At 51.3% G+C, this 57,494-nt stretch carries 55 protein-coding genes and 6 tRNA genes (1 of these 61 running past the window's edge); 30 read left to right on the top strand and 31 right to left on the bottom strand.

The features are described 5' to 3' along the window. From BZG84_RS04110 to BZG84_RS04130, 5 genes are all read right to left on the bottom strand, one after another. On the bottom strand, positions 1-467 hold a 467-nt coding region (locus BZG84_RS04110), incomplete at its 3' end, for an SLATT domain-containing protein (protein WP_077677993.1). 290 nt (positions 468-757) lie between these two features. Beyond that, a complete protein-coding gene (locus BZG84_RS04115; protein WP_077479682.1) occupies positions 758-1,180 on the bottom strand; it encodes a CBS domain-containing protein in 423 nt (140 codons plus the stop codon). Then, positions 1,177-1,527 (bottom strand): P-II family nitrogen regulator, encoded by a 351-nt coding sequence (locus BZG84_RS04120; RefSeq protein ID WP_069587355.1) that lies wholly within the window; start codon positions 1,525-1,527, stop codon positions 1,177-1,179. Before BZG84_RS04120 ends, BZG84_RS04115 begins: the two co-directional genes overlap by 4 nt. Positions 1,528-1,536: 9 nt before the next feature. Next, positions 1,537-2,316: a DUF1538 domain-containing protein gene (locus BZG84_RS04125; protein ID WP_077479683.1), complete on the bottom strand. Its 780-nt coding sequence runs from the start codon at positions 2,314-2,316 to the stop codon at positions 1,537-1,539. Next, complete coding sequence (locus BZG84_RS04130) at positions 2,316-3,041, bottom strand: DUF1538 domain-containing protein (protein WP_077677994.1); 726 nt, start codon at positions 3,039-3,041, stop codon at positions 2,316-2,318. Before BZG84_RS04130 ends, BZG84_RS04125 begins: the two co-directional genes overlap by 1 nt. 235 nt (positions 3,042-3,276) lie before the next feature. Between BZG84_RS04130 and BZG84_RS04135 the strand changes: the two genes are divergently transcribed. Further along, positions 3,277-4,170, top strand: coding sequence for a TIGR01777 family oxidoreductase (locus tag BZG84_RS04135; protein ID WP_077479685.1), 894 nt, complete (start codon positions 3,277-3,279; stop codon positions 4,168-4,170). Between the two features lie 133 nt (positions 4,171-4,303). Here BZG84_RS04135 and BZG84_RS04140 read toward each other — a convergent pair whose 3' ends face one another. Both BZG84_RS04140 and BZG84_RS04145 read right to left on the bottom strand, forming a co-directional pair. Then, positions 4,304-6,745 (bottom strand): ABC transporter permease, encoded by a 2,442-nt coding sequence (locus BZG84_RS04140; RefSeq protein ID WP_077677995.1) that lies wholly within the window; start codon positions 6,743-6,745, stop codon positions 4,304-4,306. Continuing rightward, on the bottom strand, positions 6,735-7,421 hold the full coding sequence (locus BZG84_RS04145) for an ABC transporter ATP-binding protein (protein ID WP_077479687.1): 687 nt from the start codon (positions 7,419-7,421) through the stop codon (positions 6,735-6,737). Before BZG84_RS04145 ends, BZG84_RS04140 begins: the two co-directional genes overlap by 11 nt. Here BZG84_RS04145 and tesA point away from each other — a divergent pair. The 3 genes from tesA to BZG84_RS04160 all read left to right on the top strand — a co-directional run bounded on the left by tesA (position 7,420) and on the right by BZG84_RS04160 (position 10,137). Beyond that, entirely contained in the window at positions 7,420-8,034 is a 615-nt protein-coding gene (gene tesA, locus BZG84_RS04150; protein ID WP_077479688.1) for a multifunctional acyl-CoA thioesterase I/protease I/lysophospholipase L1, read from the top strand. The two genes, BZG84_RS04145 and tesA, sit on opposite strands and share 2 nt — an antisense overlap. An 11-nt stretch (positions 8,035-8,045) precedes the next feature. Continuing rightward, positions 8,046-8,891, top strand: a complete 846-nt coding sequence (locus tag BZG84_RS04155; protein WP_077479689.1) for an SDR family oxidoreductase — start codon at positions 8,046-8,048, stop codon at positions 8,889-8,891. A gap of 391 nt (positions 8,892-9,282) precedes the next feature. After that, on the top strand, positions 9,283-10,137 hold the full coding sequence (locus BZG84_RS04160) for a co-chaperone YbbN (protein ID WP_077479690.1): 855 nt from the start codon (positions 9,283-9,285) through the stop codon (positions 10,135-10,137). A 21-nt stretch (positions 10,138-10,158) separates the two neighbouring features. Here the strand turns inward: BZG84_RS04160 and cueR are convergent, their stop codons facing one another. Further along, positions 10,159-10,605: a Cu(I)-responsive transcriptional regulator gene (cueR, locus tag BZG84_RS04165; RefSeq protein ID WP_077479691.1), complete on the bottom strand. Its 447-nt coding sequence runs from the start codon at positions 10,603-10,605 to the stop codon at positions 10,159-10,161. 107 nt (positions 10,606-10,712) lie between these two features. Between cueR and BZG84_RS04170 the strand changes: the two genes are divergently transcribed. Further along, entirely contained in the window at positions 10,713-13,655 is a 2,943-nt protein-coding gene (locus tag BZG84_RS04170; RefSeq protein ID WP_241825751.1) for a cation transporter, read from the top strand. 12 nt (positions 13,656-13,667) lie between these two features. Continuing rightward, a complete protein-coding gene (locus BZG84_RS04175) occupies positions 13,668-14,105 on the top strand; it encodes a DUF411 domain-containing protein (RefSeq protein ID WP_077479692.1) in 438 nt (145 codons plus the stop codon). Positions 14,106-14,160: 55 nt separating this feature from the next. Here BZG84_RS04175 and BZG84_RS04180 read toward each other — a convergent pair. The 3 genes from BZG84_RS04180 to BZG84_RS04190 all read right to left on the bottom strand — a co-directional run bounded on the left by BZG84_RS04180 (position 14,161) and on the right by BZG84_RS04190 (position 14,511). Next, positions 14,161-14,237 (bottom strand) — tRNA-Pro (locus BZG84_RS04180). A 52-nt stretch (positions 14,238-14,289) separates the two neighbouring features. Further along, a tRNA-Pro gene (locus BZG84_RS04185) sits at positions 14,290-14,366 on the bottom strand. Positions 14,367-14,419: 53 nt separating this feature from the next. Then, positions 14,420-14,511 (bottom strand) — tRNA-Pro (locus BZG84_RS04190). Between the two features lie 306 nt (positions 14,512-14,817). Here BZG84_RS04190 and BZG84_RS04195 point away from each other — a divergent pair. Both BZG84_RS04195 and smrA read left to right on the top strand, forming a co-directional pair. Then, entirely contained in the window at positions 14,818-14,955 is a 138-nt protein-coding gene (locus tag BZG84_RS04195) for a DUF3149 domain-containing protein (RefSeq protein WP_069587366.1), read from the top strand. 147 nt (positions 14,956-15,102) lie between these two features. Beyond that, positions 15,103-15,687: a DNA endonuclease SmrA gene (gene smrA / locus BZG84_RS04200; RefSeq protein ID WP_077457314.1), complete on the top strand. Its 585-nt coding sequence runs from the start codon at positions 15,103-15,105 to the stop codon at positions 15,685-15,687. Positions 15,688-15,787: 100 nt separating this feature from the next. Here smrA and BZG84_RS04205 read toward each other — a convergent pair whose 3' ends face one another. The 6 genes from BZG84_RS04205 to BZG84_RS04230 form a co-directional block, all read right to left on the bottom strand. Next, a complete protein-coding gene (locus BZG84_RS04205; protein WP_069587367.1) occupies positions 15,788-16,402 on the bottom strand; it encodes a LysE family translocator in 615 nt (204 codons plus the stop codon). A gap of 18 nt (positions 16,403-16,420) precedes the next feature. After that, complete coding sequence (gene ybaK / locus BZG84_RS04210; protein WP_069587476.1) at positions 16,421-16,894, bottom strand: Cys-tRNA(Pro) deacylase; 474 nt, start codon at positions 16,892-16,894, stop codon at positions 16,421-16,423. A 98-nt stretch (positions 16,895-16,992) separates the two neighbouring features. Further along, the gene (ushA, locus tag BZG84_RS04215) at positions 16,993-18,666 is read right to left on the bottom strand and encodes a bifunctional UDP-sugar hydrolase/5'-nucleotidase UshA (protein WP_077457318.1); all 1,674 of its coding nucleotides are present in this window, start codon (positions 18,664-18,666) and stop codon (positions 16,993-16,995) included. A 309-nt stretch (positions 18,667-18,975) separates the two neighbouring features. Further along, the gene (locus BZG84_RS04220) at positions 18,976-20,322 is read right to left on the bottom strand and encodes a Na+/H+ antiporter NhaC family protein (RefSeq protein WP_077479693.1); all 1,347 of its coding nucleotides are present in this window, start codon (positions 20,320-20,322) and stop codon (positions 18,976-18,978) included. Positions 20,323-20,643: 321 nt separating this feature from the next. Next, positions 20,644-22,191: a DHA2 family efflux MFS transporter permease subunit gene (locus BZG84_RS04225; protein ID WP_077479694.1), complete on the bottom strand. Its 1,548-nt coding sequence runs from the start codon at positions 22,189-22,191 to the stop codon at positions 20,644-20,646. Between the two features lie 2 nt (positions 22,192-22,193). Next, on the bottom strand, positions 22,194-23,234 hold the full coding sequence (locus BZG84_RS04230) for an HlyD family secretion protein (protein ID WP_077479695.1): 1,041 nt from the start codon (positions 23,232-23,234) through the stop codon (positions 22,194-22,196). Between the two features lie 131 nt (positions 23,235-23,365). On the opposite strand from BZG84_RS04230, the gene BZG84_RS04235 reads away from it, so the two are divergent. Further along, a complete protein-coding gene (locus BZG84_RS04235; RefSeq protein ID WP_077678007.1) occupies positions 23,366-24,292 on the top strand; it encodes a LysR family transcriptional regulator in 927 nt (308 codons plus the stop codon). A gap of 91 nt (positions 24,293-24,383) precedes the next feature. Here BZG84_RS04235 and kdsA read toward each other — a convergent pair whose 3' ends face one another. The 6 genes from kdsA to hemA are packed head-to-tail and all read right to left on the bottom strand — an operon-like array spanning position 24,384 to position 29,703. After that, on the bottom strand, positions 24,384-25,235 hold the full coding sequence (kdsA, locus tag BZG84_RS04240; RefSeq protein ID WP_077457326.1) for a 3-deoxy-8-phosphooctulonate synthase: 852 nt from the start codon (positions 25,233-25,235) through the stop codon (positions 24,384-24,386). A 33-nt stretch (positions 25,236-25,268) separates the two neighbouring features. Further along, positions 25,269-26,075, bottom strand: a complete 807-nt coding sequence (locus BZG84_RS04245) for a SirB1 family protein (RefSeq protein WP_077479697.1) — start codon at positions 26,073-26,075, stop codon at positions 25,269-25,271. Positions 26,076-26,079: 4 nt separating this feature from the next. Further along, a complete protein-coding gene (locus tag BZG84_RS04250) occupies positions 26,080-26,463 on the bottom strand; it encodes a SirB2 family protein (RefSeq protein ID WP_069587478.1) in 384 nt (127 codons plus the stop codon). 32 nt (positions 26,464-26,495) lie between these two features. Further along, a complete protein-coding gene (gene prmC, locus BZG84_RS04255; RefSeq protein ID WP_077479698.1) occupies positions 26,496-27,341 on the bottom strand; it encodes a peptide chain release factor N(5)-glutamine methyltransferase in 846 nt (281 codons plus the stop codon). Between the two features lie 2 nt (positions 27,342-27,343). Further along, complete coding sequence (prfA, locus tag BZG84_RS04260; protein WP_077479699.1) at positions 27,344-28,432, bottom strand: peptide chain release factor 1; 1,089 nt, start codon at positions 28,430-28,432, stop codon at positions 27,344-27,346. 11 nt (positions 28,433-28,443) lie between these two features. After that, positions 28,444-29,703: a glutamyl-tRNA reductase gene (hemA, locus tag BZG84_RS04265; protein ID WP_077677996.1), complete on the bottom strand. Its 1,260-nt coding sequence runs from the start codon at positions 29,701-29,703 to the stop codon at positions 28,444-28,446. 270 nt (positions 29,704-29,973) lie between these two features. On the opposite strand from hemA, the gene lolB reads away from it, so the two are divergent. The 8 genes from lolB (at position 29,974) to BZG84_RS04305 (ending at position 34,835) form a co-directional block, all read left to right on the top strand. Further along, on the top strand, positions 29,974-30,564 hold the full coding sequence (gene lolB, locus BZG84_RS04270) for a lipoprotein insertase outer membrane protein LolB (protein ID WP_077479701.1): 591 nt from the start codon (positions 29,974-29,976) through the stop codon (positions 30,562-30,564). Then, the gene (gene ispE / locus BZG84_RS04275; RefSeq protein ID WP_077457334.1) at positions 30,554-31,414 is read left to right on the top strand and encodes a 4-(cytidine 5'-diphospho)-2-C-methyl-D-erythritol kinase; all 861 of its coding nucleotides are present in this window, start codon (positions 30,554-30,556) and stop codon (positions 31,412-31,414) included. Before lolB ends, ispE begins: the two co-directional genes overlap by 11 nt. Before the next feature lie 32 nt (positions 31,415-31,446). Continuing rightward, positions 31,447-32,394 (top strand): ribose-phosphate pyrophosphokinase, encoded by a 948-nt coding sequence (locus BZG84_RS04280; protein ID WP_131825056.1) that lies wholly within the window; start codon positions 31,447-31,449, stop codon positions 32,392-32,394. Between the two features lie 170 nt (positions 32,395-32,564). Further along, a complete protein-coding gene (pth, locus tag BZG84_RS04285) occupies positions 32,565-33,155 on the top strand; it encodes an aminoacyl-tRNA hydrolase (protein WP_069587379.1) in 591 nt (196 codons plus the stop codon). A gap of 25 nt (positions 33,156-33,180) precedes the next feature. After that, positions 33,181-34,272, top strand: a complete 1,092-nt coding sequence (ychF, locus tag BZG84_RS04290; RefSeq protein ID WP_069587380.1) for a redox-regulated ATPase YchF — start codon at positions 33,181-33,183, stop codon at positions 34,270-34,272. Positions 34,273-34,529: 257 nt separating this feature from the next. Further along, positions 34,530-34,606: transfer RNA gene (locus tag BZG84_RS04295), tRNA-Met, on the top strand. Between the two features lie 50 nt (positions 34,607-34,656). After that, positions 34,657-34,743 (top strand) — tRNA-Leu (locus BZG84_RS04300). 17 nt (positions 34,744-34,760) lie between these two features. Next, positions 34,761-34,835 (top strand) — tRNA-Gln (locus BZG84_RS04305). Positions 34,836-34,896: 61 nt separating this feature from the next. Here BZG84_RS04305 and BZG84_RS04310 read toward each other — a convergent pair. After that, positions 34,897-35,508 (bottom strand): HAD family hydrolase, encoded by a 612-nt coding sequence (locus BZG84_RS04310; RefSeq protein WP_077677997.1) that lies wholly within the window; start codon positions 35,506-35,508, stop codon positions 34,897-34,899. A gap of 27 nt (positions 35,509-35,535) precedes the next feature. Further along, positions 35,536-36,696, bottom strand: coding sequence for a 2-octaprenyl-3-methyl-6-methoxy-1,4-benzoquinol hydroxylase (locus BZG84_RS04315; protein WP_077677998.1), 1,161 nt, complete (start codon positions 36,694-36,696; stop codon positions 35,536-35,538). A 304-nt stretch (positions 36,697-37,000) separates the two neighbouring features. On the opposite strand from BZG84_RS04315, the gene miaB reads away from it, so the two are divergent. The 6 genes from miaB (at position 37,001) to BZG84_RS04345 (ending at position 43,125) form a co-directional block, all read left to right on the top strand. Continuing rightward, the gene (miaB, locus tag BZG84_RS04320) at positions 37,001-38,425 is read left to right on the top strand and encodes a tRNA (N6-isopentenyl adenosine(37)-C2)-methylthiotransferase MiaB (RefSeq protein WP_069587386.1); all 1,425 of its coding nucleotides are present in this window, start codon (positions 37,001-37,003) and stop codon (positions 38,423-38,425) included. Between the two features lie 54 nt (positions 38,426-38,479). Beyond that, positions 38,480-39,556 (top strand): PhoH family protein, encoded by a 1,077-nt coding sequence (locus tag BZG84_RS04325; RefSeq protein ID WP_077481755.1) that lies wholly within the window; start codon positions 38,480-38,482, stop codon positions 39,554-39,556. Then, positions 39,553-40,023: an rRNA maturation RNase YbeY gene (gene ybeY / locus BZG84_RS04330; protein WP_077481753.1), complete on the top strand. Its 471-nt coding sequence runs from the start codon at positions 39,553-39,555 to the stop codon at positions 40,021-40,023. Before BZG84_RS04325 ends, ybeY begins: the two co-directional genes overlap by 4 nt. An 18-nt stretch (positions 40,024-40,041) precedes the next feature. Further along, positions 40,042-40,914: a CNNM family magnesium/cobalt transport protein CorC gene (gene corC, locus BZG84_RS04335; protein WP_069587389.1), complete on the top strand. Its 873-nt coding sequence runs from the start codon at positions 40,042-40,044 to the stop codon at positions 40,912-40,914. Further along, positions 40,910-42,475: an apolipoprotein N-acyltransferase gene (gene lnt / locus BZG84_RS04340; protein WP_077481759.1), complete on the top strand. Its 1,566-nt coding sequence runs from the start codon at positions 40,910-40,912 to the stop codon at positions 42,473-42,475. Before corC ends, lnt begins: the two co-directional genes overlap by 5 nt. Positions 42,476-42,546: 71 nt before the next feature. Further along, positions 42,547-43,125, top strand: a complete 579-nt coding sequence (locus BZG84_RS04345) for a lipid-binding SYLF domain-containing protein (protein WP_077455604.1) — start codon at positions 42,547-42,549, stop codon at positions 43,123-43,125. Positions 43,126-43,223: 98 nt separating this feature from the next. On the opposite strand, the gene BZG84_RS04350 is transcribed toward BZG84_RS04345, so the two are convergent. Then, positions 43,224-44,378, bottom strand: coding sequence for a DUF2066 domain-containing protein (locus tag BZG84_RS04350; protein WP_077480208.1), 1,155 nt, complete (start codon positions 44,376-44,378; stop codon positions 43,224-43,226). A 251-nt stretch (positions 44,379-44,629) separates the two neighbouring features. Between BZG84_RS04350 and BZG84_RS04355 the strand changes: the two genes are divergently transcribed. Then, positions 44,630-45,880 (top strand): uracil-xanthine permease family protein, encoded by a 1,251-nt coding sequence (locus BZG84_RS04355; RefSeq protein WP_077480209.1) that lies wholly within the window; start codon positions 44,630-44,632, stop codon positions 45,878-45,880. Positions 45,881-45,944: 64 nt separating this feature from the next. Here BZG84_RS04355 and gltX read toward each other — a convergent pair whose 3' ends face one another. The 3 genes from gltX to zipA form a co-directional block, all read right to left on the bottom strand. Then, entirely contained in the window at positions 45,945-47,369 is a 1,425-nt protein-coding gene (gene gltX / locus BZG84_RS04360; protein ID WP_077661837.1) for a glutamate--tRNA ligase, read from the bottom strand. A 104-nt stretch (positions 47,370-47,473) separates the two neighbouring features. Beyond that, positions 47,474-49,483 carry an NAD-dependent DNA ligase LigA gene (gene ligA, locus BZG84_RS04365; protein ID WP_077480211.1) on the bottom strand — a complete coding sequence of 670 codons (2,010 nt, stop codon included), beginning with the start codon at positions 49,481-49,483 and terminating at the stop codon, positions 47,474-47,476. Between the two features lie 115 nt (positions 49,484-49,598). Next, a complete protein-coding gene (gene zipA, locus BZG84_RS04370; RefSeq protein WP_077677999.1) occupies positions 49,599-50,507 on the bottom strand; it encodes a cell division protein ZipA in 909 nt (302 codons plus the stop codon). 262 nt (positions 50,508-50,769) lie between these two features. Between zipA and cysZ the strand changes: the two genes are divergently transcribed. From cysZ to crr, 5 genes are all read left to right on the top strand, one after another. Continuing rightward, positions 50,770-51,528 (top strand): sulfate transporter CysZ, encoded by a 759-nt coding sequence (cysZ, locus tag BZG84_RS04375; protein ID WP_077480213.1) that lies wholly within the window; start codon positions 50,770-50,772, stop codon positions 51,526-51,528. Between the two features lie 191 nt (positions 51,529-51,719). Beyond that, on the top strand, positions 51,720-52,688 hold the full coding sequence (gene cysK, locus BZG84_RS04380; RefSeq protein ID WP_069587398.1) for a cysteine synthase A: 969 nt from the start codon (positions 51,720-51,722) through the stop codon (positions 52,686-52,688). Between the two features lie 318 nt (positions 52,689-53,006). Next, on the top strand, positions 53,007-53,264 hold the full coding sequence (locus tag BZG84_RS04385; protein WP_077480214.1) for an HPr family phosphocarrier protein: 258 nt from the start codon (positions 53,007-53,009) through the stop codon (positions 53,262-53,264). Positions 53,265-53,314: 50 nt separating this feature from the next. Then, the gene (gene ptsI, locus BZG84_RS04390) at positions 53,315-55,042 is read left to right on the top strand and encodes a phosphoenolpyruvate-protein phosphotransferase PtsI (RefSeq protein WP_077480215.1); all 1,728 of its coding nucleotides are present in this window, start codon (positions 53,315-53,317) and stop codon (positions 55,040-55,042) included. 39 nt (positions 55,043-55,081) lie between these two features. Continuing rightward, positions 55,082-55,591 carry a PTS glucose transporter subunit IIA gene (gene crr / locus BZG84_RS04395; RefSeq protein WP_069587401.1) on the top strand — a complete coding sequence of 170 codons (510 nt, stop codon included), beginning with the start codon at positions 55,082-55,084 and terminating at the stop codon, positions 55,589-55,591. Between the two features lie 58 nt (positions 55,592-55,649). Here crr and BZG84_RS04400 read toward each other — a convergent pair whose 3' ends face one another. Then, positions 55,650-56,573 carry a Dyp-type peroxidase gene (locus BZG84_RS04400; RefSeq protein WP_077480216.1) on the bottom strand — a complete coding sequence of 308 codons (924 nt, stop codon included), beginning with the start codon at positions 56,571-56,573 and terminating at the stop codon, positions 55,650-55,652. Further along, complete coding sequence (locus tag BZG84_RS04405) at positions 56,570-57,073, bottom strand: DUF2919 domain-containing protein (RefSeq protein WP_077480217.1); 504 nt, start codon at positions 57,071-57,073, stop codon at positions 56,570-56,572. Before BZG84_RS04405 ends, BZG84_RS04400 begins: the two co-directional genes overlap by 4 nt. A gap of 120 nt (positions 57,074-57,193) precedes the next feature. On the opposite strand from BZG84_RS04405, the gene BZG84_RS04410 reads away from it, so the two are divergent. Next, positions 57,194-57,494, top strand: the 5' portion of a protein-coding gene (locus tag BZG84_RS04410; RefSeq protein ID WP_077480218.1) for a DUF2956 domain-containing protein. It continues 47 nt past the right edge of the window; 301 of the gene's 348 nt are visible here — the first part of the coding sequence; the start codon lies at positions 57,194-57,196; its stop codon lies off the right edge, out of view.

The following is a 57,494-nucleotide window of genomic DNA, read 5'->3' on the forward strand; positions in this document are numbered from 1 at the left end:
TTCCCACATGGTATTATGGTAAGGCTTGATTTTTCTACAGAATTCTGATAAACATCAACTTTTGCTCTCAAAAAGTCCAGTGAAGTATGATTTTCACAAGAGTCCAATACTTTCGTATAATTTTTAAAATTTTCATCATCCATCCTTTCACTTTTAGATTTCTTTTTTGAATTCAAGATCATATATATTCGTTGCAACTCAATATATCCAGCTTTAAAATTATTAGCTCTTTCTCTAAAACGTCCTAAGGAGCTGAATAACGAGAAGCCAAAAACAAAAACTGAGAAGCAGACAAAAACCTTAGATATTATCTCAGGTTGCTTTTCACCAATAAATATTATGGAAGAGGCGACTCCCCAAAGGGAGTACCAGAACATAAAAAAATCTGAATATCGGGCATGTTTAAGTAGACGCTCTTCTGCTTTTATCCAACATTTCCTTGTCCACCAAACATTATCTTTATTCATTTACTCCTCCTAAAAGAGCTCCGCTGGGAAAACTTTGAGACCGTTAACGCCTCTAAGTCTTTACTTGAGGCTACTGTCACCTTCATGACAGTAAGCGATAGAATCGCCTCTTGATTAGAGCCACCTCCACTCTATCTAAGGGAGGCTTATTCAGTCACACACCAGCGGAGCTAGAATAAATACTAGCAGCTGTAAAAAGTCCATACAATTGAAAAAGTAAACGTGAGTGACTATGGATTTTTTAAACAAACGTAAATCAATAAATACAGTGGAAGTTCATATCCTCCCCCCTAATCCTTCCTATGCTGACTCTCCACTTCTTCGGCGAGCATGCCGTAGATCACGATCAGGTTATAACTGACCATGCCGAGGACTTGGCCGTTTTCAATAACGGGCGCGCGGCTGATGCCGAAGCGTTCGAATAAACGGGCGCAGTATTTCACGTTCATATTGGGAGAGACGCCAAGCGCGGGTTTGGTCATAATTTCATAAACGTTGACCCGTGATGGCGCGCGGTTTTTGGCGAGCACTTTTTTGGCAATGTCGTTCATTAACACAATGCCGAATTCGTCATGCTCATCGCGTTTATTGACGATAATCGCTTTCACTTCTTGTTCGCGTGCAATGCGGATCGCTTCTTCGACCGTGGTGAGCCCATCAATACACACGGCATGGGCATGCATCACATCTCTTACCGTTTTATGTTGTTTCATAACTCGTCCTTCACCACTTCGGTTAATTCTCGCATTTGGTGGGCTACGCCCACGGCATCTTCCACATCTATTTGCACCGCAATACCACTGCCGGAGGTGGCATCAAACTCGCCCACGTCATTAATGGTTTCGAGAATAGCGCGTGATAAGTGCTCTTCCACCAAGAAGATAGCCACGTCTCGCTGTACATCCAGCGTCAGCCCTAAAAAGGTTTTCTTTTTCACCAAGCCTTCGCCACGCGCGTTGTTAATAATGGTCGCGCCGGTAGCGCCGGCTTGTCTGGCGGCATCGAGCACCGCATCGGTTTTAGCGTCTTCAATAAACGCCATGATTAATTTGAACCGCATAGGCTCTCCTTACGATGAACGCTGTGCGTGCTTTTTCTGTAAATAGGCTGTGATTTGGGCATAGCCCATCACGGTGATCATCGGAAACAAACTGGCAAACGCAATTAAGCCAAACCCATCGAGCATCGGGTTTCTTCCCGGTACGGTAGAGGCTAGCCCTAATCCCAGCGCCGTTACCAAGGGCACGGTGACGGTTGAGGTGGTCACCCCTCCAGAATCATAGGCCAAGGGCACGATAAACGGCGGGGCAAAATAGGTTTGGATCACCACCACCACATAGCCGGTGATGATGTAGTAATGGAGCGGGTCGCCCACCACAATGCGATAGCACCCCAAGGCAATTCCCATTGCCACGCCAAGCGCCACCGAGGCCCGTAAGCCGTTCACTCGAATCGCTCCGCCCGAAACCTTGGCCGCTTTGATCGCCACCGCGATCAATGAGGGTTCGGCCACCGTGGTGCTAAAACCAATTGCGGCACCAAATAGGTATACCCAGTAATAGGCCTGCCAATTAATCTCGCCGCCTGCTTTGAGTGCGTCGCCAACAAAATCAGTGGCAGTAAGCTGCTCGGCCATCGAAGCCCCAAGCGGGAATAGCGCCAGCTCCAGCCCCATTAAAAATAGGCTCAAGCCCAAAATGACATAGAAAAAACCAAACAAGATCCGTTTGGGGTTGTTGAGCGCTTTGCGCAGCACAAAGAGTTGAAAGCCAAAGATGATCGCGATAATCGGGATCACATCGCGCACGGTGGAGAAAAAGGTGTCGATAAACAGGCGCAGACCATCCATCACGCCACCACCATGCCGTAAGCCATCACAAAGATCATCGGTGATAGCGAGGCGAACGCAATCAAACCAAAGCCATCCACCATCGGGTTACGCCCTTTAATCACGGTTGCCAACCCCACGCCGAGCGCGGTCACCAATGGCACTGTAATCGTGGAGGTGGTTACCCCACCCGAGTCATAAGCAATGCCGATAATGCTGGGCGGTGCCACCATAGTCATCGCCACCACCAGCAAGTAGCCGCCGATAATTAAGCGGTGGATCGGCCAACCTTTCATAATCCGCACTACGCCAAGCACAATCGCAAAGCCGACAGAAAGCGCCACGGTTAGCCGCAGCCCATTGGCGTAGCTGTCTTTGGCTGCCTCTGTGGTGTTTATCATCCCGCCATTGGCGGCCACATCAGCCGCTTCCGCCGCCACCGCGGTGAGTGCAGGTTCCGCAATCGTGGTGCCAAAGCCAAGTAGGAAGGCAAACGCAATTAACCACCCTAAACTGCCTTTGTGGGCCAGCGAATGCGCCATCGATTCGCCAATCGGGAACAGCCCCATGTCTAAGCCGTACACAAATAAGGTCAGCCCAACGACCACGAGCACTAGCCCAATGGTGATGGATAACCAATTGGGCAATGGCTGGTTAAGGACAACCACTTGAAAGAAACCAATCACTAAAATGATGGGTAAGAGATCGCGAAAACTGCCAAGTAGTGATTTGAACAACGCCTGCATGTGGGTGACATGACTCCCTGCGTAACGAACATCGACCTTGAAAAGGCACAGTGTTTATATGCCTATTTATGTTAGCACTCCCAATGTGCGGTGCGAGTGACAAAGCAGAAAACTGCGCGATCAAACCAATTTTCGCTGCCACACGTAACAGGATACAAAGCAACCACTTGCGCTTAGTGGAAAAGCCCCTTAGCGTTAACAGCAGAGATTTCGTCACCCTTTTAGGACTCTAGGCATGAATATTTTAATCACAGGTGGCACGGGCCTGATTGGCAAAGCCTTGGTCGCCAAGCTGCAGCCGCAACATCAACTCACCGTGCTCTCGCGCGACAAAGAAAAGGTGACAAAGATATTCGGGGACTCGGTCGCCGCGATAGAGCGTCTTGACGACCTTCCCCACCTGAATGATTTTGATGCTGTGATTAACCTTGCCGGTGAGCCAATTGCCGATAAGCGTTGGAGCGAGCAGCAAAAAGGGATCATTTGTACCAGCCGTTGGGGGCTAACAGAAAAGCTGGTGGAGAAAATCCATGCCAGCAGCACGCCGCCCCATACTTTTATTAGCGGCTCGGCAGTGGGGTACTACGGCGATCAGCAAGACCATCCATTCGATGAAACCTTGGTGGTCCATGCCGATGATTTTGCTCAGCATGTGTGTCATCAGTGGGAAAAAATTGCCTTAAAAGGCGCCTCGCAACATACGCGAGTCTGTCTGCTGCGTACCGGTGTGGTGTTAAGCGCTGAAGGCGGCGCACTAAAACGGATGATGTTGCCCTACCAACTTGGCCTTGGTGGCCCGATAGGAAAAGGCCAGCAATACATGCCGTGGATCCATATTGATGATATGGTCGCAGCAATCATTCATTTGCTCGACTCGCCTGCGTTGCAAGGGCCGTTTAACTGCACCGCGCCAGAGCCGGTCACCAATAAACGCTTTAGTCAGGCGCTAGCCAGCGCCTTAAAACGCCCGCACCTTTTCTTTGTGCCTACCGTGGCGATTAAGGCCATGATGGGGGAAGCCTCGCACTTGCTGCTCGATAGCCAGCGCGCCCTGCCCCATGCTCTTGAAGATTCAGGGTTTAAGTTCCAACACCCCAAAGTAGAAGAAGCGATGGCGTCACTATTTTAATCGCCCATTCGCTTTTCGCCTAAGCGTGTTGCTGGTTAGATTTTTCGGGCGTTCTCCACAACAAAGCGGGTATCAAAAAAATTGATACCCGCTTTTTGCATATGAAAGGCGAACGCTTATCCGCCGCCCCGTATTAACGCCGCTGCGGATCAATCAGTTTGCGCAGCATCGAGGCGACCGTGACAAACACCAGCGCGACGGCCACAACAGGCAACACCGCCCAAAGCTCAGGGTGCAAGCGTACCTCCATTTCAAAGCCCCATTTCAGCAGGCCGACCATCGCCGCTTCTGCGCCCAGCACCGCCATCAGGCCCGATACAAAGGCCATCACGCCGTACTCGCTCCATAAGGTGCGCTGAATACGGGTACGGCTCGCGCCCAAGGTGCGATAGAGGTTTATCTCCTGCTGACGCTCGCTCAGGCTGATACGCAGCAAGGTGAGCAGCAATAATAAGCCGCTGATCACCGCCAGCCCAGCCAACACCGAGAGCGACAAGCCAATTTGACGCAAAATCGATTGAATGCGACTGCTCATGGTGCGCAAATCAAGCAGCGTAACGGTCGGGTACTCCCGCGCCAAGCGATTGAGCAAAGGCGTTTGCGATTCATCGAGCCTGAAGCTCACTAGCCAGTTAGCCGGTTTATTGGCAAGCGTCTCGCGGTCGAAAATAAAGTAGAAGTTAGGCCGCATATTGCGCCACTCGACTTCACGAATCGAGTTCACCGTGGCAGTAAAGTCTTGGCCGGTCACGCTAAAGGTCAGACTGTCACCAATCTCAATCCCCAAGCGCTCGGCAATGTCTGCCTCCACCGACACGCCATTCTCGGTTGGCCAGTCTCCGGCAATCACCTCATTGTGCGACGGCAAACTGTCTCGCCAAGTAAAATTAAGCTCGCGACGTAGTGCTTCATCCACTTCATCGCGCTCAACTTCATCGGTTGGGATCTGGTAACGCTCACCGTTTTTGCCCACCAGCCGGCCACGCACTATGGGATAGGCATCAGAGCGCATCAAGCTGGCGTCATCGAGTTCACCCACATAGTTTTGCTGCTCGCTCGGAGCAATATTCAGCGCAAACACATTGGGCGCATCGGGCGGCAGCATCCGTCCCCAATCAGCGAGCAAATCGGTACGCAGCAGCCAGATGATCGCCAAGAGCATAAAGGAGATCGCCAGCGCCCCTAATTGCACGCTGCTAGCCAGTTTATTGCGGGTAATTCGGCTAAGGGCCAATTTCACCGAGGGGGCGCGCACCCGTGATTTCACCAACCGGAGCAAGCCTAACCCTGCCAGCGCCAGCAAGACGATCATCACTGCCATCGCCCCCAGCACCGTCCATAGCAAGGTGTTATCAAACGCCCACAGTGCAAGCGCTCCCACTGGTATCGCGATTAAGATCGCCGCAGTGCCGCGACGTTGACGCCCACGGGCAGCCTGCGATTGCACCGCGGCCAACGCAGGCGCATCCAGCAATTTAAGCAGCGGCACGCCCAAGGCAGGCAGCGCCACCAAAAGCGCGACACCGGGCGCAAGCACCCAAGGCACCCAGCCATAGCTTGGCAGCGGTGAAGGCAGCACATCGGTCAGCGGCAAGCGCAATAACACTTCAAGCGTGTACCCCGCAGCCAAGCCCACGGCGGTGGCAAGGACAAACAATAAGGTTAACTGCCGAGCCAACCAGCGTCGCACCCATTGTTGGCTGGCGCCGAGGCTTTTTAGCATCGCCACCAAATCCGCGCGGCTTTTGGCGTAGTGCTGACAAGTTAAGGTTAACGTCGCCGCGGCCATCACAATCACCAGTACCACGGTTAACGACAAGTACTGACGGCTGCGATCCAGCATATCGCCGGTGCGATCAGAGGTGTTTTCATCCACCCAGCGCTCACCATCTTGCAGCGTGTAGCTGGCTTTAGCCGCGCTTAGGCTGGGCTCGTCACCGGTTAAAAAGTAGCGATAACGCACCCGACTGCCTTCGCGTACCACGCCAGCGGCAGGCACATCGGCTCGATGCATCATCACCGCAGGCATTTGGCTAAAGGGGTTAAACGAGAGTTCCGGCTCCGCGGCCAAGGTACCGCTCACCGTTAAATCGAGGTTACCAATCGATACGGTGTCGCCCGCTTTCACATCCAGCAAGCTAAACACCCGCTCAGACAGCCATAGCTCACCGGGTTGAATGCGTCGGTCACCACCAATGGCTTGGCCGTTTTGCTCCAGCACCAAATCACCGCGCAGCGGGTAAAGGCTATCCACCGCTTTCACGCTCACAAGCTGCATCTTTTGCTCGCTGAATGCCATGGTACCAAAGCGGGTTTGGGCAGACACTGTGGCGCCAGCTTGTTTAAACGCCTCAATTTGCTCGGTGTTAAGCGGCTGACGGGTGCGCAGCACGGTATCGGCGGCAATCAGATTACGCCCTTGCTGGGTGAGCACGTTTTCAATGCGATCGGCCAATGCTGATAGCGCAAACACACAGGTGATAATCAGTGCCAACGCCACCGCCACGGGCCAAATTTGCCCGTGTAACAGTTCGCGCCATGCCCAGCGATTGAGTAGTCCGTTGTTACTCGCCATTCACTCGCTCCTGTAGCTTGCCGCTGTCCATCATCAAGGTACGCTGACAACGCTTTGCCAGCGCCGGATCGTGGGTAACCAACACCAAGGTGGTGCCATGCTTTTCGTTCAGTTCAAACAATAAATCAATGATGGTCGCCGCGGTTTTTTGGTCAAGGTTGCCGGTCGGCTCATCGGCAAACAGCACCTGTGGGCGGATAATAAAGGCACGCGCCAAGGCCACCCGTTGTTGCTCCCCGCCAGAGAGTTGCGACGGCAAATGGCTTTCGCGCCCTTGCAAACCCACCGAGGCCAGCAGTTGCTTGGCGCGGGTTTCGTCTTCTTCCTCACCGCGAATGGTGAGCGGCAGCATCACGTTCTCAAGCGCGTTCAGTGACGGCACCAGTAAAAAACTTTGGAACACAAACCCCACCGATTCGGCCCGCAGTGCGGCGCGCGCATCTTCATCTAAGGTAGAAAGCTTGTGGCCGAGCAGATCGACCTCGCCTTCACTGGGCGTATCTAATCCTGCAAGCAAGGTCATTAAGGTGGATTTTCCTGCGCCGGACACGCCCATTAATGCAATCGACTCGCCTGCCTCGATTTGTAGCGAGACATCCTGCAGAATGGTAAGCGGCTGTTCGCGTGTCACGACATGTTTTGCAATTTTTTCGGCTCGAATAACAGGAGAGGCCATGTTACGCATCCTTACTTTGTTGTGTTTTTTGTGGGTGAGCAGTGCCAGTGCACAAACGCTCCTTGTCCTTGGTGACAGCTTAAGCGCTGGCTACCAAATGGCGGCTGAACAAGCCTGGCCTGCTAAGCTGCCGCGCGCACTCAACGACCATGATGTCGAGATTGAGGTGATCAACGCCAGCATTTCCGGCGATACCACCGCCAATGGCCTGCAGCGTCTGCCTCAATTATTAGAACGCCACCAGCCCGAATGGGTGCTGATTGAGCTCGGCGGCAACGATGGCCTACGCGGGTGGTCGTTTAACCGTATACGAGACAACCTTGAACAATTGATCACCCAAACTCGTGCGGCCGATGCCACGCCTTTATTGGTACAAATCCAAATTCCGCCAAATTATGGCCAGCGCTATGCACAAGGATTTGCTGATATTTATCCTACACTGGCAGAGCAAACACAAACCCCCTTGCTGCCCTTTTTTATGGAGACTGTGATCCAAAAGCCTGAATGGATGCGTGATGATGGCATTCACCCGATGCCGGAAGCACAACCTTGGATTGCCGATTTTATGGCGGAAAAGCTCGCGCCTTATTTGTCCGACGCGCCACAATCATGAGTGAGGATGTCATGGAAACGGCTTCGCCATTAAACAACGCCATTTTCATCACCGGCTGCTCCACCGGCATCGGCTATGCCTGCGCCAAAGCTTTGCATGAGCAAGGGCACACGGTGATCGCCAGTTGCCGAAAGCCTGACGATGTCAGCCGTTTACAGCAAGAAGGCTTAACCTGTATTCAGTTGGATGTGTCAGACACGGCCAGTATCAACCAAGCGGTCGACACAATCGCGCAAATGACAGGTGGCAAACTCTTTGCGCTATTTAACAACGGCGCTTACGGCCAACCGGGCGCGCTGGAGGATTTGCCCACCGATGCCTTACGCGCCCAGTTTGAGACCAATGTGTTTGGCTGGCACCATTTAACCCAAGCCTTGTTGCCGATGCTGCTTAATTACGGCGAAGGACGCATTGTGCAAAATAGCTCGGTGCTGGGCATCGTGGCATTGAAATATCGCGGCGCCTATAACGCCAGCAAGTTTGCTCTCGAAGGCTGGACCGATACCCTGCGTTTAGAGCTGAGCGATACGCCCATTAAGGTGAGCTTAATTGAGCCTGGTCCAATTGAAACCGCGTTTCGTGCCAATGCGCTTAGTGCCTTTAAACACTGGGTCGACCCCGATAAAAGTCGCCACCAGCACGCATATCAAAGCCAAATCGACCGTCTTGCTGCAGATGAAGGCGGCAACAAATATACCCTGCCCGCCGACGCGCTCGTTGCACCACTGACGCATGCGCTGTTCTCGCCGCGTCCCAAGGTGCGTTATCGCGTGACACAACCGACAGTGTGGATGGCAATACTCAAACGGCTCCTTCCCAGCCGTTGGCTCGATCGGGTCTTGCTCAAAGGCAGTTAATGCAATGGGAAGATGATCGCAAAAAAACGTGTTTGATGTCGCAATTGTCACATCAATGTCATAGATCGCGATTAATCTAGCTTGCATGAGTGGAAGCGGCCACTTGCTGACACGCTTTCCTTCATTGGCAGCCAAGCTGCCAAGCCAATAACACCGACAATAATAAACAACAGGAGCCGGCTGATGACCTTGCATCAATTGAACTGGCTCTGCTTGAGCGTCGCTTTGTGCGTGGTGCTCGTGTTGTAACCCGCACTCGTCATCTTTGATGGACTCGCTTGCAGACCGACGAAATAGGCCACCCTAGGGTGGCTTTTTCGTATCTCAGCTGCTTGAATTTCGACGCATTTGCCCCCACCCTTATTGCAAACACACTTCGTCGGGATCCATGATGCACGCAAACTATATCGTTGAATTAACCGAACATAATTTTCAGCAAATTCTTGAGTCTTCTTCACGCACGCCGGTGCTGGTGTATTTTTGGGCAAACATGATGCCCGAAAGCGTTGAGCTGAAAACGGTTGTCGAGCAGGTGGCTCACGATAGCCACGGCACCTTTACGCTCGCCACGATCGACTGTGAAGCGCAGCAGCTGATTGCCGCCCAGTTTGGCGTCCGCGCACTGCCAACGCTGGCTCTGTTTAAAGATGGTCAGCCGGTGGATGGCCTTGCCGGCCCGCAAAATGAAGAGACGGTGCGCGAAATGCTAAATAAGCACCTGCCAAGCCCAGAAGATCAAGCGTTTGACCAAGCGCGTCAATTGATGGCGGAAGGCAATTACACCGATGCCTTGGTGATCCTAAAACCCCTTGAAAGCAGCCACGGTGAGAAGGGAGACTTTAAACTGGCGCTGGCCGAATGTCTGGTCGAGACCCAGCAGTTTGATGCAGCGCAAGCCGTGCTCGATACGGTGTTGATGCAAGATCAAGACGCGACCTACAAAGGGCTGATCGCGAAAATTGAATTGCACAATCAAGCGGCTGACGCGCCAGAGATCCGTAACTTGCAAGATGCACTGGCCGAGAACCCAGATAATGCAGATATCGCCTATGAGCTTGCGGTGCAACTTAACCAAATCAATCGTAGCGAAGACGCACTTGAGCTACTGATGAACATTCTCCGTCGCGATATGAATCACGCCGATGGAGAGGCCAAGAAAACCTTGATGGATATTCTGGCCGCATTGGGTCAAGGCAACGAAATTGCCTCACGTTATCGCCGTCAACTGTACTCGCTACTGTACTAATTGGTCACTCACGCTTGGCAGCTATTTCGCCGACGCTTTGCAGCACTGACTTTCGGTAAAATCAATGCTGCCTAGCTCACTGTCTCCGCGCAGGGCTTCGATGATCGGGCACTGCGCGTCACCATCACCGGGACACGCTTGGGTAAGCGCTTGAAGGGTGGTTTTCATCGCCGCCAGCTCGGCAATTTTTTCATCGATCTCCATCAATTTACTCTCGGCGCGTGCTTTCACATCGGCACTGCGTAAAGAAGGATCGCGCGATAACGCTAACAAATCCGCACTTTCTTCCAAGGTAAACCCCACCAATCGCGCCCGACGGATCATTTGCAACTCGCTCACGTGCTGCGCGCGATAATCACGATACCCATTGTCGGCGCGGTGTGGCGGCGTGATCAGCCCTTTCTGCTCGTAAAAGCGGATGGTTTTGGTGGTTAAACCGGTTTTTTCGGCGACTTGCTGAATTTTCATTCTCGCTCCTTGACCTTCCAGTAGCTATAAGGTTTATGGTTCAGTTTACTCGATGTTGCGACGTTTCCCCAACACGTGCGCTGTGTTGTGATCATTAAGGAGCGGAAATGACAACCATAGATACCACCATGACTTATTACACCTTGCCTCTCGACGGGCTGAGCTGCAACGGGTGTGTGAAAAAAGTGACCCAAGCAGTGGCAACGGTCGATAACGTCCGCATAGAAAAGGCGGATACACAAGCTATCTCGCTGGAAGTGCTCGGAGATAACCCTGAAGCGACGCTTAAACAGATCGTCGATGCGATCGAGGCACTGGGATATCAAGCCGGCTTTCGTCATGCTTTGGTATTAAGTGGGCTAAACTGTGGGCGCTGTGTCGCCAAAGTCGAAGCGGCATTGGATGCCCTACCCACCGTGTTTTCGCACTCGGTAACTAAAACTCATGCAGATATTCATACCAGCTTGAGCTTGGACTCCATCATCCAAACCATTGATAACCTTGGCTATCAAGTCGGTTATCAGCATGAATTGGCATTGTCGGGGTTAAGCTGCGGTCACTGCGTGGCAAAAGTGGAGCGTGCGCTCGATGAAAACGATGCCGTTTTTGACTATCAAGTCAGCAAAGACGCGGCGACCGTACGCACCACACTCAGCGCCGAGACGCTGATTGAAACGATCGTAGCGTTGGGCTTTGGGGCCACACTCATCGATCCCAGCCAAGCAACGCCCTCATCAACCGAGCCACATCAATCGCAAACCGAAACCGCCGAGGTTGAGCAACAGGCCGAAACCAAGACGCGCACTGAGCCTTCATCCAGCCACTCACGCATGCAATTTGTGTTATCCGGCATGACATGCGCAAGCTGTGTCAAAAGTGTTGAAACTGCTATCAGCAGTGTGGATGGTGTGGCCAATGTTAGCGTGAACCTTGCTGAGCGCAGTGCCATTGTCAAAGGCAATGCGACGGCAGCGGCGATTATTCAAGCAGTAGAAAACGCAGGCTATGGCGCCGAGAAGGTAGAAGATGATAATGACCGCCGTGAACGCCAACAGGCTCAACAAGCCTCTGAGCTGAAAAGCTTTAAACGCAGCACCCTGGCTGGGTTAGGGCTTGGCGCACCGCTGATGGCTTGGGGGGTATTGGGTGGCAGTATGACCATTCAATCGACTCAAGATCAGTGGGCGTGGGGCGTGATTGCCGTGCTGACCCTGATCTTACTTGCAACCGGTGGTCGCCACTTCTTCGCGAATGCGTGGCAAGCGTTGATGCACAAACGCGCCACCATGGATACCTTGGTTGCGCTCGGCACGGGGGCGGCATGGCTGTACTCAACCGCCGTCGTCGTGGCACCGGCATTATTCCCTGAACAAGCACGCCATGTGTATTTTGAAGCCTCGGCAATGATCATTGGTTTGATTAGCTTGGGCCATGCGATTGAAGCGCGCGCACGTGCCAATACCTCCAAAGCGCTAGACCAGCTGCTTGATTTGCAACCGCCCACTGCCCTAGTGATTGAAAATGGCCAAGAAACCGAGCGCCCATTAAGTGATGTGGAAAAAGGCATGACTCTGCGCGTGAAGCCGGGTGCCAAAGTCCCTGTGGATGGTGAAGTGGTTGATGGCAGCAGCTATATCGATGAATCCATGCTAACTGGTGAACCTGTGCCGGTGCATAAGCAAGCGGGCGATACCTTGCATGCAGGAACCGTAAACCAACAAGGGGGCTTAACCTTTAAAGCCACCGGCGTGGGCAGCGACACCATGCTGGCACGGATTATCGATTTGGTGCGTGAAGCCCAAAGCAGCAAGCCTGAACTAGCCAAGTTAGCGGATCGCATCTCCTCTGTGTTTGTGCCTGTGGTCGTGTGCATCGCGTTACTTACCGCTGCTATTTGGTATCTTGTCGGCCCTGAGCCTTCAGTGAGTTATATGCTAGTGACAGCGACCACGGTGTTAATTATTGCTTGCCCGTGTGCGCTTGGGCTGGCGACACCGCTATCGGTCACCGCTGCGGTGGGACGCGCGGCTGAAATCGGGGTGTTAATCCGTGATGCGGACGCACTACAAACGGCCGCCAAGCTGCATACTCTGGTGTTTGATAAAACCGGTACGCTGACACGCGGCCAGCCTGAGGTAACGCATATTAATACCCTTCATGGCGAACAAGATCGCCTCATGGCTATCGCGGCGTCCATGGAACAACATTCCGAGCACCCCTTGGCACGCGCGATTGTGGACTATGCCAAAGCTCAAGCTCTCTCATTGCCCGAATCAAGCGACTTTAACAGTGAATCCGGTAAAGGGATCCAAGCCAAAATTGACGGTGAGCGTTACTACATCGGCAACCAAGCGTGGATGCGTGCGCAAGGCATGGATACCCGCCCCCATCAACACGATATTGATGCCATGACCCAACGCGGTGAGACCGCCATTTATCTTGCCAATGAACAGGCAGTGCTGGCGCTTATCGGGATCAGCGATCCGATCCGGGACGATGCGATTGATGCCGTCGCGCGACTGCAACAACAAGGGCTCGAAGTCATCATGCTATCAGGCGATCACCCCGATACTGCCAATGCAATCGGTCGCCAATTAGGCATTGATCATGTGATTGCTGGTGTGCTTCCGGATGGTAAGTCCGAGCAAATTCAAGCGCTGCAACAGCAAGGTAAGCGTGTGGCAATGGTGGGCGATGGTATTAACGACGCCCCCGCTCTTGCTCAGGCAGATGTGGGGGTCGCGATGGGCGGCGGCAGTGATATTGCGATTGAAAGTGCGCAAATTACGTTAATGCATCAACACCTGGGTGCGCTTGCCAACGCGATTGCTTTATCTCAAGCCGCCGTGCGCAATATGAAGCAAAACCTATTTGGCGCCTTTGTTTACAACACGCTGGGGATCCCGGTGGCGGCCGGTATTCTTTATCCCTTTACCGGCATGTTACTCAGCCCCGTGATTGCCGGCGGCGCAATGGCATTGTCTTCGATCACTGTGGTGACCAACGCCAATCGACTACGTTTTTTCAAAATAAAATCAGACAAGAAGTAACAAGGAGTGATAATGAAGCATTTACAACTACTGGTAGCAACCGTAGGCCTGATGAGTGCCTCAGCGATGGCCGCAAGCGGTGTGGTGTATAAATCGCCCAGCTGTGGCTGTTGCGACGATTGGGTTGAGCACATGGAGCAAGCCGGCTTTGAGCTGGAGGTTAAACCGCACAACAATATGGCGGCCGTCAAACAAGAGATGGGTGTGCCTGCCGACATGCAATCATGTCACACTGCACGCATCAACGGCTACGTGATTGAGGGCCATGTCCCCGCGCAAGAAGTGGAAAAGCTCCTTGCCACCCATACAGGCTATGAAGGTCTCGCTGTTGCCGGCATGCCGATCGGCTCGCCGGGTATGGAATATGGCGATCGTCACCAGCCCTACACAGTGATGGCATTTGACGAAACAGGTCATACTAAGGCTTTCCAGCACTATCCTAAGCCTTAAGCACTCACCTGCAATAAAACGAAAAAACCCCAGCCAAAAGGCTGGGGTTTCTTGTTGGTCGGTGAAGAGGGATTCGAACCCCCGACCCTCTGGTCCCAAACCAGATGCGCTACCAAACTGCGCTATTCACCGTTAATGCTTTTTACGTCAACCAAGTAACCTTGGATCACTCAGTTTTAAATAGTGGTCGGTGAAGAGGGATTCGAACCCCCGACCCTCTGGTCCCAAACCAGATGCGCTACCAAACTGCGCTATTCACCGACAATGTTCTTTACATCAGCCAAGCAACCCTAGATTACCGAGCTTAAAAATAGTGGTCGGTGAAGAAGGATTCGATTGGACCGGCTTCCGGCCCCCGACCCTCTGGTCCCAAACCAGATGCGCTACCAAACTGCGCTATTCACCGACATATGACAAGTTTTACGAATTGACGTTTATCTTGTCAAGCGAAGGGCTATGCGACCAAGTGCATCCCCGCGCTGAGGTCGCCTATAATACTCAAGCCCACCGAAACCTCAAGCCCTGTCCGATAAATTTTTTCTTGTTCACGCTTAAGCGGTGAAAGAAACGTCAGTTACGCAGAGACTGTGATCCAATTCCCGTTAACATGTGTTTATTATTTGTTCGCCACCCTGACTTGATCCTGATCAGTATTCAACTAACTGCCTATTGGCATTCTGACCCTACATTAACGGACACGAGGGTACAGACTATGGACTTTTGGCTTGATCTCCTTTTCGGCAATGCAGTCGGCTTGTCATCCATGATTGTCATCATCTGTACATTTGGCTTAATCAGCTTTTTTGGTGGTTACTTCATCTACAAAGTGATGACGTCCAAACCTCAGTAACCTGTTTTTTATTGCCTACCTAACTTTAAGCATTCTTGCTTAGTCCAGGGTCACATGGTTGGTCACAGAATGTGGCTCTGGGTTTCTTTTTTTAATTTCGTTTATACTGTCCCCAAATCGTATCAAACCACACATGGCATAAGAGCGATGAGTGATAAAAATGAGTTTGATTTGTTCCGCGAGATGATGTCTGACGTTGACCCCATTGAGCAGGACAAAGTAGAGACCCAACCGGCATCTCACCAGCCAACTGAAGCACAGCTGGCACGACAGCAAGCGGCGCAAAAGCTGGCCGACAGCGACCCTGAGTATTTGTCGTTGGATTACGCCACCATGGTGAAACCGGACGAAGTCATGGCCTACAAGCGCGCGGGTGTGCAAGAGGGCGTGTTCCGTAAACTGCGTTTAGGGAAGTATGACATTCACGCAAGACTCGACCTGCATAAGATGTCTTTGGAAAAAGCGCGCGATGAAATTTTACGCTTTTTAAAACAATGCCAGCGCATGGATATTCGTACCGTGGTGATTGTGCATGGTAAAGGAGAGCGCAGTAACCCACCGGCTATGATGAAAAGCTATGTGTGCCAGTGGTTACAGCAGATTTCAGATGTCCTTTGTTATCACTCGGCGCTGCGCCATCAAGGTGGCTCGGGAGCGCTTTACGTGATGCTGAAAAAAAGCCAAGAGAAAAAATTGGAAACACGCGAGCGCCATTTGAGCCGCCGCGCCTAGCGAATGTACCCCAACACGACACGGCGCTGTCTTGCGCCAAAGAAAAAAGACTGGTGAGCCACCAGTCTTTTTTGTACTTATGTTTCGGCCGTTATGCGGTTTAAAGCGTCACCACTACCCGAACCGATAGCGCGATTAACACCACGCCTGAGAGCTTATCCACCCACACGGCATGCTGGCGTAGCTTATCGACCACACTGGCACTAGAGAGCAGAAACGCGATCAGGGTATACCATAAGCCATCAATCAGTAGCGGTGTTAAAACAATCACACTGCGACTAAAGAAATCGGTGCCAATGGCAACAAACTGACTAAATAAGGCAATGAAAAAGAGCGCCAGTTTGGGATTAAGCATCGAGATCATCGCACCATCCCGCGCCGCCTCACCTAAGCTTGCCGGTTTACCCGCTTCAAGTTTGGACGCCACGCCACCTTGGCTCAACAAAGATTTGACGCCAAGCCACGCTAAGTAAGCCGCCCCTGTATAGGCAATCCCGGTAAAGAGTAACGGCGATTGTTTGAAGATCACGGCTAAGCCCAACATGGTGATCAGCGCATACAAACCGACGCCAAGCGCGTGCGCCCAAGACGCAACAATACCGTGTAATCGACTGTTGGCGAGGCTATGTTTCGCCATCACTACTAAACTCGGCCCGGGCGACATCGCACCGAGCATACACACAAGCGCCAATGAGGCCCAAATGGTGAATGTCATACTGGATTATCCTTATGGTTATTCGCCGATCGCCGCGTACTTTCCCGCAGTCAACGCCAACAAATCCGCTGGCGATAGTTCTATTTCTAATCCACGACGACCGGCGCTGACACAGATCGTCTCAAACTGTTGTGCAGATGCATCAAGTAGCGTTGGCAAGCGTTTCTTTTGTCCCAGAGGGCTGATCCCGCCAACCAAATAGCCTGTCACCCGTTGGGCATTCGCCGGCTCCGCCATCACCGCCTTTTTACCGCCTGCAGCTTTGGCTGCCGCTTTCAGGTTGAGCGAGCCTTTCACCGGCACCACTGCGACCGCCAGTTGTTTACTGTCACCATTAATGCAAAACAATAGCGTTTTAAATACCCGCGCAGGATCTTGCCCAAGTGCTTGCACCGCTTCTTCGCCAAAGTGTTGGTTGTTAGGGTCGTGTTCATATTGATGAACGTTAAACTTAATCCCATGTTTTTCAGCTAATTTAATCGCTGGTGTCATCATGCTTCTCTACAGCTAAAACACATCGCACTATCATTGCATAAAAAAAGCGGCACCGCATCGGTACCGCTTTGTCATCATGGCAATCTTAGTCAGATTTACTTGTAAACAATTTCGCCCTTCGGTGCGTAGTCGTTCACATCAATTGGGCTGTGCGCTTCTAGATAGTCTTTCAGCACTTCAGCATCCACGAAACCTGTGTTTACGTTACCAGGATGGTTAGTCAGTTTTGGATAACCGTCACCACCCGCTGCGTTAAAGCTTGGCACAGTGAAGCGGTAAGTTTTGTCCATATCTAATGGCTCACCACCGATTTTCACATCGTGAACTTTACCGTTTTCAACCACCATCGAGATACCGGCAAACTGTACATACGCACCAGAATCAACCGGCTTAGTGCCGACAACATTCAGGTAGTCCAGCACTTCTTTACCGCTCATATCGGTGTAGGTCACCATGTTGCCAAATGGCTGTACTTTCAATACGTCTTTGTAAGTGATGTCGCCAGCAGGAATCGAATCACGTACGCCGCCGGAGTTCATCACCGCAAAGTCTGCTTTCGCACGCTCCATGTGTGACATGGCGATCAGGCGACCAAGGTTGGTTTGTTGGAAACGCACCACATCACGATCACCTTCAAGCTTGCCATTGCTCTTAGCAATTTTGACGTTGAGTTTTTCTTGGCCTTTGTCTTGGTATGGCTTCAAGAAGTCATACAGCGCTTGATCTTTCGCGATTTCATCTTGGATGAAGACACGTTTCTTCTCACCGTTCACCTTGATTTTTTTCTTCAGGTTCACAGGGATCAGATCATAGCTAACGAGGTTCAAATCGCCGTTTTGGAATTCAAACTCCGCCTTACCGACATATTTGCCCCACTCGTGCGCTTGCATGATCCACGCACCGTTTTGCTGGTCTGGCGTACATGCATCACCCGGCTGGAAGTTTTTGTTGTACATGTTTGGACCTTCCATGCACACCGGCTCTTGCGAGTGTCCACCGATGATCAGATCCAAATCACCTTCATCAATATAACGCGCGAGCGCCACATCACCCGGTGCGTTCACACCACTTTTACCATCGGCATAGTGGCCCATGTGTGTCGCGGCAATGATGATATCTGGGTGCTCGGTTTCTTTCAGCTCTGCGATCAGTTTCTTCGCTTCCGCTTTTGGATCACGGAATTCCAATGAACCGATATACTCTGGGTTACCGATTTTGGCGGTATCTTCTGTGGTTAAGCCAATCACAGCAACTTTAAGGCCGTTGCGCTCAAACATTTGATAAGCTTGGAATTTGCGCTCGCCTGTTTCTTTATCATAAATGTTGGCTGACAGCATTGGGAAGTCGGCCCATTGCATTTGCTTTTCAAGCACGCTCAGTGGGTTATCAAACTCGTGGTTACCGATCGCCATCGCATCGTAACCAATTTGCGTCATGCCTTTAAAATCAGGTTCCGCTTGTAGCAAGTCAGACTCAGGCACACCGGTGTTGATATCACCGCCTGAGAGCAATAGCACCTCGCTGCCTTCTGCTTTTGCTTCGGCACGCAATTCATCAATCAGCGTTTTGCGCGCAGCCATGCCGTATTCGCCGTAGCGGTTGTGCCAGAAACGACCGTGGTGATCGTTGGTATGAAGAATGGTTAACTTATAAGTGGTATCTGGCGCCCAACCGTGTTCTGGTGTTTCTGAGCCTGTATTGGCGCACCCTGCCAATGACGCAATTAACGCAGCACTGACCGCTGCCTTCAAAGAAAGACGTTCCTTCATGATCTAAGACCTTATTAGCGATGGATAAGCCACCATCGACGACTGTCGACGATTATAAAACGCCGACTAGTCTAAAAGAATTCATGCTATCCCGCTGGTCTATTTCATTATTTTGTTGCGATGATCACCGTCAGTTGGGCAAAAACCGTCACTTTGGTGATCGAGTCATAAGTTATAGAGCCTAAACTCTAATCAATAGCAAAATCGGCGCATCCTTTGCTTACTAGTTCGCTAGGGCCAACAAAAAAGCCTTTGCATAAGGCAAAGGCTTTATGAGGTGAGCCATTTTAATAGCGCGTTCTCAGACCTTTACTGCTGACGGGCGTGAAACCAGTGTCGGCTGGCAATGGCAACCAGTGCAGAAATGGCAAGGAAGAAGCAGTAGTACGAGTGGCTTACAATCACCAGTGGCGAGAGGCCAAAGCTAGCACCCAGCAGCAGGATTTGCGCCCCATAGGGGATCATACCCTGTACCACACACGAGAAAATATCGAGCAGGCTGGCACTGCGTTTCGCTGGCACCTCGTGTTCGCTAGCAATGTTCTTCGCCACTTGCCCTGACACTACGATAGCAACCGTGTTGTTGGCGGTACACACGTTGGCGAATGATACCAACAAGGCTATTCCAAACTCACTGGCCCGTGAGTGATGGTTGCCTTGGTTTTTCTGAAAACGGGCAATCACTTTATTGACCGTGTTGGTTAAAAAGCTTAATCCACCTTGGCAGCGCATAAGCTCTGCAATACCGCCAATCATCAAAGACAAGATGAAGATCTCTTGCATACTGGCAAAGCCGTCTTTGACATGCTGGCTAAAGCTCATCAAGGTAAAATCTGGCGTGCTCATCAACCCGACGCCCATCGCCAGCAAAATACCCGCAGTCAGCACCACAAACACATTCAGCCCTGCGAGCGCCAAGACGATGATAGAAAGGTACGGCACAACCGCGAGATAATTAATGCTTTCAGGCGCGTCCACCGGTGCGCTTTGGTTGTTGAACACAAACAGGATAATGGCAGCAATGGCGGCAGGAATGGCTATCCCGACGTTCTCTTTAAACTTATCACGCATGCTACAGCCTTGTGAGCGTGTTGCCGCGATCGTGGTATCCGAAATAAATGACAGGTTGTCACCGAACATCGCACCGCTGAGCAGAACCCCCGCCATCACTGCTGGTGACTGACCGGTTGCGGTCGCCATGTTCAATGCAAAAGGCGCCAGTGCGGCAATGGTGCCCATTGACGTACCCATTGCCGTGGAGATAAAGGCCGCAATCACAAACAGTCCCGGCAGAATCAGGTTTTCTGGGATCAATGTCAGCCCCAGATTGACCGTCGCCTGCACACCGCCCGTGGCGTCAGCCACTGATGAGAAGGCGCCCGCCAGCAGGTAAATCATACACATGGCGATAATATCACCATGGCCCATACCACGAATAAGCTGTTCAATCGCAGTATTCAGCCGCTCACGGCTAAGTGCGAGCGCTAAGATCACCGCTGGTAAAATGGCGACATGTGCGGGCAGTTGATAGAAGGCGTAGTCCGCACCTTCTAAGGTAAAGTAAACGCCTGCACCAATAAAAAGGGTTAAGAATAATAATAGGGGCAGCAGTGCAAGGGCAGAAGGCTGCGGCGTTGTGTTTGCAGATGTTGTCATGGCAGTTTTTGTAATACCTCTTATAAAACTGTGATCCAGATTACAGCCCTCTAGCCATCCAGTCAACAAATAGACGTCTAAACATCTAAAAACCTTAACGGCTCGTAGTCACTGCTAGACAGTGTTTCGCAAACATAGGTTATCTCGAGCGCATGACGACCCCGAACAAGTGACACGGTGGCAGACGAAAAGACAGCGACAATAGCCGAATGCATCGGACAACACCGTTTGTCGGTCAAGCTACTTGAACTTATCAGGAAGGATAGCGAAGGAAGCGGCGGTGCACCGCTCCCATTTTACGTGGTGACTATCGAGCGGGGGTTAGTCTTCGAGCGAGAGGATCACTACGGCTGCCAATGCTAAAAAGCCGGTCATCACAATAAAGGCATCGTTGTACGCCATAATGGCGGCGTCACGTTGCATCACACTCAGCACGCTGGCTTGTGCTTGATGCAACGCGGTGGTGGCATCACTGCCTTTGGCGATAAACCAATCTGTTTGTTGGTGCAAACGCTGCCAACCTTGCTCGCTCACTGTGGACAAGGTGGCTTTGATGTTCGCTAAGTGCAAGCGTGTTTGGTTATCTAGCAAGGTCGCTATCATGGCAATGCTAAACGCACCGCCCAAATTACGCATCACATTGGTGAGTGTGGAGGCATCTGGCGTGTCATCACGCTGGATATGCTTCAGTGCCACTATCGACAAAGGCACCATAATAAATGGACTACCAATGGCACGCAGGATCATGGATAAAACCAGCTGCTGACCACCAAAGTCGACGGTCATGTGTGTGTTGACGTAACAACTGAGCCCAAACATTACAAAACCAAATGTCACCATGTGGGTTGGGCGAAACACGCGCATTAACTTAGGCACGAGCGGAAAGAGTAACAACTGTGGCAGCCCCATCCACATCAGCACTTGGCCAATTTGCATCGCGTTGTAGTGCTGGATTTGGGTGAGATACAGCGGCAACACGTAAATCGAGCCAAGTAAGGCCATACCCAAAATTAAATAGGCAAAGCAGGATAAGGCAAATTGCTTGTCTTTCAATAACCGCAAATTCACCAGTGGACGGGGGTGTTGCAGTTCGTTAATCACAAAGTAGACGATGTTCACCACGGAAATCGCACTGAGCGTGAGAATAAACGACGAGCCAAACCAATCTTCACGATTACCCTCTTCAAGCACCACTTCTAAGCAGCCAAGCCCTAATGCCATAGTGGCAATTCCGACCCAATCGGCCTTTTTCAGCAATGACAATGATAACGGCGTATCCTCAAGCCCGTAGCGGATCATGGCTATCACCAGCATTGCTGGTGGAATATTGATGTAGAAAATATAGTGCCACGACAAATTTTCCGTCAGCCAGCCACCAAAAGTAGGCCCGATGGCAGGCGCAAACGTCGCCGTGACACCGAACATCGCCATACCAATCGCCCGTTTGTTGGCAGGTAGCAGTTGCACCACCAGCGAGAAAGCCAGTGGGATCAGCGCACCGCCACTAAATCCTTGCATGGCGCGAAACACGATCATCGCACTCATGTTCCATGACAGTGAGCACAAAAAAGATGACAGCGTAAACACCGCGGTGGTCCATGTCAGATAGCGCCGTACGCCCAGCGCCCGCGATAACCAGCCACTGAGCGGGATCGCAATCATCTCTGCCACCAGATAGGAGGTCGAGATCCACGAGCTTTCATCCAAGGTCGCCGACAGCGCCCCTTGAATATCTTTTAGCGAGGCATTGGTGATTTGAATGTCGAGAATGGCCATAAAGGCCCCAATCAACCCACCTAAGAGGGCAATCCAGTTTTTGAGCGGCACCCGATCGCTGTAGGCTTCGGCGGTTAACGCTGTCGCGGTCATATTCAGCCTCGTGTATCTACCGTTGCAATCACAGATAGTCCTGGCAATAACTTAGCTTTAAGTGGCTGATCGGGGATCCGCACTTTAATCGGCACCCGCTGAACAATTTTTGTAAAGTTCCCGGTGGCATTTTCAGGGGGCAGCAGCGCAAACTGTGCGCCCGTGGCTGGCGAGAAGCTATCGACCACGCCATGCAGTGCTTGTCCGGGAAACGCGTCCACTTCAATATCCACCGATTGCCCCGGCTGGATATGCGCAAGCTGCGTTTCTTTAAAATTCGCTTCAACCCACACCTCCCCTTGAGGCACCAAGCTAACTAACGGCATACCCGGCTGAACCAACATGCCAACACGTAAGCTCCGTTTGCCAATCACCCCATCAACGGGCGCATAAAGGCGGGTATCATCCAAGTTAAGCTGCGCTTGAGTCAGCTTAGCGGTGGCGTCATCAATCGCAGCTTGGGCTTGTTTCAGCTCACTGGCTAACACGGCCAATTGGTCACTGGCGGCATGATGCGCGGCTTTAGCTTGTTCTAACTGGGCGAGTCGCACTTTTTGCTGCGCAAGTTGGGCATCCAATTCATCTTCAGAGGAATAATGCTGCGCGATTAAACGCTGGGTACGGGCCACTTGCTGCTTGGCGCGATCGTACTCAGCTTGCGCGGATGCCATCTGACTCGCGGCTTGGCGGATCTTACTGTGCTGTAAGGTTTGCTGTGCGTGCAGGTGCTCGACATTAGCGCTTGCCGAGGCGAGTGCTGCTTTAGCTTGGGAGACCGCGGTACGATAATCGCGATCGTCAATTTCGGCCAATAAGGTTCCGGCTTTTACAAACTGGTTATCGTCGACATATCGGGCCACGATATAGCCAGAGACTTTGGGACTGATGGTAACGATGTCCCCTTTTAGGTAGGCGTTATCGGTCGACACATGATACTGCCCTTCCATCCACCAGTACCCTGCGCCAAGCACACCAATCACGAGGAATATCAAGGTCGCCAATAGTGGCGCTTTAACGCGTTTCGAAGCGGTTGAGGCTGTCATGAGGTCTCACTAATGTTAATTAAATCAATACCAAGCAAAGTGTTTCGAATTGTAAACCAATCGTATTAATTAATAATCGCGCTATAATCAAAAACACTGTTGCAAAAATGAATCTAATCAGAGGAAGGATGTTGGACTTCAATGCGCTCGCCATCTTGGTGAAAGTGGTGGAATTAGGCAGTTTCACGCAAGCGGCTGAGGCACTGGGAATGACAAAATCGACGGTCAGTCGAAAAGTCTCTGACCTTGAGCGCAGTCTAGGTGTGCGTTTGATCACGCGCTCCACGCGCAGTTTAAAGCTGACCGCGGAGGGCGAGCGCTTTTACCAATCATGCTTGTTGGCGAAAGACATCATGGAGCAGGCAGAAATTGAAATCACCGCTCACCAAGAATTGATCCAAGGGGATTTAAATGTGGTGATGCCCGTTGAGCTCGGTCATCAGGTATTGGGGCCTTACATCAACGAGTTCATCAAGCTGCATCCGCATATCCGCGTGCACCTTGAGATGAGTAACCGTGAAGTCGACATTATTGGTGAAGGCATTGATCTCTACGCGCAAGTGGGGACACGCAAAGACTCAAACCTCGTTTCACGCCTGCTCACCAATTCAACCCGTGTGGTGGCGGCAAGCCCAGCGTATTTAGCCGAAACTGGCACGGTGCAAAGCCCTGCCGATCTTCGTTCACCGCATCGCCAAGTCAAAGTGTATAACCAAGCGGTGAAGCTGTTAGCGTGGGAGTTGTATGACAAGCAGGGGCAGAGTTTTAGTGTCGACCTCCCCTATCAGCTGCGGGTCAACACCATTACGGCCTCGTTGCAGGCATGCCTTGATGGCCTCGGCATTGCGGTATTACCGACGTTCTTATGTCGTCCGCACTTTGAATCAGGCCGTTTGGTCCAACTGCTTAGCGACTGGCAAATGCCGGCGGTACCCATCAGCTTGGTGTATGCCAATCGTACCTTGATGCCCAAACGACTCCGCACTCTGATTGACTATTTAGTAACGCGCCTAAACGAAGACATGCAACAAGGTGTGAGTGCCACACATATCGACTGATAGACGACTGCTCACCGTTAAGGCGTGACCGCAAGCCGTAGATAAAAAAAGCTGCCAATAGGCAGCTTTCTGGGTCTCGATCATTCGCCAATTAGCGAATATCAATCTCTGCAAAGTTTTTAATCACATCATCCAGCGCTTTCATTTGCGCAAGAAAAGGCTCGAGTTTATCTAGCGGTAGTGCTGAAGGGCCATCACAACGTGCATTGTCTGGATCTGGATGCGCCTCAATGAATAAGCCCGCAATTTTGGTCCCTAACCCAGCACGCGCTAAATCTACTGTTTGTTGGCGACGGCCACCAGATGCAGCGCCCATCGGATCGCGACATTGCAGGGCATGAGTAACATCAAAGATGATCGGGCTGCCGTTAGAGGCCTTTTTCATCACATCAAAGCCCAGCATATCCACGACCAAGTTATCGTAACCGTGGCAGCTACCACGCTCACACAAAATCACTTTCTCGTTGCCGCACTCCGCGAATTTATCCACGATATTCCCCACTTGGCCTGGGCTCATAAACTGGGGTTTTTTCACGTTGATCACCGCATCGGTTTTGGCCATCGCTGCCACCAAGTCGGTTTGGCGGGCCAAGAACGCTGGCAGCTGGATCACGTCCGCCACTTCCGCTACCGGTGCCGCTTGCTCTTGCTCATGAATGTCGGTGATCACTTTGACGCCAAAGGTGCTTTTCAGCTCTTCAAAGATCTTCAGGCCTTCTTCCATTCCCGGTCCACGGTATGAATGTACGGATGAACGGTTCGCCTTATCAAAGGAGGCTTTAAAGACATAAGGGATGCCCAGTTTGTCCGTTACCTTGACGTAGTGCTCACAGATTTGCATCGCTAAATCGCGAGACTCCAGCACATTCATGCCAGCAAACAGCGTAAAAGGACGGTCGTTAGCCACTGGCATATCGCCAATGTGAACGGTTTTTTGCGTCATGGTTAGTTCCTTGGTCGCACTGAAAGCAGCGCGCTAATGTAAAGTCGGTTGTTCTTCGTTGAGTACTTTCACTTGCATCTTTAACAGCTCTGCCGCCGGATCATCCGGGCATTGCTCAATAAAGTACTCATAGTCGGTCGCCGCAACCCGATCACAATCGAGTTGCTGAAAGATATAGCCGCGATCGCGAATCTCGTATGGGTCGTCAGGGCTAAAGGTTAGCGCGAGTTCGCTACAACGTAATGCCATCGCGTACTTTTCTTCGCGCAATAACGCACTTTTGGCGACGGCCAACCAACGACCAATGATCGATGGGTGGTCACTCACTTCAAGGTGCGATGGATCTAGCTCAGCAAACGGTCCTTGACTGCCTATCAGCCAGCCACGCAGGGTTCGCATGCTGACACGCTCACCATCAAATGGATTGAGGTATACGGGGGTGTCTTCTAACTCATCAATGCGCAACAGCAGCTGAGTTGGAAAGCCAACCGGTTTGACGGGTAGCGAGAGGCGCTCACACAGGTACAAAAAGATCGCACCGAGCGAGACTGGGATCCCTTTTTTGCGCGACAGTACATGGTGAATAAAGACGTTCTCCGAGGAAAAGTATTGCTCGAAGTCGCCCGTAAATTGCCATTGATGATAGAAAAGGCGACGCAAGCCCTCGAGGCGCAAAGCCATATCGGGTTCGCTGCCCAGCAGATGTTCGGCTTCGTCCGCCAACAGCTCCAGTGAGGCCTGAACGTGATTAACATCGATCGACGGATCGAGCGCGTGGTTCAATGTTAAGGCGCCCTCTGCCAGTGTGAGCTGATCCAGTTGTTGATCGGTTAATGGCATCCTGTTATCCCATTAGGTGTGGTACTTTCGTTAACGCTAAATTGGCTGCTGCATACGCCCAACCCAAGGCGCCAAAGAACGCAAAGGTGCGAAAGAGTTTGCCACGGCTGTAGTGCAAGGTGACAAATCCGAGCGCAATGTAAGCCAGTACACAAGTCAGCTTTTCGGTCATCCACGCCCCGCTTGGCGTAAATGGCACAAAACCTGTTACAAAAATCAGGCCAATTCCGGTGGTCAATAATACGGTATCGACAACATGGGGTGTCACTTTGACCCATTTTTTGTTGAGCATCTCACTGCCACGCATCACCCAAAAAAAGCGGATCACGAATAGCGAAAGGCTCAAGACAATACTCAATAAATGGGTATGCTTTAGTGCCATGTAGATCATAAAAAGTTCCTGCTTCCAGTCAGTTAGAATTATACGTTCTGAGCGACAGTGACTCTATCGAGCCCAGCGAGATCCTGCTGGGTTGCAATATTGCCCCATCCTTGTCGTTGCCAAAGCGCGCGCACTGCTGCGCCTTGGTCATAGCCATGCTCTACCATTAGCCAACCAGATGCGGCCAAATATGTCCGCGCAGTCGCACCAATGTGGCGAATATCTGCCAGCCCACTCTCGTCTGCCACCAGCGCACTCGCTGGTTCAAACCGTACGTCGCCTTGCTGCAAATGCGGATCGGCACCGTCGATGTAGGGCGGGTTGCTGACAATCAGATCAAAAGGCTGCATGTCGCTGAGCGCATCAAACCAATCACTTTGAATAAAGTGCGCATTGGTGATTTGATTGTCGTGTGCGTTCCGGCTGGCTAATAATACCGCCTCTGGCATCAGATCGACGCCCACCACGGTGGCATCAGCGCGCTCTGACGCAATCGCCAGCGCAATCGCGCCTGTGCCTGTGCCTAAATCCAATACCCGACAGGGCTTATCCGGTAACACCGCCAGTGCTTGCTCGACTAACAGCTCCGTTTCTGGGCGTGGGATCAAGGTCGCGGGCGACACCGACAGGCGCAGCGTCCAAAAGTCGCGATAGCCAAGAATATACGCCACGGGTTCGCCTTGCAGACGACGCGCAAACAGCTGACGAAACTGGGCAAGCTGAGCGGCGGTCAGTTTACGGTCAGGCCAGGTATACAAATAACTGGTGGGCTGATCGAGCACATGACAAAGCAGCACTTTCACATCAATGGCCGCCGAGCCATGCCCGACAGCGCTCAATTCATGGGTGCTATCCGCTAACAGTGCGCTAATCGTGGCAGTCATAATTATTGTTGCTCTGACAACGCCGCGAGTTGGTCGGCCTGATGCTCTTGAATCACAGGGTCAACCAAGCTATCCAAATCGCCTTGCATCACTTCATCTAAACGATAAAGGGTTAAGTTAATACGGTGATCGGACACTCGGCCTTGTGGATAGTTGTAAGTACGGATACGGTCGGAGCGATCGCCTGAGCCCAACAAGTTACGACGTGTTGACGCTTCTTCTGCAGCGCGCTTTTCTTCTTCCGCTTTAATCAAACGAGCGGCCAGTACCGACATCGCTTTAGCGCGGTTTTTGTGCTGCGAACGTTCGTCTTGACACTCCACCACAGTGCCGGTTGGCAAGTGGGTAATACGAATGGCCGAGTCGGTGGTGTTAACGTGCTGACCACCCGCACCCGATGCACGGAAGGTGTCCACTTTTAAATCAGCAGGGTTAATTTCTGGAATTTCTGCTTCTGGCACTTCAGGCAAGATAGCAACGGTACACGCAGAGGTATGTACGCGACCTTGTGATTCTGTCGCCGGCACGCGTTGGACTCGGTGGCCGCCAGATTCAAATTTCAGCACGCCATAGGCGCCTTCGCCTGCCACGCGCGCAATCACTTCTTTAAAACCACCGTGCTCACCATCGCTCGCGCTAATGATTTCAGTCTTCCAGCCACGTTGCTCGGCATAACGGCTGTACATACGGTATAGGTCGCCTGCAAAAATCGCGGCCTCATCACCGCCTGCGCCAGCACGGATCTCAAGGAAGCAGTTGCGATCATCATTAGGGTCTTTGGGTAGGAGCAAGATTTGCAGCTCGTCGGTCAAGTCGGCAATGCTCTGCTTGGCCTGTTCGACTTCCTCTTGCGCCATTTCACGCATCTCTGGGTCGTCTTCGTTTGCCATTTCTTGTGCGGCTACCAAGTCTTCTTGTGCTTGTTTGAACTGACCAAAACACTTAATCACTTCTTCAAGCTGAGAGTATTCTTTGGACAGCGCACGGAACTTGTTCTGATCGTTGATGATCTCTGGCGTGCCCAACAGGTGCTGAACTTCTTCATAACGCTCGGCCAGTGATTCTAGCTTGGCTAAAATTGATGCTTTCATATATCTCTTCGTTAGTTATCACTGTCCAGCCCAAGACAGGCACGCATCACCGCCAGTTTTTCTGGCTCACCATTTTGTGCTGCTTGCTGCATTGCCTGTGTCGGCGTATGGATCAGTTTATTTGTTAGACGATTGCTCAATTGGCGCAATACGCTTTCGGCATCTGCGCCATTGGCCAACGCCTGAATACTTTGTTCAAGCTCGGCTTGTTTGATCTGCTCCGATTGAGTGCGGAATTGCTTAATACTATCAACCGCCTCTCGTGAGCGTAGCCAACGCATGAAATCAGCGCTTTCTTCCGTCACGATCGCTTCAGCTTGGATCGCGGCTACTTTACGCTGTTCGCGATTACGTTCCACGATAGATTGCAAATCATCCACACTATACAGATACGCGTCGGCAAGATTGCCCACTTCTTCTTCAATGTCTCTTGGCACGGCAATATCGATCAGCAACATGGGCTGGTGACGGCGCTGTTTCAGTGCTTTTTCTACCATGCCTTTACCAATAAGCGGCAAAGGGGCGGCCGTTGAGCTAATCACGATATCTGCTTTCGCCAAGTGCTCTGGGATCGCTTCAAGCCCAATCACCTGCGCATTAAATTGGTCTGCCAAACACTGCGCACGAGATTGAGTCCGATTGGCCACGATAATGTTGCTGCATTTGTGTTCATGCAGGTGCTTGGTCACTAATTCTATGGTCTCCCCCGCCCCGACCAACAAGGTGGTGACATCGGATAACGACTCAAAGATCTGACGCGCCAAGGTACAAGCCGCAAAAGCAACAGAGACCGCATTGCCGCCGATATCCGTCTCGGTTCTCACCCGTTTGGCAACGGCAAACACTTTTTGAAACAGCTTTTCTAGCGAGCCCGCAATCAGATTGGCTTTTCCGGAACTGGCATAAGCCTGCTTCACTTGGCCTAGAATTTGGGGCTCACCGAGTACTAAAGAGTCCAACCCACACGCTACGCGCATCAGGTGTTTCACCGCTGCTTGTTCTTCGTGATAGTAAATGCTCGCCATCAGGCTATCACTGCTTAGGTGATGAAAAGCGGTCAACCAATCCACCAGCACGCCGATCCCCGGCTGACGCATGTCGGCGTACAGCTCAGTGCGGTTACACGTTGAGACGATCACACAGCTTCGTACTTGAGGGTGGTCGGTCAGTTGCTGCAACGCTTGTTCCAGTTGTTGCGGCGAAAAGGCGACTTTCTCCCGCAAGTCAACGGGGGCCGTTTTGTGATTGATTCCGAGAACTAACAGGCTCATGAAGCGTTGTTACCGACAGCACCAGTAAGGATTGGAGCGGAGGATTTTACTTGATGGCCCCCGTGAATTAAAGCGAACATTGATATGCATCATCCTCTTGGCGTGGAAATGTGAAGCCTCGCGAGATTGGTGGCTTCCTCGCCAAACCCGTGCCGTATCCACGGATACAGACACGATAGGCGTCTTCTTTCTCCGCACAGCTTGTGGCAAAGTAAGCGCATCACGGCCCTGATGCCGCTTTATTGACGTCAAAGAAAGGATACTCAGCACATGCTTGCTCCCCTACGCGCCTGCGTCATCGCCGCCTGTATCGCCATTTTGTCAGGCTGTGCCACCGCCCCACCACCGTCGACTCAATGGCAAGCGCATCAGTCGGCGTTAACGGCCATCGATAGCTACACGGCGAAAGGCAAGGTCGCGTTTATTTCACCCCAAGAGCGGTTTTCAGCGAATTTGTATTGGCATCATCAGCCAGAACAATCCACGCTCCGTCTGACCAATTTTTTAGGGACCACCCTACTCTCGCTGACTATCGATCCGCAGCTTGCCACCGTGGTGGATGACCAAGGCCAAGTTTATACCGACTCAGATGCGGCTCGCTTGATTGAGCGGCTGAGCGGCATGTCGTTACCGATTGACGCGCTGCCCGCTTGGTTGCTTGGCTTACCACAATCGCGAGATCAATTTGAGCTCGGCGATGATAACCGCCTCGCCCGTTTAAGCAACGCCCAAGGCTGGACCATTGATTATCTCGGTTACGATGGTAGCACGCAGCCGGCGCTGCCTTCGCGTATCACCTTAAAAAGCCCCCAGCAAACCGTAAAGCTGGTTATCTCCAATTGGACGCTTGATGATGAATGACACCACATTTTGGCCCGCGCCTGCCAAACTGAACCTCTTCTTGTATATCAATGGCCGTCGTGAGGACGGATACCACGAACTCCAAACCTTGTTTCAGTTTTTGGACGTGGGCGATACCCTTGCCATTACGCCTAACCAAACCGGGACGATCAGCCTCAGCCCTGCCATGGAAGGGGTGAAAGAAGACGATAACTTGATTGTCAAAGCCGCCAAGGCGCTGCAAGCCCACACAGGATGTCCCTACGGGGCGCACATTGATATCGACAAACGGCTCCCCATGGGCGGCGGATTAGGGGGCGGGTCATCCGATGCCGCCACTACCTTGGTTGCGCTCAATCATTTATGGCAGACCCAAGTCAGCGCTGATGAATTGGCGGCTCTTGGATTGCGTTTGGGCGCTGACGTGCCTATTTTTATTCATGGTCAAGCAGCATTGGCTGAGGGCGTGGGTGAAAAATTCACACCGGTGTTACCGGAAGAAAAAGTTTACTTAGTGGTCAAGCCGGACGTGTCGATTTCGACCGCTGCAATTTTCACTCATCCTCAGTTGCAAAGAAACACGCCAAAGCGCACAGTTTCTGAGCTAATGGGGCAAAAATACGAAAACGATTGCGAAAAGATAGCCCGTAAACAATTCCCCGAGGTTGATAAGGCTGTTTCGTGGCTGCTAGAATACGCGCCGTCTAGGATGACTGGGACAGGCGCGTGCGTGTTTGCCGAGTTTGACACCGCACAAGATGCCCAGGCCACACTCGACATAATGCCTAACTGGCTGACAGGGTTTGTTGCACGTGGGTTGAACCGTTCACCCCTACTTGATGCGCTACAGCAGCAAACTGTGAGTCAGTGACTACTAAATGGATGCAACCCGAGGTTTCCACCGTGCCTGATATGAAGCTGTTCGCTGGTAACGCGACACCCGTTCTCGCCCAACGTATCGCAAACCGTCTTTACATGTCACTGGGTGACGCCACTGTCGGCCGTTTTTCTGACGGCGAAGTGTGTGTTCAGATTAACGAGAACGTGCGCGGTAGTGACGTGTTCGTCCTCCAATCTACCTGTGCACCGACCAATGACAACCTAATGGAATTGGTCGTGATGATAGACGCGTTCCGACGTGCATCGGCAGGTCGTATAACCGCAGTAATCCCTTACTTTGGTTATGCCCGTCAAGACCGCCGCGTACGTTCCTCCCGTGTTCCTATCACCGCAAAAGTTATTGCAGATTTTCTTTCCAACGTTGGCGTTGACCGCGTCCTCACCGTGGATCTCCACGCAGAGCAAATCCAAGGCTTCTTCGACGTGCCTGTCGACAACATCTTTGGCACCCCTGTTTTGCTTGAAGACATGCTAGCGAAGAACTTGGAAGATCCTGTTGTTGTCTCTCCTGACATCGGCGGCGTGGTTCGAGCGCGTGCAACCGCGAAACTGCTCGACGATACCGACATTGCCATCATCGATAAACGTCGTCCACGTGCGAACGTGTCTCAAGTTATGCACTTGATTGGTGACGTTGAAGGCCGTGACTGCATCATCGTTGATGACATGATCGATACCGGTGGCACCCTGTGTAAAGCCGCTGAAGCGCTGAAAAACCGTGGTGCGAAACGTGTATTCGCTTACGCAACTCACCCTGTATTTTCTGGCGACGCGCCGAAAAATATTGCGGAATCTGTCATCGATGAAATCGTGGTGACCGACTCCATTCCGCTAAGCGCAGAAATCCAAGCTACCGGCCGAGTCTCACAACTGACTCTGTCTGGCATGCTAGCGGAAGCGATTCGCCGTATCAGCAACGAAGAATCCATCTCTGCGATGTTTAATTCGTAATAGACGCATCCTTAGTGAAAGCGCCCTGCCTCTGTGCAGGGCGTTTTTTTATCTGTCTATTTTCAGTGCTGACTCGACCGCTGAGTCGTAACAATGGTAGGATATGGCGCCTTTTGGGGTGGGCAGAATGCTCACCGGCTATGATGGGTAGATAAACAGCGAGAAACATCGTGAGTAATCAGATCCGCTTACTAGTTGGATTGGCCAATCCGGGGCCAGAATATGCCCAAACACGCCACAACGCGGGCGCTTGGGTCGTGCAAGAACTTGCGCGGATCCACAATGCACCGCTGAAAGAAGAAAAAAAGTTTTTTGGCCTGACCGGCCGCATTACCGTACACGGTCAAGATCTGCGTTTGTTGATCCCAACCACTTACATGAATTTGTCCGGTAAAGCCGTTCAAGCACTGGCTAATTTTTACAATATTCCCGTCGATGCCATCATGGTGGCGCATGACGAGCTAGACTTGCCACCGGGTGTGGCAAAGTTTAAGCAAGGCGGTGGACACGGAGGACACAATGGCCTGCGTGACATCATCAGTAAATTAGCTAACGATAAATCGTTCTACCGACTCCGGATTGGTATTGGCCATCCGGGTCACAAAGACAAGGTAGCGGGATATGTGCTCACCAAAGCCCCCGCCAATGAGCAAAGCCTGATCGAACAGGCCACGGACGAGGCGGTTCGTAGCCTCGATATCTTGCTCAAAGACGATCTTGCCAAAGCGCAAAACCGTCTGCATACCTTCAAAGCACAGTAATTTTTGATTAAAGGGTTACCATCTCATGGGTTTTAAATGTGGCATCGTGGGCCTACCAAACGTAGGTAAATCCACTCTGTTTAATGCACTGACCAAAGCTGGCATTGACGCAGCTAACTTTCCATTCTGTACCATCGAGCCAAACACGGGCGTGGTGCCTGTGCCTGACTTGCGCTTGGATGCGTTAGCCAAGATTGTTAACCCCCAAAAAGTGCTGCCAACCACCATGGAATTTGTGGATATCGCGGGACTGGTTGCCGGTGCATCACGCGGTGAAGGTTTAGGAAACAAGTTCCTCGCCAACATCCGCGAAACCGATGCAATTGGCCACGTGGTACGTTGTTTTGAAAACGACAACATTGTTCACGTTGCCGGTAAAGTCGACCCTGCGGATGACATCGATGTTATCAACACCGAGCTGGCACTGGCCGACCTTGAAAGCTGTGAGCGCGCCATTCAGCGCAACACCAAAAAAGCCAAGGGTGGCGACAAAGACGCTAAGTTTGAGCTAACTGTGCTTGAAAAACTGCTGCCTGTGCTGGAAGAAGGCAACATGTTGCGTTCTGTCGAGCTAAGCAAAGAAGAAGAAGCGGCAGTACAATACCTCAACTTCTTGACGCTTAAGCCCACTATGTACATTGCCAACGTCAACGATGATGGCTTTGAAAACAACCCTTACCTCGACAAAGTACGTGAAATTGCCGCCCAAGAAGGTGCCACCGTGGTCGCCGTGTGCGCGGAAATTGAAGGCGAAATTGCCGAGCTGGACGCCGAAGAAGCGGCTGCATTCTTAGAAGAAATGGGGCTGGAAGAGCCAGGCCTTAACCGTGTGATTCGCGCCGGTTATGAACTGCTTACCCTGCAAACCTACTTCACGGCGGGTGTTAAAGAAGTGCGTGCTTGGACCGTGCCAATTGGCGCCACAGCTCCGCAAGCGGCAGGTAAAATCCACACTGACTTCGAAAAAGGCTTTATCCGTGCTGAAGTGGTCGGTTATGAAGACTATATTGCGAACAATGGCGAAAGCGGCGCGAAAGAAGCCGGTAAATGGCGCCTAGAAGGCAAAGACTACATCGTAAAAGATGGCGATGTGATCCATTTCCGCTTTAACGTATAAGCGCGTCATGCCTCTTGGGTGAGTTGTCGAGACCCCACCCTTATCAGATAAAACCAGCCTCCGGGCTGGTTTTTTTATTCCCACTATTCAACACCCTTCGCCACTTCCTCGGTAAGCTTTGCCGCTAAATTGTCCAAAATGGCGATTATTGCAGCCAACGAATGCAAAATCGCAAAAAAAACAATAACCAGACCTTGACGCCTTTCGCCCAGATCCGCATAATTCGCAGCGTCTTAAGGCACTACGCCTGACAGAGTGGCTACGTAGCTCAGTTGGTTAGAGCACATCACTCATAATGATGGGGTCACAGGTTCGAATCCCGTCGTAGCCACCATTATTTTTATAATTCGGTCTGCGTTTTTGTTACCGGGTTATCCACCTTTTGCGGAGGTGGCGGAATTGGTAGACGCGCTAGCTTCAGGTGCTAGTGTCCGAAAGGACGTGAGGGTTCAAGTCCCTCTCTCCGCACCAAGTTAGGCAACGCCTACTGGGGTATCGCCAAGCGGTAAGGCAACGGGTTTTGATCCCGTCATTCCCAGGTTCGAATCCTGGTACCCCAGCCATATTAAAAAGCCCACATCATGTGGGCTTTTTTGCGTTTAGGCGTTGTCTTCGGCTCATCCGCTACACCACAATCCCCAGCTTGGCGAGTTCTGCGCGGCATTGCTGTGCATCGGTAAAAGGGATACCCGCCATGCCTAGCGCTTTCGCACCTTCTACGTTCGCGATCCTGTCATCCAAAAACACACAAGAAGCTGGGTCGAGATGGTAGTCATCTAACAAGCGTTGATAAATATCAGGCTCGGGTTTTAAGTGCCCTACTTCGGCTGACACGATGGCACCATCGAACAGCGACCAAAACGCATAGCGCTGTTTTAAGAACGCCACAATTTCGTGCACATTATCGGTTAACGCATAAACACCGTATCCAGCCTGTTTGGCCGAGTGAAGTAACTCGACACTACCGTAAAGACAAATTTGAGTCTGTTTAATGTAATAAAACAGTGCCTCAAGCTGCGCAGGGCTTAGCGACGTTTCTTTGGCAAAACGTTGCTTGGCTTGCGCTTCGGTGAGCGTGCCACGATTCAGCGCTTGCCAAGTATCACTGGGGAAGATTTGATTGGCATACGTGTGGGCATCTGCCGCGTCCCCTAAGGTTAGACGGATGATTTCTTCCGGTGACCAACGCACCATCACATTGCCAATATCAAAAATAATCGTCTGGTAGTTCACCATATCGCGTCCTTGCTCTTGTCGCGAAGGCTAGAGCCCTAACGCATACTTCAATACATGTTTTTTCACTGGACCACTGTGTTCGGCCAGTTTAAACAACGCATTACGCGCCAGTTTTAAAGGCGTGATTCGATTGCTAAATGCGGCGTAAAACACATCCATGCCGGTTTGCATCATCATGTTATCGGTGCGGCGGGCTTTCTCATAAGCTACTAATGTCGCATTATCCTGCCAGTGTTCGCCTGCATCGGCACAGGCATCCAGCAGGGCCGCTACATCTTTAAAGCCTAAGTTCACCCCTTGCCCTGCGAGTGGGTTAATGGTGTGGGCAGCATCACCAATCACCACAACACCATGACGATGGTACTGCTGCGCATGGCGTCGCGTCAGCGGGAATGCGCCCCAGTTGACAGGCGTCACCTCTCCAACTTCGGCGGGAAAATTCGCCACAATCTCTGCTTTTAACTGCGCCGCATCTAACTGACACAATTGCTGAATACGTTGAGGGCTGTCGTACCACACCAAGGAAGCTTGCTGACCGCAAAGCGGCAAGAAGGAGCGCGGCCCGGAAGGGAAGAATTGTTGCCATGTGATATCTTGCTGCGGCGACGCGGTTTCGACACTAATCAGCATGCAATGTTGGCGATAGTCCCAGCTGGTGATGCCAATCTTGGCGTAGTCTCGCACTCGAGAGTTTGCGCCATCCGCACCAATCAACCACGGCGCTGTCAGTGTGTCGCCGTTGTCTAACTCAACATAGTGTTGCTGCCCCTTTTGATGCATTGATGTAATCGATGCGGGCGAGAAAACGTGCAAGTTGTCATAGCGTGAGAATTGCTGCCAGAGTCCGAGTTGAATCAAACGATTTTCGACCATATATCCCAGTTGGGGTAAGTCGAGTTGCTCTGCGCTAAAGCAGACACGGCTGTCTTCCGCTTCCCACGTTTCAAGGCGGCGATATGGACACACACGCATGGCTTCAATGTCCGTCCATGCCCCTAAATCGGACAGTAGCGCCACCGACGCATGAGAGATAGCCGAAACACGAAGATCCATTGGCTGTGAGGGCGAAAATGACTGAGGAACTTGGCGCTCAACCAACGCAACCTGACGCCCCTGACGCGCTAATCCCAACGCAGCGGCCGCACCCACCATGCCACCGCCAACAATAATGATTTCAAATGGGTTCATGACTATCTCTTTTTACTAGCAATGAGGGCATTCTACTGAAGGTTAACGAGAATTCGACCTAAATCAGATCAAATTGCGTCAATGTTCTTGGCAGTAACCACCATAAATGCGAGTCAGGTTGTGTCCTTTGTCAATGCCTTACCAAGATTGAAGGTTCTGAGGATCATTTCATCGGCCCTGTGATCTGGTCAGCGTTATTGGAAAGCAGTACAATACGCGGCTTGCCAAGCTGATTGACTGGTTAAAAACCACACAGCTTGAGGGGTAATGTCGACCATAAGATTAAAAACGAGCGTAAAGTTACATGGCTAAGAAACTGCTGATTAAAACCTGGGGTTGCCAAATGAATGAGTATGACTCATCCAAAATGGCAGATCTGCTCAATGCTTCCGGTGGTTACGAGCTGACCGAGCAACCAGAAGAAGCAGATGTTCTCCTCCTAAACACCTGCTCTATCCGTGAAAAAGCGCAAGAGAAGGTTTTCCACCAACTCGGGCGTTGGAAAACACTGAAAGACAAGAATCCAGATTTGGTGATCGGGGTTGGTGGCTGTGTAGCAACACAAGAAGGCGACCACATCCGTGAGCGCGCACCTTATGTGGATGTAATTTTTGGCCCGCAAACGCTGCACCGCCTTCCTGAGATGATCAAACAATCACGCTCAGATCATGCGCCCGTGATGGACATTACCTTCCCGGAAATAGAGAAATTCGATCGTCTTCCCGAGCCGCGTGCAGAAGGACCGACCGCTTTCGTTTCGATTATGGAAGGCTGCTCCAAGTACTGTACCTTCTGCGTGGTGCCTTATACGCGCGGTGAAGAAGTGAGCCGTCCGCTCGACGATGTCCTGTTTGAGATTGCCCAACTGGCCGAGCAAGGCGTCCGTGAAGTGAACCTGCTGGGGCAAAACGTAAACGCCTATCGTGGTGAAATGCACGACGGTGAGATTTGTACCTTTGCCGAGCTGCTGCGTTATGTGGCTGCGATTGATGGCATTGACCGTATTCGCTACACCACCAGCCATCCGGTTGAGTTTACTGACGATATCATCGAGGTGTATCGTGATACGCCAGAAGTGGTGAGCTTCCTCCACTTGCCAGTGCAAAGTGGTTCAGACCGAATTCTGACTATGATGAAGCGTCCGCACACCGCTATCGAGTATAAGTCAAAAATTCGTAAGCTGCGTCAAGCGCGCCCTGATATTACCATCAGCTCTGACTTTATCGTCGGCTTCCCGGGTGAAACGGACCAAGACTTTGAAGCGACCATGAAGCTGATCACGGATATCGACTTCGATATGAGCTTTAGTTTTGTGTATTCACCACGCCCTGGTACGCCAGCCGCCGATATGCCTGACGACACCCCAGAGCAAGTGAAAAAAGAACGTCTGTACCGCCTGCAGCAACAAATTAACAGCCAAGCGATGCGTTACTCACGACTGATGCTCAACACGGAGCAACGTATTCTGGTTGAAGGCCCATCTCGTAAGAATCTGATGGAGCTACGCGGCCGTACCGAAAACAACCGTGTCGTTAACTTTGAAGGCTCTGTCGATTTGATTGGCCAATTTGTTGACGTCAAAATTACTGAAGTGATGCCAAACTCGCTCCGCGGTGAGCTGGTTCGTACTGAAAAAGATATGGACCTGCGTGTCGCCGTCTCGCCAACCGAAATCATGGCGAAAACACGTAATGAAAACGAGCTTGGCGTTGGTGTATATACTCCTTAAGGAGTTCATCGATTCAAGGGCGCCGGGAAGCCGGCGCCTAAAGCGAGGATAACCTTGTCTAAAATTATCACTCTTGATCTTACTTTAGAGCCAGCCGATAACACCCGACTTGCCAATCTTTGTGGCCCGTTTGACGACAATATCAAACAATTAGAACGCCGCTTAGGTGTGGAAATTAATCACAGACACAATGCGTTTTCGATTGTTGGCAAGCCACATACCGCGAATGCCGCGGTAGATATTCTCAAGCATTTGTATGTTGATACTGCCCCAGTGCGTGGCAGCTACCCAGACATTGAGCCGGAAGCCATTCACTTGGCAATCAAAGAATCGGGCGTACTCGAGCAAACCACCGAATCAAGCATCCCATACGGTAAAGAGATTAATATCAAAACCAAAAAAGGGGTGATCAAACCGCGTACGCCAAACCAAGCGCAATATATTGCTAACATGGTTAGCCATGACATTACCTTTGGTATTGGTCCGGCGGGAACCGGTAAAACCTACTTGGCGGTCGCAGCGGCGGTTGATGCACTTGAGCGCCAAGAAATTCGCCGTATTTTGCTGACACGTCCTGCGGTAGAGGCCGGTGAAAAACTGGGCTTTTTGCCCGGCGATCTCAGCCAAAAAGTCGATCCTTATCTGCGCCCTTTGTACGATGCCTTGTTTGAAATGCTTGGCTTTGAGCGCGTTGAAAAGCTGATTGACCGTAACGTGATTGAAGTCGCGCCGCTGGCCTATATGCGTGGCCGTACCCTCAATGACGCTTTTATTATTCTCGATGAAAGCCAAAACACGACGGTGGAACAAATGAAGATGTTCCTGACTCGGATTGGCTTTAATTCGCGTGCTGTGATCACCGGTGACGTGACACAAGTGGATTTGCCACGCAACGCGAAATCGGGCTTACGCCATGCCATTGAAGTGCTCTCTGATGTCAAAGAAATCAGCTTCCACTTCTTTCAAGCTGACGACGTGGTTCGCCACCCTGTGGTGACGCGTATTGTTCAAGCCTATGATAAATGGGAAGCGGAAGATGCGCGCGCACGCAAAGAAGCCGAAGCGCGTCGTCGTGAGGCACGCGAAGCACAAATGCACACAGAACACAGCCAATCGCAGGAACAATCATGAGTTATTACGTGGATGTTCAGCTGGCGTGTGATAATACTGACGGGTTGCCCAGTGATGATCAGCTCCAAGCTTGGTTTGAACACGCCGTGCGCAACGCGCGTGAACAAGCGGAAGTCACGATTCGTCTGGTTGACGAAGGTGAGAGCCAGAGCTTGAATCGCGATTATCGTGGCAAAGATAAACCCACAAATGTGTTATCGTTTCCGTTCGATGCCCCTCCCGGTATCGACATTGATTTGCTCGGCGATCTGATCATTTGCCGCCAAGTGGTTGAGCGTGAAGCTGAACAACAAGGCAAGCAATTGATGGATCACTGGGCACACATGGTCGTGCATGGCAGCTTACACCTGCTCGGTTACGACCATATTGAGGATGATGAAGCCGAGCAAATGGAAGCCTTAGAGCGTGACATTTTAGCTACCATGGGGGTGCCTGATCCCTATGCGAACGACTTCATTGAGCGTTAACTAACTGAATGAATTTGAATGAACGACGATAATTCGCAAAACGCAGACGGTCCGAGTAGGAAGACCTTCTTCGAGCGGCTAGGACAGTTTTTCCAAGCTGATCCTAAAGACAGACAGGAACTGGTGGATGTGTTCCGCGATTCAGAGCAAAACGCCCTGATCGACCATGACACAAGAGACATGCTGGAAGGTGTCATGCAAATCTCCGACATGCGTGTTCGAGATATCATGATCCCCCGCTCGCAGATGGTAACCGTTGAACGATCGCAGTCTTTGGAAGCGATCATTAATATCATCATTGATGCCCAACACTCGCGTTATCCTGTGATCAGCGATGACAAAGACCATGTTGAAGGCATCTTACTTGCGAAAGATCTGCTGCGCTACTTGCGCCCAGATGCCGAAAACTTCGATATCGAGAAGGTGTTACGCCCTGCCGTGGTGGTGCCTGAGAGTAAACGCGTTGACCGCTTACTCAAAGAGTTCCAAGAAGAACGCTACCACATGGCGATCGTGATCGATGAATTTGGCGGTGTATCGGGCGTGGTCACCATTGAAGATATCTTGGAAGAAATCGTTGGCGAAATCGAAGATGAGTACGACGAGGACGACGAACAAGAAATCCGTCAGCTAAGCCGCCATACTTTTGCGGTAAAAGCACTGACCACGTTAGAAGACTTTAATACACATTTCGGCAGTCAGTTCCAAGACGATGTGGTAGACACCATCGGCGGCTTGGTCATGACCAGCTTTGGCCATCTGCCCGATCGCGGCGAGGAAGTGGATATCGAACATTTCCACTTTAAGGTGACCTCGGCAGACAGCCGTCGTATCATTCAGCTACAAGTCACCATTCCTGACAGTAGCGAACCTCAAAGTGAAAGCGATTAATCACATTGTGCGTCAAATTGGGCAGCCTCTCGCGGCTGCCCTGCTTGGTGCCAGTGCCACCCTTGCCTTTGCCCCCTTCTCTTACTGGCTGCTAATGCCAGTATCGCTTTGGGGTCTATTCCTGTTGCTCCAATCCACCTCCCCCAAAAGGGCCAGTTTGCTCGGCTTTTTCTGGGGTCTGGGTCAATTTGCTACCGGCGTCAGCTGGGTGTATGTCAGTATCGATCATTTTGGAGGCATGCCCGCCATAGCAGGCTTGTCCTTAATGGCGCTGCTGGTCATATACCTTGCATTGTATCCTGCGTTATTCGCCGGAGTGTTAGCGCGCTGCTCGGTGCGCCATGCCGCGATTAAGTGGCTATTTCTCGCGCCTAGTCTATGGCTGGTGGCCGATGGGTTACGAGGCTGGGTCTTTACCGGTTTCCCGTGGCTGTGGCCCGGCTACAGCCAAATTGATAGTCCTTTAGCTGGCGTAGCGCCTGTGCTCGGTGTGCAAGGCATCACTTGGGTGCTGGTGCTAATGGCAGGATTGGCGACCTTAATCACGCCCAAATGGGGCGCGTGGCAAGGACGCAAGCAGTTAGCTGGCCTTGTGGCGATCGCAGGGATATCCGCGTGTGCCTACGGGCTTAACACCATCCAGTGGGTTGAAGCGAATCCAGAGAAACAACAAACGGTTTCACTGATCCAAGGCAATATTCCCCAAGCGTTAAAGTGGCGTATCGATCAACGCTGGCCAACCTTAATGAAGTACCTAGATCTCACCCGCCAACATTGGGATAGCGATGTGGTGATCTGGCCAGAAGCGGCTATTCCGGCATTGGAGCGTGACTTACCTCGCTTTTTTGAGCAATTAGATACCGCCGCGAAAAATAACCACACCACGGTCATTACCGGCGTGTTAGACCAAAATGCGGCAGGGCAATATTTTAATAATGTGATTGCGGTTGGCGCTGATACGCCTAGCTATCAGTATCCTGCGCCGAAGCAATACAGCAAGCATCATTTGCTCCCGTTTGGTGAATTCGTTCCCTTTGAATCGTTACTGCGTCCGCTTGCGCCTTTATTTAATTTGCCCATGTCTTCGTTCTCACCGGGCGAGGCCATACAACCGGCATTACCGGCCAATGGCTTGGCCTACATCACGGCGCTTTGCTACGAAATTGCGTTTCCAGCGCAAATTCGCGCCAACTTGACGCCGGACAGTAACGCGATTATCACTTTATCGAATGATGCGTGGTTTGGCCGCTCAATTGGCCCATTGCAGCATTTAGAGATTGCGCGGATGCGCGCGCGTGAGTTTGGCTTGCCGGTCATTCGTGCCACCAATAATGGTGTGACTGCGATTATGGATGCACGCGGCAATATTCAGCAATCCCTCCCGCAATTTGAAACCGGTGTGCTTACCACCACAGTCACCAGCACTGTGGGTCTCACCCCCTATCGCCAATGGGGTAATACCCCGCTTTGGATTTGGGTGGTGATAAGTGGGCTTATTGGCTGGCGATATCGCGGCCAGCCTTATCATCGCACTCCACGGAAAATTTCCACACGCGCCTGACATTTGTCCGCCTGAACTGACGTAACGTGTGAGGTGAAAGACTCACTTTGATGACGAAGAGGGATAAAAACATGTTACGTCGTTCGTATGTATGGTTGAGCATGGCGTTAGTGGCACTGACCGCCCTAGTAGGCTGTGCCACCCATTCTCAGCAGGATCAAATTAGCCAAGCAAACCTGGCACGCGATCAGTTTTATCAATATCCGCAAACCCAACCGTTTTTTGATAACGCCTATGGCTATGCCGTGTTTCCTTCGGTCGGTAAAGGCGGTTTTTGGGTGGGCGGCGCATACGGTAAAGGCGTGGTCTACCGCCAAGGTCAACCGGTCAGCGCAGCCGAGTTAAAGCAAGTGTCGGTCGGTCTTACTTTTGGCGGACAAGCCTTCAGCGAAATCGTCTTTTTTGAAGATCAAGCCGCGTATGACCGCTTTATGAAAGGACAAGTAGAGCTGGGCGCACAAGCCTCCGCGACTGCCTTAACCGAAGGCGCCTCTGCGCAAGCCGGCACCGCAGGCACCTCGGCGTCAGCCAGTAACCGTCAGTCAAAAGCCTATTATGTTAATGGTCTGACTGTCTTTACCCATGCTAAGGGTGGCCTGATGGTCGAAGCGGCACTTGCAGGTCAGCAATTTAGTCCGGCTAGCTGGTAGTCGCAACGATTAACCGCCTATCTTAAGACAGGACAACCAAGCGAAAAAAGGCCAGCATCATGCGCTGGCCTTTCTATTTGTGTGTCGTCGGCATGCGGTTACGAGGACTGCCAAACAAACCACAGCGTCGTGTCATCCTCAGCTAGGACATCTCCTTCGAGTGTCGGCTCACTGTTGAGTCGAACGTCCTCATTCCTGCTATCTAATGCTGAGCCAGCTGGCTGCTGGGGTGACGTTGCCACTTTCTCACTACCCGCATAATCGAGACGCTCTTGCGGGGTCATAAGACGGATTTCGCGATTCGCGGTCAGCTCGTTAATCAATGCTTGTTGTGAGGCAGCTAAACGTACCGTAAATCGCAACGCATCTCCTTCGAGCTCCGCTAGGTGTGCGCTTTGTAGCGCATTTAATCCAGCTAGCGTGCGCTCTAGCTGGACATAATCATCACCACCTTGTACGCCTGCAATCGCCAACGTCACCGCTTGACTGTCATCATTTTGATCAAACACCACGGCAGTACGGGTCGCATAATAATCGGCAACCGCATTGATCATAGCCGCACTGTCGCCTTGCCCGCGCTGTTGATCGGCTTGCAAGTCGCTCGCATCGGGGAAGAATTGCCAACGTATGCCCTGCGGGATCAGTTTGGCAATCACAATACCGTCCGCTTGATAGCGCTGACTCGCGTCGCTAACCGGGCCGATAAAGCCTCCCCAAAGATCACTGGCAGAAATTGCCATCAGATCATCAAAATCGCCTACCGGCACCAATACGGGCAGACCCCGCTTGGCAGCACTGTCTCGCAAGGCGTCAACCAAAGCCACATCGCTTTGTTCCCACACAATTTCGCGTTCAGTACCACGATCGTCCACCAGCCATACTAAGACGGACGGACGCGGCGTACCCCATAAAGGCAATCCCGCATCACGCAGCAGCGCTTGCACTTGCTGGCTATCAAAGCCCACTTCAAGGGTCCGTACCGATTCGCTGCTCTCCGTACGCGCCGTTTCACCATATCCTACCTGGGTGATCAAACCATCCACATCATTAAGACGATTCTGCACACTGGGGTTATCGGCAATGTCACGTTGTCCCGAGACTTTGACCAACACGTCCAGCAAGCCTTGTTGCTTAGCCGCTTGTTGCGACGTTTGAGCGCCGTTATCTAATGGTACGCTTGCATGGTACAAATTATTGGCAAAGACGCTGGGTAGCCACAGCATAGCCATCACGGCCATTACAAATCGGATCATAGTTTTTCCACATTGATTGATGGGATGTTGGGATCATAAGCGCTCTTGTCCTCTCTCAGCAATGCTCTTACCTAAAAAAGACCTGATTCCTGACCGTTGGTTCACATAGCCCTCTCACCACGCTGCCTCTCGCCACTAGAATGAAATCCGTTACATCGATTATTTGCTACCGATCTCACATTGATAAATATGACAAGCATCACATCTTGGCTTTGTGCTAACATCTCGCGATTTTTTTTGGAGGTGAGACTATGATGCAAGTTTTACAAGGCGCACAGATGCTATTTGTTGCATTTGGCGCATTGGTATTGGTGCCATTATTAACTGGGCTTGACCCCAATGTCGCCCTCTTTGGTGCCGGTATTGGAACCCTGATTTTTCAACTTATCACCCGTCGCTCCGTCCCCATTTTCCTCGCCTCTTCTTTCGCCTTTATCGCTCCCATTCTTTACGGTGTTAACAACTTTGGTATTCCCGCCACCATGGGCGGCCTAATGGCGGCTGGGATGGTTTACCTGATTATGGGCGGTATTATCCGCGTCAAAGGCGTCGACATCATTCACAAGTTGTTGCCACCTGTGGTGGTGGGTCCTGTCATTATGGTGATTGGTCTGGGGCTTGCGCCAACTGCGGTCAATATGGCGTTGGGGAAAAGTGGCGATGGCGGCACGCAAATTATCGCCGGTGATGTTGCAATTTGGATTTCGTTGCTATCGCTGCTGACCACCATACTGATCAGTGTGTTTGCTAAAGGCTTCTTTAAGTTGGTGCCAATCTTGGCGGGTATCGTGGTGGGATATATCGCCAGCCTTATCATGGGCGTAGTCGATTTCACCGCTGTGACTCAAGCAAGCTGGCTCGCCATGCCCGCCTTTACGCTGCCTGAATTTAATATCAACGCTATCTTATTCATGATCCCCGTGGCGATCGCTCCCGCTGTTGAGCATGTGGGCGATATGTTGGCTATCTCAAATGTCACCCGCAAAGACTACCTGAAAAAACCCGGTCTTCACCGCACCATGGCAGGTGACGGTGCCGCTACCATTGCCGCATCTTTATTCGGTGCGCCACCCAATACCACTTACAGCGAAGTCACCGGAGCCGTGATGCTCACCAAAGCATTTAACCCAGTGATTATGACCTATGCAGCATTAACGGCAATTGTGTTGGCCTTTGTCGGAAAGCTGGGCGCAGTGTTACTGACCATTCCTTTGCCTGTGATGGGCGGGATCATGATCTTATTATTCGGCTCTATCGCGACGGTGGGATTAAATACCCTGATCCGCAATCAAGTCGATCTGCATGACTCTCGCAACCTCGCGATTGTCGGCGTAACCTTGGTCTTTGGTATTGGCGGCATGGCATTCGGCATTGGCGATTTTAGCTTACAAGGCATTAGCCTGTGTGGTCTGGTCGCGATTGTGCTCAACCTTGTGTTGCCACGTAAAATGGGCGAAAACCATATTGTTGACAGTGCGCAGATGGAAGAAGGCTCGCACTAACCCCGATCGAAAAAGGGCGCCGAAGCGCCCTTTTGGATTTTCCCACCTAAGGTGGTTGAGTTGATTAACCTTGCGCCGCACGCGCTTCAACAAGCTTAATCGCTTGCTCAATACGCGCGACCACACGGTCTTTACCAATCAGGTGCATGACCGCATCCACAGAAGGCGATTGACCGCCACCGGTAACCGCAACGCGTAATGGCATGCCCACTTTGCCCATGCCCACATCCAAATCGGCACAGGTATCGGCGATTACTGCTTTTAAGGCTTCCACGCTCCAGTCTTGCAGCGCTTCAATTTTGCCTTTCGCCACTTGTAATGGCTCTAGTGCCACCGGACGCAGGTGCTTTTTCGCCGCCGCTGGGTCGATCTCATCAAAGTCTTGATAGAAGTAACGGCTTTGTTCCGCCAGTTCTACCAAGGTATGACAACGCTCGCCGACCAGCTGGATCACGTCGGTGATGGCCGGGCCTTGGCTAATGTCGATGCCAGCTTGATCGAGGTGCCACTGCAGATGCTGCGCGACCTCTTGCGGGTCAGCGTGCTTAATGTAGTGGTTGTTCAACCACAGCAGCTTTTCAGTGTTAAACGCTGAGGCTGACTTGCTGATCGCCTCAAGGCTAAACAGTTCAATCATCTCATCGAGCGAGAAAATTTCTTGGTCACCATGTGACCAGCCCAAGCGCACCAAATAGTTCAGCAACGCATGAGGCAAGAAGCCCTGATCGCGATATTGCATAACGCTGACCGCACCGTGGCGCTTAGACAGTTTCGCTCCGTCATCACCAAGGATCATCGAGCAATGCGCAAACTCAGGGACCGGTGCGCCCAGCGCTTTGTAGATATTGATCTGACGTGGGGTGTTGTTGATGTGGTCTTCACCACGCACAACTTGGGTGATCCCCATATCCCAGTCATCCACAACCACACAGAAGTTGTAGGTTGGGCTGCCGTCGGTACGGCGGATAATCAGGTCATCCAGTTCACTGTTCGCAATTTCAATACGGCCGCGGATCTTGTCGTCAAAGACAACCTTACCCTCTTTCGGGTTGCGGAAACGGATCACATGCGGGTCATCCGCCTTAGCGTTTTGATTCGCTTCAATCACTTTTGGATGATCAGCGTCGTAGCGTGGCTTAAGACCGTCTGCTTTTTGTTGCTCACGGATCTCATCGAGCAGCTCTTTCGGGGCATAGCATTTATAGGCTTTGTCTTCCGCCAAAAGTTGGTCAACAAGCTGGTTATATCGGTCAAAACGCTTGGTTTGATAATATGGACCTTCATCCCACGTTAAACCCAACCATTCCATCCCTTCTAAGATGGCGTCGATGGCCTCTTGGGTTGAACGCTCAAGATCAGTATCTTCAATACGCAATACAAATTGACCGCCTTGGCTGCGTGCTGCTAGCCAAGAATAGAGTGCTGTACGCGCACCGCCCACGTGCAAAAAGCCGGTTGGGCTGGGGGCAAAGCGGGTTTTGATAGTCATTAGGATCCCTATCCCAGTGGTGAGAATGATGAGTGAGAGTTAGTTTACCAGTACAGGTAAATTCCACAATCGAGGCCACGGGATTCCCCGAAGCCTCGCGGTATTTATTGGTTGATCAGTGCCAGCATGCCGTCTTCATCTAACACAGTCACACCTAAATCTTGCGCTTTGGTCAGTTTCGAGCCAGCGGCTTCACCGGCAATCAAGATATCTGTTTTCGCCGAGACGCTTCCGGTCACTTTAGCCCCTAACGCTTGCAGCGCGGCTTTTGCATCCGTACGCGACATTTGCGACAAGGTACCAGTCAACACGATGGTTTTTCCCGCCAAAGGCTGTGCTTGCGCATCCGTTTGTTGGGCCACTTCCGGCCAGTGGATCCCAGTTTCCAACAGTGCATCCAACACATCTTGGTTGTGAGGTTCGGCAAAGAAGCGAACAATATGGCCCGCCACAATCGTCCCAACATCTGGGACCGCAATCAAGGCTTCTTCATCCGCGGCGCGCAGCGCGTCGAGGGTTTTAAAATGTGTGGCCAGATTTTGTGCCGTGGCTTCGCCAACCTCACGGATCCCCAACGCATAAATAAATCGAGGCAAGGTGGTTGCTTTGGCTTTTTCTAGCGCATCAATCAGATTTTGTGCTGATTTTGGCCCCATTCTATCCAAGGCGGTGACGCGGCCCGCCGTGAGGCGAAACAGATCAGCGGGAGTATGGATCAGCTCTTTTTCAATCAGCTGCTCGACGATTTTATCACCGAGGCCATCAATATCCATCGCCTTACGCGAGGAGAAATGCTTAATGGCTTCTTTACGTTGCGCAAGGCAAATTAACCCGCCAGTACAACGCGCCACCGCTTCACCCTCAACACGAGTGACCGCAGAATCACACACAGGACAAGCAGTTGGAAAAACAATCGGCTGCGCATGTTCTGGACGGCGGCTTTCTACCACGCCGACCACTTGTGGGATCACATCACCCGCGCGACGGATCACCACGGTATCACCGATATGAACCCCTAAACGCTCAATTTCATCGCCATTGTGTAAGGTCGCATTGCTGACCGTCACGCCCCCGACAAAAACAGGTGCCAGTTTTGCGACCGGTGTGATGGCTCCCGTTCGTCCCACTTGGAACTCAACATCGTTGAGGGTGGTAATTTCTTCTTGAGCCGGGAATTTATAAGCAATTGCCCAACGGGGAGCGCGCGCAACAAACCCTAGGGTTTGCTGGCTTTCAATGCTGTCGACTTTTATCACCACCCCGTCAATTTCATAGGGCAATGCATCACGTCGGGCTAAGATGTCTTGGTAGTAGCGTTTGACACCAGCTAAATCCGTCACCTGTTTGACTTCAGGGCTAAGCGCTAGACCCCACTGTTTAAGCTTTTGCAGGCGTTGGAACTGCCCCTCGCCAAATGGTGTCGACATAATGCCAACGGCATAAGCATAAAAACTAAGCGGACGGCTGGCTGCAACTTTAGGGTCCAATTGACGCAGACTACCGGCGGCCGCGTTGCGCGGGTTGGCAAAGGTTTTATCCCCTCGCTTGAGGGCAGCTTCATTAAGTGCCTCAAAGCCCGCTTTAGGCATAAAGACTTCACCGCGCACCTCAAGACGCGTCGGCCAATCTCCCGCCTGCAACGTCAACGGGACGTTACGAATCGTTTTCACATTGTGGGTGATGTTTTCACCCGTGGTGCCATCGCCTCGGGTCGCAGCTTGGACCAAGACACCATTTTCGTAAATCAAGCTAACCGCTAAGCCATCAAGTTTTGGCTCACAGGTATAGGTGACAGACTCGCCATCACCGAGTCTGTCTTTAACACGGCGTTCAAAGTCAGCCAGATCGTCATCACTGAAGGCATTGCCCAAAGATAACATCGCCAACTCGTGGGTCACTGTCTCAAATGCGCTAAGCGGTGCGCCACCCACACGCTGACTCGGCGAATCAGCCGTCACCCATTCAGGGTGCTCAGCTTCAATGGCCAGCAACGTTTGCATTAAACGATCGTACTCCGCGTCCGGCAGCTCAGGGCTGTCTTCGACATAGTAACGATAGGCATGGTAGTTAAGCTGATGCTTCAACGCATCCAGTTGTTCTTTGCTGTAAGCCATGATTGATCTGTTGTGACTGATTGAGTGACAGGCAAGTATATACGTATTAACGGCGAAGATGGAGATGTGTGCGTGTAGGTGGTTGGCCGATGAACAATCACCGACCAACTTCGACCTATGCAGAGAAGGCTTTAACCCGCTCTCGGTACTCGTCAAGGCGAGACGGCGTCATCATGGCGCGCGCATCGTCAAGCACCAGCCCGCCGAGCTCATCGGCAATCTGCTGCGCGGTTTGTAGCATCAGTTTGAAGTTTTGTTCCGGCTCACCATAACAAGGCAAGGTCATGAAGAAGCTAATTCCAGGCGTTTCAAAGCCATCAATATGACCGATATCAAAGGTCCCTGGTTTTACCATGTTCGCGACACTAAACAGCACCTTGCCCGTGCCTGACGGATCGGAATGACGGTGATAAATCCCCATATCACCAAAGCGCAAGCCATGCTGTTCAAGGCTATTGGTTAACTCAAGACCGTTGAAAATGGCATTGTTATTGGCATGAACATGCAAAACAAGCACTTCAGTTTCATCTTCCGACTCGGCGGCTTCACCTTGCTCCGCGTCATGCTCGGCAGTGTCTGGTTGCGCAGTGTCATTAGTGACCGGCGCAGTATCCTCACCGTCTTCTGCTTGATGGGCGGTAAATGGCGCGGCGGATTGCTCGCCCGCTGCAGGCTCAGGGGCATCATCGGCCGCCGACATTGATGGAAAAGCAGGCTCGACGGGGTCTGTCTTCGCGGATTCGTCGGCAAACAAGGGGTCGACATCGGGTTTATCACCAAAACTCACCGCAGGCTCTTTGCGGCTGGGTTTCGGATTGTCGCCAGAGGCGCTTTTGACGACTCGGACTGCGCCTATCCCGTCTTGATCAAACCCTTGGTCGTCTTTGCTGTCATCCAATTTTCCCAGCGGCTTTTCACCAAATTTGGTGCTCTTTTCTTTCTTATTGGTCCAGAGGCCATGCAACAGCAAAGCTGCAATTGCTAATGCTCCCAAAACAATCAGTACAAGGCGCAATTCCTGCATCGTCGATTCTCAAATCTGTGTTTGTTCAGCGTATTGATTAGCTTATGGCATAGCGTGCGCAGATACGCAAACGCTTTGTCGATCATAAGCGGGCCACATTGACTAACGCAATGCGTAATCGGTCAACTTAGTTAACTGTATCAAAAGTTGGAGACAATTTAACGAATACAGCGACAGAAATGCGTAAAGTTTCCACGCATTTGACCGTTGTCAGCACCTCGGTTGGGCCAGTAGTATAACCCCAAATCAAAAAGGAGATGTCATGACCCACCGTGTTCATCCTCAGCCTCGAAGCGGGGCTGGCTATTTGTTACAAGGTTTTTCACTGATGCTGACGCCGGGATTACGCCGTTTTGTAGTGATCCCGATTATCGTCAATGTGTTATTGATGGGCGGCGCATTTGCTTATTTATTGTCTCAATTTAGCGATTGGATTGATACTTGGCTTGCGACCCTCCCAGAATGGCTGTCTTGGCTGTCCTTTGTGCTTTGGCCGCTGGTCGTGATTGCTATCTTAGTGGTGTTTTCCTACTTCTTTAGCACCTTAGCTAACTGGATTGCAGCTCCATTCAACGGTTTATTGGCGGAGCATTTAGAGGCCAAGCTGACCGGCGCCCCCTCGCCCAATGATGGCATGCTCGATGTGGTTAAAGATCTGCCACGGGTAATGAAACGGGAATGGCAAAAACTGATGTACTACATTCCTAAGGCGCTGGGATTGCTGCTGCTATTATGGATCCCCGCCTTAGGCCAAACACTTGGTCCGGTATTGTGGTTTGTATTTAGTGCTTGGATGATGGCCATTCAATACTGTGACTATCCATTTGATAACCACAAGGTAGCCTTCCCGACCATGCGCGACAGCCTGAAACAATGCAGAGGTACATCGCTCAGTTTTGGGGCTGTGGTGATGCTGTTTACCATGACGCCAATCCTGAACCTGTTAGTCATGCCTGCTGCCGTATGCGGCGCCACCGCATTATGGGTCGACACTTATAAGTCGCGACTCGGGCGCTACTAGCTGGTTGTTACCTCACTCAAAAACCTCTACGCTCAGAGAGAAAAGCTCACAATTTCAGTGGGCTTTTCTTTTATTTGCCAATCATTTATTGGTCGATGTCACAATAAGATATAACCAACTGATCCTTTTCAAAACAGGCATCAGAGATATGCTTATAGCCAAACTAATCGGTGTCATGAAGGAACGATACAATGGGTAAGATTTACGAAGACAACACACAAACTATCGGTAATACCCCGCTGGTTCGCCTCAATCGCGTAGCTAAGCCAAACGTGCTTGCCAAAATCGAAGCGCGTAACCCAAGCTTCAGCGTCAAGTGCCGAATCGGCGCCAACATGATTTGGGACGCCGAGAAAAAAGGCACCTTGAAACCCGGTATTGAGCTGATTGAACCGACCAGTGGTAACACGGGGATTGCACTCGCTTATGTTGCTGCCGCACGTGGTTATAAACTCACCTTAACGATGCCTGAGTCGATGAGCTTAGAGCGTCGTAAACTGCTTAAAGCGCTGGGCGCGAAGCTGGTGCTAACCGAAGCGCCGAAAGGCATGAAAGGGGCGATTGCAAAAGCAGAAGAAATCATGGCCGCAGAGCCCGGCAAATACCTAATGCTGCAACAGTTCGATAACCCCGCTAACCCTGAAATCCATGAAAAGACAACGGGACCTGAGCTGTGGGACGACACAGATGGTGAGATTGACGTGTTTGTTGCAGGTGTCGGTACCGGCGGGACACTGACCGGTGTGAGCCGCTACATCAAAAACACCCAAGGTAAAGCGATCACGACCGTCGCCGTTGAGCCTGCAGAGTCGCCTGTGATTGCACAAACTTTGGCCGGTGAAGATGTGCAACCTGCTCCTCACAAAATTCAAGGCATTGGCGCGGGCTTTGTTCCTAAAAACTTGGATGTCAGCCTGATCGACAAAGTGGTTTCTGTCACCTCAGATGAAGCCATCGAAATGGCACGTCGCCTGATGGAAGAAGAAGGCATTTTGGCCGGTATTTCATCAGGTGCGGCTGTGGTTGCTGCCAACAAAATTGCTGAGCTTCCTGAGTTTGCAAACAAGAAGATCGTCACAATTTTGCCAAGTGCTGCAGAACGTTATCTCAGCTCACCGCTGTTCGCAGGCATGTTTACCGAGCTAGAAAACGAACAGTAACAGCAGGTTAGTGTGCACAGCACATTTACCTCCCCCTGACAAAAGGCCCACATCGGGCCTTTTTTGTTTGATTTTTATATTAAGCTTTAGTAAAAAACGTCTGCCTTTTTATTTTCCGCATCAAAATAAAAGCGACATCACCTGATGAGCGGAAGGTCAAAAACGGCAAAAAGATGACAGGAAATTGACATGGATTAAGCTATACGGTCAATTTCTTGGTTAGGTTAACGCCAACGGATAGCGAAAATGCCCGTCAGCGGTTAAGCTAATCTTAGATTTAATACATAGATTTAAAAAAATAGAGATACGGGGTGAATCATGTATAAGAAGCAAGTTGAAATTACTGCAGAAAACGGCCTACACACTCGTCCAGCAGCGCAGTTCGTAAAAGATGCGAAAGCCTATGATGCTGACATCACTGTTGAGTCTAACGGTAAAAGCGCGAGCGCAAAAAGCCTGTTCAAACTTCAAACCCTTGGCTTGACCAAAGGCACCATGGTGACTATCTCTGCTGAAGGTGCGCAAGCACAAGAAGCTGTTGAGCACCTAGTAAAACTGATGGGCGAGCTGGAGTAATCCGGCTCTTTTTCTATCGGTTTTAAGTTTGGTAAACGTAAGGTAAAGCTATGATTTCAGGCATCCTGGCATCACCTGGTATTGCTTTCGGTAAAGCACTGCTGCTGCAAGAAGAAGACGTTGTAATCAATAAAAACAAGATTGCCGCGTCTCAAGTCGATCAAGAAATTCAGCGCGTATTGGATGCTCGCGAAAAGTCTAAGACGCAACTTGAAGCGATCAAAGACAAAGCAAGGGAAACCTTCGGCGAAGAGAAAGAAGCCATCTTCGAAGGTCACATCATGCTGCTAGAAGATGAAGAGCTGGAAGAAGAAATTGTCAGCTTCATCAAGTCAAACCTAGCAACCGCCGACCACGCCATCTACAGCGTGATTGAAGAACAAGCGGTGACGCTTGAGTCACTCGACGACGATTATCTGAAAGAGCGCGCCGCAGACATTCGTGACATTGGCTCACGCTTTGTGAAAAACGCGCTAGGCATCAACATGGTGTCTCTCAGTGCAATTAACGAGCAAGTGATCTTGGTCGCCAACGATTTAACGCCTTCTGAAACGGCGCAAATCGACCTGAACTATGTGCTGGGCTTTATCACAGACATTGGCGGACGTACGTCTCACACCTCGATTATGGCACGCTCGCTTGAGCTTCCAGCCGTGGTGGGTACTAACGATGCGACTGCGAAAATTAAAAATGGCGACATGCTGGTACTGGATGCCGTAAACAACAAGATTGTTGTGAACCCATCTGAAGGCGAGTTGGCGAAATTTAAAGCCATTCGCGATCAGTACCAAGCAGAAAAAGCTGAGCTGGCGAAATTGAAAGATTTGCCTGCCATTACGCTGGACGGTCATCAAGTTGAAGTCTGCGGTAACGTAGGTACCGTCAAAGACTGTGACGGTGTCAACCGTAACGGTGGTGAAGGTGTCGGTCTTTACCGCACCGAGTTCCTATTTATGGACCGTGATTCACTGCCTACCGAAGAAGAACAGTATCAAGCGTACAAAGCGGTCGCTGAGGCGGTTGATGGTCATCCAGTGATCATCCGTACCATGGACATTGGTGGCGATAAAGACCTGCCATACATGGACCTGCCTGACGAAATGAACCCATTCTTGGGTTGGCGTGCAGTGCGTATCAGCTTGGATCGTCGTGAAATTCTGCGTGACCAACTCCGTGCTATTTTGCGTGCATCTGCACACGGTAAAGTCCGCGTGATGTTCCCAATGATCATCTCTGTTGAAGAAATCCGTGAGCTGAAAACCGCGCTAGAGACCTACAAAGCTGAGCTGCGTGAAGAAGACCTCGCCTTTGATGAGTCACTAGAAATCGGTGTGATGGTAGAAACACCAGCGGCCGCCGCCATTGCTCATCACCTTGCTAAAGAAGTCGACTTCTTCAGCATCGGAACCAACGATTTGACCCAGTACACCCTGGCTGTCGACCGTGGCAACGAACTGATTTCTCACCTGTACAATCCACTGTCACCTGCGGTATTGACGGTTATCAAGCAAGTGATTGATGCCTCACATGCCGAAGGTAAATGGACCGGAATGTGCGGAGAACTTGCAGGGGATGAGAAAGCAACGTTACTATTGATGGGTATGGGCCTGGATGAGTTCAGTATGAGTGCCATCTCTATCCCTCGCATCAAGAAGATTATCCGTAATGCCAACTTTGCTGATGTGAAAGCGATGGCCGACACAGCCCTCAATCTGCCAACTGCGGCAGAAATCGAAGCCTATGTCGAAAAATTTATTGCGGAAAAAACCGTCTGCTAATATACAATCAGCAAAGAATTACTGCTTAGGAGCAACACTATGGGTCTGTTCGACAAACTGAAGAAGTTGGTGTCAGAAGACAGCAACGACGCAAGTGCTATTGAAATTATCGCCCCATTATCGGGTGAGATCGTCAACATTGAAGACGTGCCTGATGTTGTGTTTGCTGAGAAAATCGTCGGTGATGGCATTGCAATCAAGCCTTCAGGCGACAAAATGGTAGCACCTGTAAACGGTACTATCGGTAAGATTTTCGAAACCAACCACGCTTTCTCTATCGAGTCTGAAGATGGCGTTGAGCTTTTCGTGCACTTCGGTATTGATACCGTTGAGCTGAAAGGCGAAGGCTTTAAGCGTATTGCAGAAGAAGGCCAAACAGTGAAAGCGGGCGACACCGTGATCGAGTTTGACTTGGGCATGCTGGAAGAAAAAGCTAAATCAACGCTAACCCCGGTTGTTATCTCTAACATGGACGAGATCAAAGAGCTGACTAAGCTTTCTGGTGCCGTCACTGTGGGTGAAACACCTGTACTGCGCGTGACCAAGTAATTCAAATTTGGTCGACGATAAGAAAACGCAGCCTCCGGGCTGCGTTTTTTATTGCCCGTTATGCAACACCGGGTTGGCTAAGACGCTCCACATATTGCGCTAACGTGGTCTGTGAAGGCATAAACATAATGGCGCCGGTCACCGCTTGGGTAAAGCTTAACATCATGTCGGTTTTGCCATCGCGTTCACCAAACATGCTATCTAACATCACATCCAACGGATGTTGCTGTTGGCAATAGGCGAGAAACAATAGCCCATGCTCGCCACTGACACTGCCGTATGGCAGGCTCTGACGAAGAATTTTCAGGCCGACCCCGTTTTCTTTGATGTCCACCCGCCCAACGTGGGATGTATCCGGCATGTCCTCAAGTTCGATGGAGTCAGGCTTGGTGCGTCCAATCACCTTTTCTTGTGCCGCTTGCTGTAACCGCTCCCAAGCTGGTAGATCATGGACATAGCGTTGGACCAAAGCCACACTACCCCCAGCAAACGGTCCGTCTGGGATCACTGCAACCGCTTCACGCGCAAGACCTTGCGGATTTTCCGTGCCATCGATAAAGCCTGTCATATCACGCGCATCGAGATAGCGGAACCCTGCTGTTTCATCCACCACATCCACGACTTTCTTAATGGGGGTTAACCATTGCTGAAAAACATAGAAATTCAAATCGTGCCGCAAACCATGAAGATGAATAAAAACATCACAGTCAGTCTGAGGCGCCCGATGTTTGCGACTCTCTCGGAGACGAAAGTCTGTCACGTCCTCCGGATAGGCTAACCCGTGGGCACGACAAAAAGCAGGGCTAAATCCGACCGCCACACCCATCTGAGCATCACCAAAGACCTCTTGCGTTTGCTTGGCAATCTCAGCCAACCGCTGACATTGCTGTAGCACCAAGGCGGCATCATCAGTGACCTTAAGCATCACATACAATGCATAGGGTCCACCATCAGGGACAATCGCGGACTGTGCCTGTGTCATGTTACTTCTCCTTTGTACTTATTGTTCTCTGTGGCGCTTAAATGTAAGCCACGGATAAACTGGTAAAAAAAACGTTTCACCCGTCGGCTTCTTAACCAATACAAGCTCCCCCACACCACCCATAGTCCGTGGCATGCAATCAACCAATCAAACTGCCCGTCAGTAGCCATTAATGTCCTAAGCACATGCGCCCCTTCCCACCCCCAGACCGGCCAAATTAAGGCATAGCCCCAGTGCCAAAGGCGCTGAGCCCACCAAGGTGCACGGTGACAATTGCCAACCAACAACAGAAGCATGAGAGGTAACACGCCCACCGCCAAACTGGCGTACAGGGCAGGTTTGTCTGGATAAAATAGTGCCAGCAATTCACTGCCTTGCTGTCGACTGACCCCTGCCATCGCGAGTAGCCACCATGCACGGCTTAATAAAATAAGACAGATCAGATAAGTCACGGGCGCTTTTAAAAAGCCCTTCTCGTCATAATGGTGAAGTGTATCCATGTGTATGCCAATATTATTGCGCTATTGACCAACATGACGCGCACACCGAAAAACTGCAAGATCCCGATGAGAATTTGTTACTCTATTCACCTGATATATCATCCGCAGTACGGAGCAAACATGGGGAAACAAGCAGCCGCTGTCTCGCCTGAAACACAGCAAGAAGCCATGCGTGTAGCCAAAGCGACACAAAAACCAGGACAAACCAAAGCCCAAACCAAACTGATTGCCCAAGGCATCGAGAAAGGTATTGCGCAATATAAGAAAGAGCAAAAAGCCAAAGCGCGCGCACACGACAAAGCTCGGAAGAAAAAACAAAAACAAGCGAGTGAGCATACCGACACTGTCACTGCTAGCGCACCGCCACAACCGACAACATCTGCGCGCGATCGCAGCGATAGCCGTCTACCTTGGCTATTAT

The organism is Salinivibrio sp. PR932 (assembly GCF_001996125.1).
Taxonomy (GTDB): domain Bacteria; phylum Pseudomonadota; class Gammaproteobacteria; order Enterobacterales; family Vibrionaceae; genus Salinivibrio; species Salinivibrio proteolyticus.

Excerpts from the sequence above, each read along its gene's own strand:
- BZG84_RS04115 (WP_077479682.1), bottom strand. The coding sequence starts at position 1,180 with ATGAAACAACATAAAACGGTAAGAGATGTGATGCATGCCCATGCCGTG.
- BZG84_RS04120 (WP_069587355.1), bottom strand. The coding sequence starts at position 1,527 with ATGCGGTTCAAATTAATCATGGCGTTTATTGAAGACGCTAAAACCGAT.
- BZG84_RS04125 (WP_077479683.1), bottom strand. The coding sequence starts at position 2,316 with ATGGATGGTCTGCGCCTGTTTATCGACACCTTTTTCTCCACCGTGCGC.
- BZG84_RS04130 (WP_077677994.1), bottom strand. The coding sequence starts at position 3,041 with ATGCAGGCGTTGTTCAAATCACTACTTGGCAGTTTTCGCGATCTCTTA.
- BZG84_RS04135 (WP_077479685.1), top strand. The coding sequence starts at position 3,277 with ATGAATATTTTAATCACAGGTGGCACGGGCCTGATTGGCAAAGCCTTG.
- BZG84_RS04140 (WP_077677995.1), bottom strand. The coding sequence starts at position 6,745 with ATGGCGAGTAACAACGGACTACTCAATCGCTGGGCATGGCGCGAACTG.
- tesA (WP_077479688.1), top strand. The coding sequence starts at position 7,420 with ATGTTACGCATCCTTACTTTGTTGTGTTTTTTGTGGGTGAGCAGTGCC.
- BZG84_RS04145 (WP_077479687.1), bottom strand. The coding sequence starts at position 7,421 with ATGGCCTCTCCTGTTATTCGAGCCGAAAAAATTGCAAAACATGTCGTG.
- BZG84_RS04155 (WP_077479689.1), top strand. The coding sequence starts at position 8,046 with ATGGAAACGGCTTCGCCATTAAACAACGCCATTTTCATCACCGGCTGC.
- BZG84_RS04160 (WP_077479690.1), top strand. The coding sequence starts at position 9,283 with ATGCACGCAAACTATATCGTTGAATTAACCGAACATAATTTTCAGCAA.
- cueR (WP_077479691.1), bottom strand. The coding sequence starts at position 10,605 with ATGAAAATTCAGCAAGTCGCCGAAAAAACCGGTTTAACCACCAAAACC.
- BZG84_RS04170 (WP_241825751.1), top strand. The coding sequence starts at position 10,713 with ATGACAACCATAGATACCACCATGACTTATTACACCTTGCCTCTCGAC.
- BZG84_RS04175 (WP_077479692.1), top strand. The coding sequence starts at position 13,668 with ATGAAGCATTTACAACTACTGGTAGCAACCGTAGGCCTGATGAGTGCC.
- BZG84_RS04195 (WP_069587366.1), top strand. The coding sequence starts at position 14,818 with ATGGACTTTTGGCTTGATCTCCTTTTCGGCAATGCAGTCGGCTTGTCA.
- smrA (WP_077457314.1), top strand. The coding sequence starts at position 15,103 with ATGAGTGATAAAAATGAGTTTGATTTGTTCCGCGAGATGATGTCTGAC.
- BZG84_RS04205 (WP_069587367.1), bottom strand. The coding sequence starts at position 16,402 with ATGACATTCACCATTTGGGCCTCATTGGCGCTTGTGTGTATGCTCGGT.
- ybaK (WP_069587476.1), bottom strand. The coding sequence starts at position 16,894 with ATGACACCAGCGATTAAATTAGCTGAAAAACATGGGATTAAGTTTAAC.
- ushA (WP_077457318.1), bottom strand. The coding sequence starts at position 18,666 with ATGAAGGAACGTCTTTCTTTGAAGGCAGCGGTCAGTGCTGCGTTAATT.
- BZG84_RS04220 (WP_077479693.1), bottom strand. The coding sequence starts at position 20,322 with ATGACAACATCTGCAAACACAACGCCGCAGCCTTCTGCCCTTGCACTG.
- BZG84_RS04225 (WP_077479694.1), bottom strand. The coding sequence starts at position 22,191 with ATGACCGCGACAGCGTTAACCGCCGAAGCCTACAGCGATCGGGTGCCG.
- BZG84_RS04230 (WP_077479695.1), bottom strand. The coding sequence starts at position 23,234 with ATGACAGCCTCAACCGCTTCGAAACGCGTTAAAGCGCCACTATTGGCG.
- kdsA (WP_077457326.1), bottom strand. The coding sequence starts at position 25,235 with ATGACGCAAAAAACCGTTCACATTGGCGATATGCCAGTGGCTAACGAC.
- BZG84_RS04245 (WP_077479697.1), bottom strand. The coding sequence starts at position 26,075 with ATGCCATTAACCGATCAACAACTGGATCAGCTCACACTGGCAGAGGGC.
- prmC (WP_077479698.1), bottom strand. The coding sequence starts at position 27,341 with ATGACTGCCACGATTAGCGCACTGTTAGCGGATAGCACCCATGAATTG.
- prfA (WP_077479699.1), bottom strand. The coding sequence starts at position 28,432 with ATGAAAGCATCAATTTTAGCCAAGCTAGAATCACTGGCCGAGCGTTAT.
- hemA (WP_077677996.1), bottom strand. The coding sequence starts at position 29,703 with ATGAGCCTGTTAGTTCTCGGAATCAATCACAAAACGGCCCCCGTTGAC.
- lolB (WP_077479701.1), top strand. The coding sequence starts at position 29,974 with ATGCTTGCTCCCCTACGCGCCTGCGTCATCGCCGCCTGTATCGCCATT.
- ispE (WP_077457334.1), top strand. The coding sequence starts at position 30,554 with ATGATGAATGACACCACATTTTGGCCCGCGCCTGCCAAACTGAACCTC.
- ychF (WP_069587380.1), top strand. The coding sequence starts at position 33,181 with ATGGGTTTTAAATGTGGCATCGTGGGCCTACCAAACGTAGGTAAATCC.
- BZG84_RS04310 (WP_077677997.1), bottom strand. The coding sequence starts at position 35,508 with ATGGTGAACTACCAGACGATTATTTTTGATATTGGCAATGTGATGGTG.
- BZG84_RS04315 (WP_077677998.1), bottom strand. The coding sequence starts at position 36,696 with ATGAACCCATTTGAAATCATTATTGTTGGCGGTGGCATGGTGGGTGCG.
- miaB (WP_069587386.1), top strand. The coding sequence starts at position 37,001 with ATGGCTAAGAAACTGCTGATTAAAACCTGGGGTTGCCAAATGAATGAG.
- ybeY (WP_077481753.1), top strand. The coding sequence starts at position 39,553 with ATGAGTTATTACGTGGATGTTCAGCTGGCGTGTGATAATACTGACGGG.
- corC (WP_069587389.1), top strand. The coding sequence starts at position 40,042 with ATGAACGACGATAATTCGCAAAACGCAGACGGTCCGAGTAGGAAGACC.
- BZG84_RS04345 (WP_077455604.1), top strand. The coding sequence starts at position 42,547 with ATGTTACGTCGTTCGTATGTATGGTTGAGCATGGCGTTAGTGGCACTG.
- BZG84_RS04350 (WP_077480208.1), bottom strand. The coding sequence starts at position 44,378 with ATGATCCGATTTGTAATGGCCGTGATGGCTATGCTGTGGCTACCCAGC.
- BZG84_RS04355 (WP_077480209.1), top strand. The coding sequence starts at position 44,630 with ATGATGCAAGTTTTACAAGGCGCACAGATGCTATTTGTTGCATTTGGC.
- gltX (WP_077661837.1), bottom strand. The coding sequence starts at position 47,369 with ATGACTATCAAAACCCGCTTTGCCCCCAGCCCAACCGGCTTTTTGCAC.
- ligA (WP_077480211.1), bottom strand. The coding sequence starts at position 49,483 with ATGGCTTACAGCAAAGAACAACTGGATGCGTTGAAGCATCAGCTTAAC.
- zipA (WP_077677999.1), bottom strand. The coding sequence starts at position 50,507 with ATGCAGGAATTGCGCCTTGTACTGATTGTTTTGGGAGCATTAGCAATT.
- cysZ (WP_077480213.1), top strand. The coding sequence starts at position 50,770 with ATGACCCACCGTGTTCATCCTCAGCCTCGAAGCGGGGCTGGCTATTTG.
- cysK (WP_069587398.1), top strand. The coding sequence starts at position 51,720 with ATGGGTAAGATTTACGAAGACAACACACAAACTATCGGTAATACCCCG.
- BZG84_RS04385 (WP_077480214.1), top strand. The coding sequence starts at position 53,007 with ATGTATAAGAAGCAAGTTGAAATTACTGCAGAAAACGGCCTACACACT.
- ptsI (WP_077480215.1), top strand. The coding sequence starts at position 53,315 with ATGATTTCAGGCATCCTGGCATCACCTGGTATTGCTTTCGGTAAAGCA.
- crr (WP_069587401.1), top strand. The coding sequence starts at position 55,082 with ATGGGTCTGTTCGACAAACTGAAGAAGTTGGTGTCAGAAGACAGCAAC.
- BZG84_RS04400 (WP_077480216.1), bottom strand. The coding sequence starts at position 56,573 with ATGACACAGGCACAGTCCGCGATTGTCCCTGATGGTGGACCCTATGCA.
- BZG84_RS04405 (WP_077480217.1), bottom strand. The coding sequence starts at position 57,073 with ATGGATACACTTCACCATTATGACGAGAAGGGCTTTTTAAAAGCGCCC.